This window comes from Candidatus Harpocratesius sp., assembly GCF_054039255.1.
This window is the reverse complement of sequence record NZ_JBPLBG010000031.1, coordinates 1-57,671: the sequence shown is the minus strand read 5'-3', so window position 1 is coordinate 57,671 and position 57,671 is coordinate 1. Positions and strand designations below refer to the sequence as shown.

Sequence of the window (57,671 nt, the reverse complement as noted above, 5' to 3'; positions counted from 1 at the left end):
CAAACTCTGACGTTAATACTATCAAGACCTAAAAATTCTGAAACAGCACTTAACGCACCGCCACCAACTCCGCCTGTTAAGAAATCGAGTAATGTGAATGTTTTTCCGAGTTCAATTTTGATACCGAATGCCCACTCAACGACATGGAAGAAATCTTCCCATTCAAAAATGCCCCCTTTAAACGTAAATAGATTCATTACGAATTTCGCATATCCAGAAAAACTTAGCTCCAGACCGAGAGATTCGAGCAAGTATTTCATGAATGAATTGGATTCACTGTCCATTCCTGAAACGCCCAATTCAGCATAGAATTGCGGGCTAATTTCAAACATAGAAAAGATGGTCTTGAAGAAATCATCTACATTATCGAGAGAAAAGGTGGAACGTGCATCAAGAATCATACTTTTTACCAATTCAAGCAGTGGGGTTGCGTCGATATTAAAGTTAGCTTGGATACCCAAATCTATTTTTAGATCAAATAAACTCCAATCACCGAGTCCAATAGGTATTTTCCCGTGATAACCTAAGAGATCCCCTGTTCCACCTAAAATGCCCATTAATGAAGATTCGATATCATTTAAGATAGGTTCTAAAAGACCGCCGACCCAATCGAGTATTTTTCCTACCATCCAATCCAAGCCATCTGTGAAAAGACCCTTTAAATTCATAGCCATATTTAAGAATGTTGATAAAGTTTCTTGAGCGGATGAATCTAAGAATGAAGACGCACTATCAATTATTTGCTGCACAACTTCTACGGGATTGGGTGCTGTATCTAAAGTTAATCCGAATTGTTCGGGGAAGAATGTTTGGAAAAGTTTGAAGAGAGCATCCAGTGGAATTTCATCAAAAGGTGGAATTAAGGTGATTATTGAGCCTACTGACATCCAAATGGCTTTTAAAACACCAGTAAAGGATTTTCCTTTAACTGCATCGACTACACTCATTATTCCGCTGGTAATTTGTCCAAAAGTTTCAATTATTGTATCAACATCAGGTAATCCATCTAATACATCATCAGAATCTATGTAATCCAATACAGTTTCAATGAGCTCTGGGATCGCTTGCATTAAGTTTTCTGTGGAAAAGAGATCAGCAGGTAGCATTTGCTTTAATCCTTCAGAATTTGTCAAATGTCCGATAATTCCCAAGATAGGTTTTACTAAATTATTGATTGCCCCTTTAAGGGTATTTGCTAAACCACTATCCATATTTAGATAATCGATAATTTCTTCAGCTAAATCAAAAATATTGGGTAATTCGGCAGGATTGAATCCATCATTATAAATTCCGCAAATCATGGTCATTATATTTGCAAATAGTTGTTTTGTTTCTGTAGAAACTTTACTTGCAAGTGATTCGGATAATGTATTAATTACATGGTCTTTAAAGTTAGATATGCTGCTAAATGCACCTTCTTTATAATTTTGAACGATTTTCATTATTTTCTGAGCTAACTTCTCTACATCGCCTTGAATATCCTCTGAATCTATGAAAATCAAGATTGCCTCTTTCAAAACATCAATCACAGATTCAACAGTAAAACTATCTGCTAAATCTACAACCTTAAATGCAAGTTTGAGAACTTTTCCGATTTTTTCTAATCCGTCGATTTGCAGTGAGTCTAAAGTACCAAGCACAGCTTGCATGACTGGACCAGTAATTGTTTCAATTAGAGTGTCTGTATCAAAACTGACTAAGAATGAAACAGTTGATTTGATAAATGGCACAAATTTATCTACTAAATCTGTTGCGGTGCTTTGAGAAAGTCCTAAACTCGAGACTAATGTTTTATTTAAAATTCCTTTCATTACATTTCCACTGAAAAAGCCAACCATTGCATCAAATACGCTTTTTCCTTCGTTTACAACTGCATCTATTTCATTCCATAGATCTTCACCAACATTTAAAACAGTACCTACAATTTCATTGACTGAATCTGGTAGAACGGCTTGCAAGACAGCATTTAGAAGATCGAAAATAACTTGTGAAATGTCATCGATTCCCCCTCTAAGGTTGAATAAGGCCTTGGTGAAAATTTCTAAAAATGGTTTTAATTCTTCAATGAAGGGAAATTCATTGCTAAGAATGTCCAAGAGGGTTTTTAATGCACTTTCTGCGCTGAAATCACTTACCAAACCTATAATTTGTTGGATTTGGCCAAAAGAATCTTTTATTGTTTCCATAACTGAACTAGGGATCGAGAGTACGCTTCCCCCTTCTCCTGCTAAAAGAGGGAGTAAAATATCGATTATTTCTCCAATAGGTCCATTCAATCCCGACAAAAAGGGAATTTCACCCAAAATAAAATCACCTTCATCCAATTCCGATTGTGGTGAAAGTTTTATTGTTGGTTGGAATGTTTCATCTATTTCGTTTGGAGGGATTTCAGTTAAACTTCCATTTTCTTCTTTATGATAATATGTCGATTCAATCTGAGGGGCATGTCTTTTATACATTTCGTCGGTTCGTATCTGTCGATCTACTTCATCGATTTGTCCAATAGGTTTTACTGGCTGAAAATTTACTTGTATGAAGGTATTAAAATTATCTGCATACAATTTCGTAGCCATTAAAGTTAAATCCACAGCTGTGGCATTATATTCTGGTTCAATTTGTGCTCGTTGATTTGCTAATTCTGAAACTGTCCAAATATCATATAGGACCAATAATAGTAAATCAATTTGGTCTGCTTGACTGGAATAGAGAAAATCTACACCCTCTTCTTCTCCATTGGGAATGATTTTCTCTAAGGAAAGTGTATTTCCCATTCCAACTACATGTTTTGTTTCTTGGTGAAGGGCTAAAATTCCGTAATATTCTTGCCATGGTATAAAATTTTCTCCAATAAACATACCTGTAAGGTTTGCCTTGAAGGCATAAATGGCAATCCAAGGTTGATCTTCCAATTTTGATTGAATATCATCCTTAGAATTAACCGGAATAAGATTTAAATTGTAAATGCGGTAATTTAGGATTTCGTAAACCGATTTTCCTAAATACTTCATATCTTCATTACTTGGATCATAAAACACATAAACCCAATCAAGTTTCAATTCTTTCTTTGCTTTTACTGTGTCTGATTGCTCTACATTTGTCAGTTGTGTTCCTATTGCTGCAACTTGTGGTGCAATATTACACAACATGGATGCAATAAGAACAATGCTTAAAATTTGTTTTTTTAGCTTGAGATTTTTAATAAAGGATTCCCCCTTTTTAGTCCATTTCAATAAATCTTCCCAAAAATTGTAATTGAGATGCAAAAATTATTGAATGGCTCATAATTCTAATTACAAATATGTGAACGATATATTGTTTTTCACATATAATAATGTTTCGGAGAGATGCTCTAAAAAAGAATATCGTAGATTGCATCTATAACAGATATTTGAATTTCATTCTTAAATTACTGAAATGAAAATCATTTCAGCTTATTATATTTCTGGATTAACAGAACGTTTGGATGCAAAATCTTAAAGAAATTTTGAATTTTATCATTTATCTGGATTTTACAACATTTCAATAAAACAAATTATTTTAATCTTGTTTCTATGAAAGAATTTTTCAGTGCGAATAAGTTTAAGAAAATGCGCTTTTTTAATTCAATCAAATTTTAAAAAACTAAAAAAAAAATTGTCTGAACATACTAGCACCAAACTTACTCGCACAATTCATCATCATTTCTTAAGTCTGCTTTAAATATTGATATAAGTGCTAGCTTTTAAACGATTTCGAAAAATTCCAAATCGGATCGGACAATGAATGGATACATTTAATTACCTTACCAGTATTCATCGATTCTATCTCTTCACTTGAATATAGTGCCTCGCCAACTGATAAGATACGACCATGTTGTGGATCTTCAATTAAAACAATATCACCTGGATGAATTCCATCTGATATTTCGATTATTCCAGGACGCATTACATCGGCTCCTTTGGACATAAATTTCACCGCTCCTTGATCTACCTTTACTCTGGGATAGGGAAGATCCTGTTTAGTTAAGTAACTCAACAAAGGGATGAATTTTCCTTCTCTATGCCAAAAAGTTAATAACCCATTTATTGCATACAACTCTTGATTAGCATCTAACTTTATCCATTCTACTTTCTTTTTCGGACTTATCACTGAGGAAACGATCTCTGAACTTAAACCCAGTTGATTCTGCAGTAACTGAATCAGTTTTTTGATGTCTTTTGATTTCAATAAATGCCGTTGATGAATTTTTAGGGGTTGCACCATTTTTTTTCTCCGTAAAATATCTCGTTAAATCTTCTTTTGAATATTCTTATAAATTTTCTGTTTATTTTTTAGCTTGATCTTCGTTAGATTTTGTTTGATCTTCATCTGATATTCTCTTAGTGCGAATAAGTTTTTCTTTAAATTTCCTTGTATATCTTCTGCATTATCACTAAGAAAAATTTATGGTTTAGGATATCCCAGTGCATAGACATGCGGATATTTTGCTGGTTCCATCAAAGAACGATGTCCAATAAAGGTCGGAACGTCAGTTTGTGCAATAATTTCTTTAAATTCAGGCCAGTCTGTGGGAACAATTAATAAATCAACATCTTCGATACAACCTTTTGCTTCAATTTGATATTGAACTTCAGTAATGCGATTGGATTCTAACCATTTCTTAGCCATTGGTATTCCTTGAGGGCAATATGCTTTGATCTCACAACCACGAGAAACTAAAAAGGCAATAATTCGTAATGCAGGAGATTCTCTGGTATCATCAGTTGAAGGTTTAAAAGATAATCCTAATATTCCTACTTTCTTTCTACGAATAGGCCCTACAACCTTCTCTGCTAAATCTATTAATTTCAGATATTGATTATGATTTGTTTGAACAACTTGTTCTAAAATTCTAAATGGAGAATGGTTTACTTGACCTGCATGAACAATTGCGTTTACATCCTTTGGAAAACAACTACCTCCATAACCAGGGCCGTTACGAAGAAACATTGGGCTAATTCTTTTGTCTGCTCCAATTGCTTCTAGTACTTCTTTTGCATCAATTCCAACTGCTTCGCAGAAATTTGCCCATTCATTTGCAAATGTAATTTTCATCGCTAAAAATGAATTTTTTGCATACTTAATTGCTTCTGCTGCATTTATTCCAACATATGTAATTTTCTCTTCAGCTGCCCATGAATACATTTCTCTAAGTGTTTGTTTGGTTTTTTCATCTTGACTGCCGATAACGATACTATCTGGTTTAATACTGTCAAACCAAGCCACACCTTCGCGCAAAAATTCTGGATTCATACCGATTCCAAAATCTACTCCTGCTTTTTTCCCAGAATATTCTTCAATTAAAGGTTTTACTAATTTTAGAGTTGTTCCAGGAACAACAGTAGATTTTACAACAACAATATGATATTGATTTTTATTTTTTAGTGCTTTTCCTATATCAATAGCAACCTCTTGGATATAAGACAAATCAATCATACCACCTTTATCTGGTGTTCCTACACAGATAAGGGAGATATCTGTTGATTTTACTGCTTCTGTCAGATTTTCTGTAGCTCTAAGTTTTTTTTTGTTTAACACCAAATCTTTCATATGTTCTTCTAAATGTGCTTCATAGATAGTTGGTTTTCCTTGATTGATTGATTCAACTTTGGATTTATCAATGTCAACCAAAATAACATCATGGCCGTAATAAGCAGCTCCTACGGCATTAACTTGACCTACGTAACCACTTCCAATATAAGATATTTTCATAAGTCTCAATAAAAATAACATATTCAGTAATAAAATTTTTGTTGGGCGGATGTTAAATAATGATATGCCTCGAATGCAAATCTCTATGACTCGATTTCATTGGAAGATTCCGCGTTGGCGAGATTTACAAAATGTTAGAGCAATTTGGTTTTATTCTTTGGATGGAATTCCTTCATTTGAATTAGAAATCGACCCATCAATTATTATTCCTGAAAATCTTTGCCAACATGCGCGAAATTCAAAAAATATTGATCAGGCAAACTTTATTGTTCTAAAAAATGTAAAAATTATCTCAATAATCGGAAAAAAAATTAAAACTCTTGAAATCATGGGTGCTCGAGGAAAATCTATCTTTTTAGGGAATATTATCATTCATGAAAATAATAAAAAATTTAATATCCCCCTTTATTCTACTTTAGAAGATTGGCATGATTTTAAAGAACACACTTCTGGAAAATTATATCAGCATACTTCCCATGTAAAATTCACTTAAATATGATCGTTACTTTAATTATTCACATATCATAAATTCTCTAATTTTAAATATATTGACACGAAAATGTCGAAAAATAGCAAACGTGATAATAGGTTAAAACACTATAAAATTCTATGGGAAATAAGTGAAGCATCGCCAATAATTAGAAGATACTTTGCAATGAATTTTTTTGATGGTATTTTAACTGCTCTTGGTATCGTTTTAGCTGGATTTGCTTTTTGGTTAACTGATTCAACAATGCAGACAAGTGGTTACTTGTTCTTTAGTGGGTTGACAACTGCTATAGCTATTGGAATTTCTGGATTAACAGGTAGTCATTTAGCGGAATCCGCTGAAAGAAATTTAAATGTAATTCAAATGAAACAAGTATTGGGATTATTGGATTCAGAAGGAAACGAACGCTCTGAAGATCCTGATCAACCGCGTTATTCAGATCGTGATATAAAACTTGCACTCGGGAAGTTTGAAGAAATTTCCACTTATAGTATTGGAAAAAAGTACCATCGCACTTCAATGATTCCAAAAAAGAATATTCCTTTAGAAAAGAGCCAAAAAAACAATATAGATTTTAATGGTGGTTCTGAAGAATTACAAGATGATCAAAATAATTCTGAATTAAATCAAGAAAAGCCAATAAACAAGAAAAATAAAAAAAAATCAAAGACAAATAAGGAACCTAAAACAATGTTTGAAGAAGCCCAAGATTTTGCAGGTAAAGTTGCTGCTTTTGTTGATGGGTTCTCTCCATTTGCAGGAGTAATTATTGTGGTACTTCCATTTTTATTTGGTGATCCATCACAACCTGCAAGTTTAGTACAGTATATCTTTTCATTTGCTTTTTCTGTGATCGTCCTTTTCTTATTAGGTTCTTATTTGGCAAGATTAAGTCGTGAAAGCATTTTGAAATTTGGATTGCAAATGGTAGCTGCAGCGTTATTTACTGGTATTTTAACAGTTTTCTTTAATTGGTTATTAAATTCGAATTTTTAGAATCTTTTAGAATCTTTTTTTTTATAATAAGTAAAGTAAATAAAAGGCAGTATTATTTTTAGGTAGTAATTATCATAGTTAATTGCAGTGAAAAATTTATGGACAAAATGGAAAGAATAGTATTTACCAATTTAGAAGCCCAAAGCAAATATATTAATCAAACTTTCAAAGAAATGGGGTTATGTATTAACTCTTTCTTTGAACACAGCGATGATATATTTAATAGTATTGAAAAAATAAGAAATCTAGAGAAAGAAGCGAATAAACTTCGTCAAAAAAGTCTTGAAACAGTTGCCCAAGCTGTTAGTATTTATCGATCTGACTTCTTGCGTTTGGTTATGAAGATGGCAGATGTGATGTCTAATCAAGCTGGGGCCTCTGTAAGATTAGGTAATATTAAATATCAACCTCGTAAAGATGATCCTATGATTCCAAAATTTCAACAATTAATTACAACTTTTATTAAAATGGGAGAACGTCTTCGTGATTTGATGAAAACTCTTGGAGACGATTTGTCTAAAGCACCTTCATATTGTAATGCTATCGATGAAGTAGAAGAAAAAGTAGATGAATTGTATCGAGATCTTCATGGTCATTTGTATAATCGAATGGATATTCCACTTAGATTTATAATGCAGTTTTTAAGCGTTGCAAAACACATTGAAGAAGCTTGTGATCACTGTGCGGGTGTGGCTGATTCTGTGAGATTTATTCTTTCAACTCACTAAATAATTGTGACAATTTTTTTAACTAACATTAATTATTATTTATTTTTTGTTTTTACTGTGTGGTGAATTAGATTTTTTTATTTTGAAAACGAAAAATAATGGTAAGGTGAATTGTTTTCTAAGATGTGTAATGAGTTCGACTGAAATGATTGAAATCTTTTGATTAATTTGCGAATTTCCTTTAATCGTTTATTGATGACGTGTTTAAAATCTTTTAATATGCATTTATATTGTTTTAAATTTATAATATCCTTTGCAATTGGTGAATATGAAGTAATTTCATTTTCGATTAAATAAACCTGTTTTTGGAATTTGCGTAAATCTTCTAAAAAAATTTCTTGTTGAATAGGAATTTCTAAGGGATCAATAGGATAAGAGGAATTCTTTGCATTTTGTCTGTGAAATTTATTTGTATGGGTTTTAAAATGTCGAACTTTGGTCAAAAAACTTTTCATGATTTCTTTCATTTTCCTCTTGCTCTTGCCTATTTAGGCGATTAACTTTTAATTTAAAATTCAAATTCATTCTAATTAACCGAATACACTATATAAAAAAGTTTTCGGTTTATCAGAAATATTTAAACCAGAAGGTGTTTTTTATTAATTAATACGCTTCATAAATAATTTGAAGGTGTACCAGAACGCGTGCTAAAACTAAATTTTATCTTTTATTATTAGGCTTTCAAATCGTATTAATTTTCACCGTTTTTTTTTCAGTGAATACGATTTCGGTACTCGCACAGAGTGGCGATACAACTGTTTCTACAACTGATAATAGTTTGGCTATTTTAGGTCTTGCTCTTGGTTCCGGTTTAGCTGTTGGCTTAGCAGGAATTGGTGCGGGATTAGCGATTAAAACTACAGGAACTGCTTCAATTTCTATGTTAGCAGAGCGACCAGAAGCATTCTTCAAAGCTTTCCTTGTAGTTGCATTAGGTGAAGCATTAGCAGTCTATGGATTGATTGTATCTATTCTTCTATGGACAAAAATCCCCACCTTTACAATGTAAGCTAAATTGTTTTTTTTTTATTTATCTTTAACAAAAATTAAATATTATACATTTAAACAAATGTCGGGAAACCTATGTGCGCAGTGGTTGATGATTACGGTTATATTTTCATAAAATTAGTGGTTTTAAAATCTCTTCTTATGAGTGCACAAGATAGGAAAAAACTTGAATCTTTCCGAGATTTAGAATCTTTAGGTAGTTATATTAAGCGATTTTTCCCTCGTTTTAATCCTGAAGATCTTTCTATTAGCGAGTTTGAACGAAATCTTTGGAAAACTTACATGGATATTGAAGAAAAAATTTTAGTATCTTCTCCTGACTCAATCAAATCTTTTTTAAAAACTTTGCTTGTTCGTTATGAAATTTGGAATATAAAAATTGCTATACATGGAGTAATTGAAGGATTAGATATTGATCAGAAATTAGAACATATTTTTAAAAAACCTTCAGTAATATTAGAACGTGAAAATTTCATCACAGATCTTCTTAAAGCTAAAAACTTCGCAGAAATTCGAAGTGCGATTAAAAACACACCATATAAAAAAATCATTGAACGCGGATTAGAACATATTGAAAAAAATGGTGAAATTTTCTATTTAGAACAAGAATTAGATAAATATTATTTTGAAAATATGATCGAGCAAAGCGGGTATTTTCCTGCTGAAGAACAAGAATTTATCGAGCATTTTATTCGTTCTCAAGTCGATTTTTATAATTTTAATCTTATATATCGTGCTTTTTTTAACAAGATCTCTTTAGATGAAATTTCTCCCTATTTGTTAAATAATGGTTATATTTTTAATCCAAAGAAGCTTCAAATTCTGCAAAGTTCATCAAACTTCGATGAATTCATTAAACATCTTCAAAATTTATTGAAGAAACATGAAAAGCTTTATATATTTGCTCAAAGTTTAAAAAATCCTAATCCAAAAATGTGGCAGCATCTTTCTACTGTATTCTTAGAAATGTTTCTTACCCGATTTCAACATACAATAATGGCTGATATATCACTAAAATCGATATCTTTAATGTTTCAAATTATTTTGTATAAACAAATTGAGATTCAAGAAATTATAGCTCGAGCTGTTCATATTGCATTAATACAAGAACAGTATTAGGAAATAAAATACAATAAAATTAAACAAATGCAATGGAAATTTAAAACGAAAAAACAAACACAACTAACCAAGATGAAAAAATAATGAAAAAGAACAATAATCTTGATGAAAACGAGAAAAATCATAGAGAAATTGAGAAAACAAGTTCAATTATTGTAAAAGGTTCTTTATCCTCCAAAATCCAAGGAAAAATCAAAGATGAACGTTTGAGATGCAGGGATATTTCTCCAGAACTTTGTGAAGTATTACGTAATCGAGAATTTACAAATAACAAAGAAGATGTCTTTCTGGAAGTTAGAACGATTGAAGAACACTATAGATATAGGGTAGAAACTGCAAAAGTGAAGTGGGAAAGGAAAATTAAAGAAACTAAAAGGAAATGGGAAAAAAAATATAAAGCTGCAATCAAAGATAAAGAACGAGAAATAAACAGAGATATTAAAGATTTAGAAAACGAAATTGAAAAATCTATCAAATCTTTAGAAATAAAAGAAAATATGATACTCTCTCAAATTGGTATGCTTTACAAAATAAATAAAATCCAATTAACTGAAGATGCACTTAAAATTTTAGGATTAAACTATCTCTGTATGGATAAAAAATAAAGGATTTTGATCTCTTATGAATATAATATGCATAGCTGATGAAGACACAAATATAATGTTTGGGTTAATTGGAATCCAAGGTTTTACTCTTCCTGAAATGGATTTTAGGAAATTTAAAATTGAATTTGAAAAAATTTTGAGTAATAAGAGTATTGATATGATAATAATGAATGAAAAATATCTTCTTCGCTTTAAAAATTATTTCAAAGGTATTAAATCTCAAAAATTTCCAATTATTGTCGAAATTCCAGATATTAAAGCTCCATTTTCAGCGGATTATTATAATCATTTTATAAAACAATATTTAGGATTATCAATAGGGGATGTAAAATAATGTCATTGCGCGAAGATTTTAAGGATATTGGTTATGAAATGGCTCGATTTGTTGACCAAGAAATTGAAAAAATACGTATTCAAGGAGAAGCTCAAATTAAGGCAATTAAAGAAGAAATAGAGCAAAAATTAAAGCATGATACCTTAAAAATGGAATTGAATTCTATCCAGAAGAAACAATTTGAATTAAATAAAATCGAAAGTGAAAAAATAACCGAAATTAATCAGACTATTGCTGAAAAAAAGGTTAAATGTATATCAGATTTTTTAAAACTCCTACAATTAGAAATTCGGAAACGTATTCATGATAAAAAGGATCTCTATATGTATTTTTTAATCGAAAAAATCCAAAGTTTTACTCCATTAATTCAAAATAATGCTACAATTCATTTTAACAAAGAAGATTTAGAATATGCTAAAAAATTTCAGTTTTTAGAAAAACTTGGAGAGAAAAAAGATCTTTTTGAAATCTCAGATGAACCAATTGAAACTGGAATTGGTTTTAAAATTGTATCAAATAATGGAGAATATATTATTGATAATACCTTTGATGCTATGGTTGAAAAACACTATCAGGATTTAGAGATAAGATTTATGAAAATATTTCCCATTTTTGAAGTTAATGTACGCAATGCAATGGAGATTGACAAAGAAAAGCATGGAAAGGCGAAACGATATGAAATCTAAATTATCAACACATCCAGTATTAGGAAAGATTATTGCCATTAATGGATCTGTCGTCAAAGTCGAAGGATTTCGAGATCAATCAGTAGGAGATATGGTTAATATAAGTTCCAAACTTAATTTAATTGGAGAAATCATTAAGATTGTAAATAAAATTGCCGTAATCCAATGTTATGAAGATACATCTGGGCTTGAATTAAATGCCACTGTAGAAAATTATCGATATCCACTTTCCATGGAATTGGGTCCTGGTATGCTTACCATGATTTATGATGGAATACAGCGACCTCTTGAAAAAATAGCAGAAATCAGTGGTGACTTTATTGCACGTGGGTTAAGAGTTCCTGCAATTGATAGAAGAAAAATATGGGATTTCCATCCTGTTGTTAATCCCGGAGATTTTGTCTCTGAAGGTGACATAGTTGGAACTGTTCAAGAATTATCTTTAACCCATAATATAATAGTTCATCCTGGAATATCAGGAAAAATTGTTTCCATTAATTCTGGGGATATGCGCGTTGAAGATTTCGCATATTCAATTGAAAAAAGGGATAAAACAATAGAGAAATTTAGTTTACTAACTCGTTGGCCGATTCGAAAGGCTCGACCTTATAAAAAACGATTTATTCCTTCAAAACCCTTAATTACAGGTGCAAGGGTATTTGATTTATTATTTCCCGTAGCCCAAGGTGGTGTTGTTGCCGTTCCTGGCGGTTTTGGAACTGGAAAGACTGTAGTTCAACATAGTCTTGCTAAATTTGCTGATGCGGATGTAATTGTATATATTGGTTGTGGTGAACGCGGAAATGAAATGGCAGATCTATTAAACTCATTCCCTGCTTTGGAAGATCCCAAAAATCATCGACCTTTAATGGATCGAACGATAATGATTGCAAATACTTCTAATATGCCTGTTTCTGCACGAGAGGCATCTATTTTTGCTGGTATAACGATGGCAGAATATTGGCGTGATATGGGGAAAAATGTTCTGTTACTCGCAGATAGCACTAGTCGATGGGCTGAAGCTTTACGCGAATTATCAGGAAGATTGGAAGAAATGCCAACTGAAGGGGGATATCCTGCCTATTTAGCAACTCGCTTAAGTAATTTCTATGAGCGAGCTGGTTTCGTTCAAGTTTTAGGTAATGGAAATCGATTTGGTTCAATAACTATTGTCGGATCTGTATCACCTCCTGGTGGTGATTTCTCTGAACCAGTAACTACTAATACTAAACGATTTGTTAAAGCTTTTTGGGCATTGGATGCTCGATTAGCTTATGCACGCCATTATCCCGCAGTAAATTGGACCGATTCCTATTCATTATATGATAATTTAGAAGAATATTGGGAAGAAAATATAGAAAAAGGGTGGCAAGAAGCACGTACAACTGTAAATAGCATATTATCCAAAGCAGATCAATTAGAAAGTGTTGCGAAACTTATTGGAACTGAGAATCTTCCACCAGATCAACAGTTGATCCTTCTCATGGCTGCAGTAATAAAGGATGGTTATTTAATCCAAAACAGTTTTAATGATAATGATATGTATTCGAGTCCTTTGAAAACAATGCGGTTGGCTTTGTTGTTTCTTAAATTTTACAATAAATGCCAGAAATTAATAAAAATTGGCGTTCCCATTTTTCGATTCAAAGAAATGAAATGTTTAAACGCTTTACGTAGGGCTAGATTAGATTTTCATTCAAGTGAAGTTGAAAAACTGACATTATTAGGTAATGAAATGGATGATGAATTTAGTAATTTGGAAAAACAATATCGTAGTTGAATAAAATGTCAATCAGTTATGCAAATATATCTTCAATTATGGACCCGCTTGTCTATATGAAACCTCTACCGAACCATAATATAAAAAATGGTAGTGTTGTTAAAATAAAAACGAAAGATGGAGAAGTTAGGACAGGACAAGTATTAACTGTAAGTAAGGATGTTGTAGTAATTCAAGTGGTTGAAGGAAGCTTTGGATTAACATTAGGGACCACACAAGTTACATTTTTGGATGAAATTTTTAAAGTGGGCGTCTCCAGGGAAATGATGGGGCGAAGATTTAATGGAATTGGAGAACCAATTGATGGTGGTGAACCAATTTTACCAGAAGTTTTGCTTGATATAAATGGAGAACCTATGAATCCAGTAACCCGTGATTATCCTCGTGATGTTATCCAAACTGGAATTTCATCATTCGACAACTTAAATACTTTAGTAAGGGGTCAAAAGCTTCCAATTTTCAGTGGACAAGGGCTTCCTCACAATCGTTTAGTTGCTCAAATTGTTAATAATGCTAAAGTCAGAACTAATGAACCATTTGTAACTATTTTTTGTGGAATTGGGCTGTTAGCAGAACAAGCTCTATACTTTCAACAGAAGTTTGAAGAACGTGGGTCTACAAAAGTCATTTCGTTTATCAATCTTGCTAGTGATCCCACAATTGAACGTTTGTTGATTCCAAAAGTTGCATTAACAACAGCAGAATTTCTTGCTTTTCAACATGATATGCATGTATTGGTTGTATTATCAGATATAACAAATTATGCTGAAGCTCTACGCGAAATATCAAATGTAAAAGGAGAAATTCCTGCTAGAAAAGGATTTCCAGGTTATATGTATTCTGATTTTGCAAGCATCTATGAACGAGCAGGAAGAATTAAAGGAAAAAAGGGGTCAATAACACAAATACCTGTTATCTCAATGCCAAATGATGATATTACTCATCCAATCCCTGATTTAACCGGATATATCACTGAAGGACAAATTGTTTTGAGTAGAGATTATCACCAACAAGGCTTATTTCCTCCAATTTATCCTTTATCTTCTCTCTCTCGTTTAATGAAAGATGCAATTGGTAAAAATAATACAAGGGAAGATCATGCTGATTTAAGTTCACAACTATATGCATGTTATTCTAAAGCCTTGGAAATACGCGAATTGGAATCAATTATAGGTACTGAAAGCCTTTCAGAAATTGATAAACAATATCTGACATTTGCAAATTTATTCGAACAAAAATTTATCAATCAAGGTGATTCTGAGCGTTCGTTTGAAAAAACTTTTAATTTGGCTTGGAAATTGCTTTCAATCATGAATCGTTCAGAATTAATTCGAGTGAAAAGAGAGTTTATTGAAAAATATTATGACGAAAATATAGATGTTAAAACTATCTATTATGCTTAAAGAATTTATTCATAGAAGGAAAATTACATGTCATTTCAAAAAGTTAAACCCACAAAACCAGAATTGTCTCGATTAAAGAAAAAACGTAATTTTTCTCAAAGAGGAGAATCTCTTCTGGAAATAAAGAGAGAACAACTACATAATTTATTACAAAATACTTCATCTTCTTTTTTTAGTGTAAGAAATCAAATGAGAGAAACTATCTTAGCAAACATGGAATTATTGAAAGAAACTTATCAATTTATTGGAAAAGAAAAAGTTGAGCGTATCTCTTTATACAATCTTTCAAAATTAGATCCAAAAATAGAAATTACTTACATACATCGAGGCGGAATTGATTTACCAGAAATTAAATTGAAAGAAACCCATGAATATCTTCCTTCTTATTCATTTTATGATACAGCTCTTCATATAGATATTTTGATCAAAAACCTTCATGAATCTTTAGAAAATCTGGTAAAATTAGGAGAATTAGATAAACGTATGTATCGTATTTCTGAGAATTATAAAAAAATTAATAGAAGAATTGATGCATTAGAAGATTTGGTAATTCCTAAATTAAATAATGATATACGTGTCATTGAAGATATACTCTCAGACGGAGAACGGGAAGAATTCATCCGCTTAAAGAAAATAAAAGAATTTTTAGAAATTGAAGAATCTTAGTAAAAGAAATGGTGAAAAAAATATGCTAACTCCAGAAAAAATGAGTTTCCTAAAAATAGCTATTCATAAAAGTAAAGTTCCTGCTTTACTTAATTTAGTACCTAAATATCAAATTCATATCCAAGAATTTAAACCAACAGAGATAAAAACTCACCATCATCTACGTAGAGAACGACAGTTAAATAAAGATATTGAAGAAATGGAACAAAAATTAGCAGAAATTGAAGAAAAATTAATTTATTACTTTCAAAAAATGAATATCGATCCTGATAATATCGAAATTCCTCCAGAAGATCAACGTCTTATTTATACTGCCTCTCAAGTTAAAGATGTCGTTGATAAACTTTATGAAGAAGTCTCTCATGACATAAGAATGGTAAAGGGATATATCAATAATCGTGAGAAGTTTTTTAGAGAAAAAAATAATTTAAGTCTTCAAAAAGAGATATTTATTTGGCTTACTACAGAATATAAAGCAAATAAAGTCTGTTTTGAATGGTTTGACCAATTAAAATTTAAATTATGCTTTATGGGACATAATGATTTTACAGAATTAGAACTCGCATTAGAACATGAACAAATTCCTGTAATTTTAGAATTTAATGATATCAACCCAGAAACAACTGCATTTTTCCTAATTTATCATAAAAGTCATGATGAAGAAATCAATTCCATTTGCCAAGCAGCAACGAAAATTGAAGATTATCTCGAATATTTAAACGATGAAGGTTTTGATTCCCATCTTATTCAAGAAAAAATTGATGAAGCAGAAAAGAAATATCTTGAAAGCCTTGAAGCGATTGAAGTTTATAAGAAAAGTGCAAGAAAGTTTAGAGGATATCTTGAGATTATGAAAAATTGTCGAAAATATAATTTTATAGAAGAGCAATTTAGAGAAACTTATAGAGGCGATATTGTTCGCTTAAATGGTTTTATTCCAACAAAAAAGCAAGATGAAATTCTTTCTGAATTTGATAAACGATTTCATTCCGAAATTCGCGTTTTTGTTCAGCCAGTAAAAAGAAATCAAGGTGATAATCAAAGCGGAGGAAAAGAAGTAGGGACTTCTGATGAAGAATATGAGATTTCACGATTTGAAGATGAAGAAAACATTGAAAATGTACCTTCATTAGTAAAAACACCAAAAATTTTCAAACCTTTTCGCTTACTGACACAATTATATGGAGTTACTAATTATTCTGAAATTGATCCCACTCCAATAGTTGCTTTAACATATCCAATTTTATTCGGTTTAATGTTTGGAGATGTTGGGCATGGTTTTATTTTATTTGCTCTTGGATTATTGATTATTTTCTTAAATAGAAAAAAGAAATCAGGTAGTATGTATGATGGTGGATTTTTATTAATGTGGTTAGGCATCGCTGCAATGGGAGCAGGATTTCTATATGGTGAAATATTTGGAAATAATACTTTAATTAAACCTCTATTTGCAAGTCCAATGGAAGATGTGACTACAGTTTTAAAAGCTGCTTTGATAATTGGTGTAATTCATCTTAGTTTGGGATTTTCAATTCAATTTCTAAATGATATTCAAAATCATAAAGTCTATTTAGCGTTTGTAGAACCAATATGGAAAATGGCTATGTTATGGGGCGGAACATATGTTATTTTTACTTACGGTTTCGATCTTAAATCTTGGTTTTCTCCAGATTCTACTATACCTTATCCAGTTCTTACAGTAATTCTTCCAACAATTCCTATTCTTATTGGAAAACCAATAGGTAAATTAATAGGGATCTCATATTTAAAAGGAGAATCAATAAGTAGTTTAATCGGAGAACAAGCAGTGGATGTATCTGAAACATATCTAAGTATGCTTTCCAATGTAGCAAGTTATACACGTTTGCTTGCGTTAGCAATGGCACATATAGGTTTGATGTTGGTTATTACTTCAATGGTAGCATTTTTTGAATCTGAGATTGGAATAATTCTTATTCTTATTTTTGGGAATCTCTTTGTAGTTGTTTTAGAATCTGTTTTAGCTGCAGTACATGCTCTTCGTTTAACTTTCTATGAATTTTTTGGAAAGTTTTATCAAGCAGATGGAATTCCATTCGAATATCTTGATATTGAAACAAAATATAGTTTAATTGAATTTCAATAATGTAAAAATAATGATATAATATTACCCTTTTTTTTTTATTTACACCAATGATGAAAAGGCATTTGCTTGATATCTGTTGGAAAAAAGGAAACACTCTGACAAGTAGATGATAATTGAGAGCCATCTGAGGTGTTATTGTCTTTTTTTGAAAATCAACTAATAATCTAATCCAAAAAATCAAAGATAAAAAAATTTTTATTCACAAGTAATAAAATTTAATTCTAGGAGCGGATTATAATCGAACAAACGAAACCAGAAAAAAAATCAAAAGGAATATTTTCACGAGTTATAATGCCGGTTCTTTCTCTCGTTGTATCTATTTTTTTATTGACATTAATCGGAAATGATATAAAGAAAATTACAACAGGTAATGAAACCAATTTTACAAAATGGGCAATTCTAATTGAAGCTCTACTTTTGTTTATTCTCCCATTTTTATTTAATCCACAAATAGTTTCAAGACGATTAGAAAAAATCCATATCGCCCGAGCTCAAAAAAAGAAACGTGCTTTGGATTTAAAAATTGAGAAGCAAATTAGGTTTAATGTAGAATATCGGCCTAGTTTAGTTGTTAAATGTCCAAGATGTGGTTTTGAAAGCCCAACAGGTGCAAAAACATGTTTTAATTGTGGTTTTAAGTTAAATTTTTAATATTCTCAAAATTATATAAAAAAGTAATTATATTTCTAAATTTACATCTCGATTTTTGAAAATGATTAACTTTATGGCAAAAGAAATCCTTTTACTACATAATGAGTCCATTATCCTATCCCGAATTGGATGAAAATATTGATCCTTTAGTTGAAAAAACACTCCAAGAAGGGCAACTACCAGATGAACCTATTGAAGCAAAATTGATTGGGAAAAAAATCTTGATTTTTAATCACATTCATGGTTATCTCTTATATGGATTTGGACGATATTTTGGTATACCTGTGGGTATTCGAAAACCAAAAATAGAACCCTTTCAACGACCCTTAGAACTTTCAGCACTAGAATCTTATTACCTTTTAAAGAAAAATATAATTATTATTCATTCTTTTCAAAACAATACTACTAAAACATGGAATCCTACAGAATTCTATAATTTTTGTACAAAAAATTATCCTTTTTTTGAGGAAAGATATCTAATTTATGAGGATTTACGTGAGAAAAAATATATTCCACGTCCTGGACAAAAATTTGGTGCAGATTTTATTGTTTATCGAAAAGGACCTGGAATAGATCATTCTTCATTTTGTATTCAAGTTTTATCCCCTTATGCAAAGATTTCATCAATTGATGTGGTTAGAAGTGCTAGATTGGCGACAAGTGTTAAAAAACGCTTCGTTTTAGCAAATCCCACTACGAAAACATATTATTCGTTTAAATGGTTTAAACCGTGAAAATGAATGGCAAAAAAAGTCAAGATTGCTCTAATTCAACCAGAACTTACCCATAATAATCAGAAGAATTTTGAACATATCGAATTCTTAATTGAACAAGCAGTTCAAAAAAAACCTGATATTTTATGTCTTCCAGAACGTTGGTATCATTTAGATTTTTCAAAAATATCAGAAAATGTAAATATTTCTCTTTTTCAAGAAGAACGTGGTTTACAATATAATTTGGTTAAATCTTGGGCAGAAAGGTATCATATTTCAATAATTTCGGGCGGAATTTGGGAAAAATCTTCTGATTTAAACAAACCAGTTATTGTTTGCTATTATTTTGATGAAAATGGGGTTGAGCAATTCTATCAGCGAAAAATTCATCTTTATGGAATCGAGAAGAAAATTTTAAATCCAGGATCTAGATTAGTGTGTTTTCATGATTCAAAGCTTGATTTTACGTTCAGTATTTTGATTTGTTTTGATTTACACATATCTTCGATATTGATCTCAGAGGCCATCGCCCATGGTTCAGAAATAATATTCTCACCGACTTTAATTAGTGAGAGTGGTATGGAAAATTGGAAAATTTATCTTCAAGCCAGAGCTCTTGAACATCGAATTCCTATTGTTTCATGTAACTCAGTATATTCTTCATATGGGAGAAATTTTAAAGGTAGCAGCAAAATAATTTCATTTATCAAAGGAAAACCAAGTCCAGTTCAATTTCATTTAGATGAACTTAACTCTCATGCAGGAATTATGTTAAAAACAGTTAATTTAGATTTTCCTAACTTAATTAGAAAAGAACGACAAAAAGAAAAAAAAGAATGTTCACAAATATCTGTTCTTGAATTGCATTCTTGATTATTAATAAATGATAAAATTTTAGTAATAAAATGAGGATATATTCTAAAATTTAAGAAATTCTTCTAATTCCTTCAAATCTCTTGAGAGATCTTGACCCCAAGCATGAATTCCACTGTGAAATTTATCTCCAACAACTACGGCATGCTGTTTGATTATTACTGGGGTTCCATTTAAATCTTGATATATTACAGGAACAGGGCGGTCTGTAATTCCCCAGAATAAAATTAGGCCTGTTGGTTCTAAAGTGCAATAAAAATAATCATCAATTATTTTCATAGCAGATTGGATTTGTTGCGCTGAAAACTGGGGATCTTGATCTGCAGGGATTTTTACACCTTTTCCCAATGATAAAAGAGCACCTGTATCCAATTCGGAAATTTGAGAGATAGAATCCATGTATCCAACTTCAATAAGGCTTCCACGATAAATTTCATGGATATTATCATCGATCATGGTTTGAACTGCTCCAGCCTGCCAGCCAGCGTATAATTTTTCATATGTTTCTGGATCGAGAAATGAGAGGTCTGCAGGATGAGTATCATTGATATGTGGAAGATTATTTCTTTGATGATGGAATATCTGGCTGCAAAATTGAAAATTATATCCGCGAGCACTAACAATATCTGTAGGGGAAGATATTTTTGATTCAATTTGTTCCCCGAGAAAATGATGAAATTCTTGTTGTCGAATCTTAAATCTACGTGATAGTTCTGATAAAGAAGGTTTTTGCTCTGAATTTGGCGGATACCAATATCGGGTTGCTCGAATTGGATTCTTTTCCATTTTATCAATAAATTTATGATACCAATCTTCAAAATCTAACAGAACTAAAGGAATTTGAAATTGTTTTGCAATATTTTGAGTATTACAGTTATGTTCTTCTGATTTATTACTAACAATACCTTGAAGAGAAATTGGGGGATTTGAGACTAGTTTTTGAATTTTCAGATATTGTTCTATTTGAAATTTTCCTGTTGAGAAACTTCCTGAACCAAAAATTAGATTAGAGACTGGACGATCTTCATCAATTTTTATTAAAGGGATTATTTTACAATCCATGTTGCTAGATAAATCATCCCATGCTTCAATGCATTTATTTTGTATGTCTATTGGTGTGAATTTACGATCTCGCCAAACTTTTTTAGCGAAATGATGAAGTTGTTTGATACGATCTCTGCTATCTGCTTGAATTTCTTTTAAAAATTGCTCAAATTCCATTGATTATTTCAAATTAATTAGTTTTTTTACCTTAATGAGCTTTTTTACCTTAATGCATCTTTCATTTCATTATGCAATAGGTATTATTTTTACATCATTAATAACATTGTTAATTCCTCTTGTTTGGTGGCAATATGGAGTAATTGTCTTCTTTTCGGTTATTTCTGATTTTGATATTATCTACTTAATTTGGTCTTCTCAAAAGAACCATCGTATGTTTTTTACCCATTCAATTTATTTTTCCATTATGGTTTTATTAATTGGATTTGTATTTGCCAAATTTTGGATTATTGCTTGTGGAATTGTTGCAATATTACATGTAGGTGCTGATTTATTTGACTGGGGAACAAATTTATTTTTCTCCGGACATATAATTGGTCCGCGTTTACTCTTAGCTAAGGATGAATTAGATAAGGTTCCAGAATTAATGGCTCAAGAAGTCGATCATAAATGGTTTTTTGTTAAGCGCTACTTTAATTCATTTTGGTGTCAATTAGCTGAAATTCTTGCAGGAGTTAGCATGATTCTATCTATCATTTTAATTTCTCCAGATTTTTGGTATTTTATTTTTGGATACATCTTAGCATTAAGTTATCATTTATTCGAATTTTTTGAACTTCGCTATCGTTCTATATATAATCGCGCCAGATTTCAATTGGTTAATCATTAGCACTAATATTTACATTTATTGTCTACATGCTTATCTATTCATGTTTAAAAAACAAATAAAAAAAAAAATAAAAAAAAGGCTTTTAAAATGAGAACCGAAAAACATTGGAAAGAAATATTTAATACCGTAATTCAAGAAACAGATATTATTTTAGAAGTCCTTGATGCGCGCAATCCTCTTGGAACTCACAATCGAATGATTGAAGATTTTGTCAAACAAAATCGCCCAGAAATAGAAATATATCTGATTATGAATAAAGCAGATATAATTCCAAAATCTGTGATGCAAGAATGGAAGTGGTTTTTTAAAACTCAAGGTTACAAAATTTTTGCAGTAAGCGCCCGATTTAATAGAGGAATTATAGAATTGGAAAAATATTTTCGAAAAACTGTAATCCGTCCTAATACAAATATATTGATTGTGGGTTATCCAAATACAGGAAAATCCTCGTTAATAGAAGCACTTACAAGAGGTAAAAAGAAAGTTGGAGTTTCAAATCGCGCAGGTTATACACGAGTGATAAAAAAAATCAAATTAACAAATAAAATATACTTAATTGATACTCCTGGTGTTATTCCCATCGATGAGACAAATGAAATGGAAATGGCTATTAAATCTTGCATGATTGCAGATAAATTAGAAGATCCTTTGGCTGTCGTTGAATCAATTTATTCATTAATTACGAGGGAACAATTTGAGCGAACATACAAGATCCAATTAAAAGATGATGATGGAATAGATGAGTTAATTGAAAAAATTGGGAAAAGATATGGTCGATTGAAATCAGGTGGGCGAGTAAACGAAGTAGAAGTTCAAAAACTAATTATTCGTGATTGGCAAAATAATAAACTGCATTATTATACTCTTCCTCCTTCATATCATCAAAAATAGTTAATAAATAAGTGAATATTCTTCTTCTTCATGTCTCGATTAAAGTAAAAAGAATAAAAATTGATTTATTACTCGAATAATCTTTATTTTTTGAATTATTAATAATTGTGTTATTTTTCAATTATTCCTGAAAAATATCCTACACTATAATCACAAGGTGAATGTTCACCCATTTTTTGGAAACTATTATAATATTTCAATGCTCTTGCTTGAGTGTAACCCAATTTACTAGCAGTTATCATAAGTGTGAAAATGGTTTGTGGACCACATACAGTTGTCTGTTTTGCATATTTGTAAGTTTCGTCCCAATCAAATTTTTCAAAGGCTGAAATTACTTTTCGATCACGTTCTACTTGAACTTCATCTATTTCCTTTTTCGGTGATAATGGAGATCTTGGCTGATAATGAGTCATATCTGACGATGCAATTATTGCAATATCCTTTGAGTTATTTTTCAGAATTGCTTTTGCGATTGTTTCCCCAACTTTTTCTAAAACGATAGGATTCATATTTCCTATTTTAATTGGAACTATTTTAACTTCCCTTTTAGCTAAAAGCGCCGCGTATTGAATAAATGGAATTTGGACTTCAATATTATGTTCCCGTCCGTGGGGAAATCCATTGAATGCAGCGTCATCTTCAATTATTTCTGAGTCCGATCCTAATAGATCATTCACGAATTCATTATCTATTGCAATTGAACCTAAAGGAGTTTTCCATTTTCCTTCTTTCATCGTAGCAATTTTATAATAACCAGTATGTTGAGTTCCCAAAATAATGATAGTATCTGGTAGCCTTTCTCTAAATACTGCTTGATATGAAAACGCAGCGGCGGGACCACTGTATACATAACCTGCATGAGGGCAAATAGCTCCAATCACTTTTCTTTGTTGATCTTTTGGCGAATCACCAACAGTTAACGCACTACTTGGTCCGAAATATTTATCATTGAAGCATTTTTTGATTGAATTTAATAAATCTTGTTTAAAACGAGCGTAAAATTGGCCTGCAGCTGAGGGTTGTCTGATAAGAACCATGTGTTTAACACCTTCTTCTTATTTATATTGTAGAAGAACGCAAATTTTAATGTTTATGCTTTCTTTTTTCTCGGTACATGATAAAAAATCGTCTTGACATAGTTTTTATCGGTCATTTTGCTTTTGATTTTATCTCACATAACCATCAGAACCATTACAACCATCACAGTAATACAAGTAATTCAAATGAAAAGCTAAAACGAAGTTTGGGTGGGGGAGTAACCTATGGAAGTTTAGCAGCAGTATATTATAACCCCAATTCTCAGATTGCTATCATATCAAAAGTAGGAAAAGATTTCGATCGATCTTTACTTTTACCATTTAAATCCAAGGGTATTGATATTTCAGGAATTCAAATACAACAAGGCACCTTTACTACATCCTACGAATTAAAATATGAAGGTTCTACTAGGAAATTACGGCTTCGACATAAAGCTCCCAAGATAACAATTAAAGATTTTCCTCAATCTATATTTGATGCACGCGCAATTCATTTAACTCCAATTGCTGGTGAGATATCATTAAAAACATTGGAAATTATTGCAAATCATAAGCAACTTCAAAAAACAATAATTGGTTTGGATATTCAAGGCATTATACGTGATTTTGATGAAAATGGATATGTAATTAGCAAAGATTGTTATTCTGTATATGAAAAACTTGAACCTATTCTAAAACTTTTGAAAGATCGGTTTATTTTAAAGGCAAGCGGTGAAGAAGCCATGTATTTAACACAAGAATCCTCCGTCCAAAATGCAACTCAAAAACTAGCGAACTTGGGTATTCACGTTTTTACAACATTAGGTGAAGAAGGATTTATTTATAAGCATGCTGATAATCCTATGATTTCATTTGGTGCTTATCGTCCAACTAATTGTGTAGACGAAACAGGTGCTGGTGATTGTTTTATGGCTGTTTTGTTATCAGAGATTGTCAATTTTTATTCAAACGATTATAATTTAACTCACGAAACAATGTTGCAATGTGCAAAAATTGCATCTGCTGCTTCGTCTTTTTTAATTGAACAACCAGGACCTGCTGGATTTAAAGATCGAGATATGGTCCTTAATCGAATGAAAGAACAACAAGATATTTCTTCAAATCCTCAAATTTTTAAAATTGAAAAGGATTAATTTATATTATGGGATTAGATTTAGCTCAAAATGTGTTCTCATTTTTTATTTTCTGTATTATTGAACTTCTTTTTATCCTAATTCCTATGCTCGTTTTTAAATTTCAAAAAAAGGACTTAAAATATGAATTTCGTCATCGAATTATTCCTAACGAACGTTTACATCGATCTTGGAAATTAAGGGTGGCCGATATTCTTTCTGGTGTTACTTTAGGTGTTTTGTTTTATTATATTGGTAGTTTTATGGCAAAAACTATAAGAAAGATTATAATTCAGTTGAAAGGTGAAGATTTTTATCACACAGCGACTAGTGGTGCTGTAAACACAACTCCGCCTCCTCCACCTCCAAATCCTCTTTTAATTTGGGCTATAATAGTTGTTGGAGTCGTGTTGATGTATATAACCGTTGCGCTTTCTGAAGAATTTTGCTATCGAGGAGTAATATTAAAGGAAATTGGTCATAAATCAAAATTCTGGGCATTAATTCTTAGTAGCGCCATCTTTATGATTTACCATGTTTTTCCAGGAATTGTCCCATGGGCAACATTTCTCACATTTTGGTCATATTACTTTATTTTCGGGCTTCTTTTAGGTGGAGTTACTTTGTTTCAGAAAGGAGATTTGATTATATCAATTATTGCTCACGGTACCTTTAATTCTATTTTATGGGTTCAATTATATATTCCTTATTTGTAGATCTTTCATGCTTGGCTTTCCTAACCCTTACCCTTATTTAGGATCGCTATTTCTTACATTGTACAGAATACGCTTAAATTTTCATTTATAGCATCTACTTTGAATGAAAAATTTATTAATCATCCAACAAACACAATATGTGCTGTGACCAAAATGGGAGAAAAACTCGGCAAGATCTTAATTATTAGTGACGTTCATGCAAAAATTCCAGAAATGACCAATTTCTTTTACATGATGAATGAAAAAGAAGATATAGATTTTGCAGTTCATTTAGGTGATTTTTGGTCTGGGAGAAACTTTAATCCAGAATTGAAAACTCAAGTGAAAAACGAATGGCACGATTTAACATATTTTGAGAAATTTCCATTTCCTCTTTTTCATATTCGCGGAAATGAAGATTTGACTCAACCTGATAATTGGTGGAATTTTCCTAAAATGCATTTAATGAAAGATCAAGAACCATTTTTGTTAAATGGTTGGAAAGTATTACCCATTGATTATCAATATAGGGGTGAAGAGACAGATAATAATGCAAAACATCCAGAATTTAGTGAAAATGATGGATTTGATATGATTTTTTCTCATCGTCCTGCGTATGGATTGTTAGATGATACCCTACATTTTAAAACTCACCAGAAATTATCAAAAACTGGGTCTCCTATGATAAGAGACTATTATAATCGTATATGTCCTTCACTTATGCTTTTTGGGCACTTTCATTATTCAAATTTCATGCAGACAAAATGCGGATTAATTGTTTGTATTGATAAACTTATTCGTGTTGGAGGAAAGAACCACGATGAATTACGCTATTCTTATGCATTGCTTGATCCATTCGATCAATCGCTTCAAGTGATTTGGAAAAATAATCTCTTTTTAAAATATTCTATTTTAGAACAGAAAATTCTTATCGCGAATAAGCTTGATTCACGTAATCTTTACAAACCAAGTCATCGCTTATTTCGACGTAAAAATAAGGAAATAAGTGAAGAACAATACGAAGAAGAAGATTTTGATTTAGAAGCTGAAAATGTTGATTGATTAAGATTTAGATTAAAAAAAAAAATTGTCACAAAACAAATAATCACTTTCTTAAAATGTATGTCTTAGAACTTCCATAATGTTCATTTTATGAACTTTTCGAGTAATAAAGAACATTCCAATGATGCTTATTCCTATGGATACTGCAAAAGTTGATATCAAAGTTCCTATACTAATTGCTGTTACAACAGGTAATTCTGTTAATATTGCTACGTTTGTTTGCAGTAAATAAGCGATAAACCAGCCAATGATTGCCCCTAAACTTCCAGAAGATATCATAATAGTGACTGCTTCAGCCATTAACATAATCCTCACTTCATAGGGTTTCATTCCCATTGCCCGTAAAATGCCAATTTCAAACATTCTTTCAATTATTGTAGAATACATCGATGAAATTAAACCAAAAAGACTGACGACGATGCTGAAGAAGAGAATTACTTGCATCACAATATTTGATGTCGTATTTGCATTATCCATAAATCTTATCAATGTTTCAGGTTCGTCTAATATAAATTTGTAATCATCAGAAAAGTAGTTTTTTACATAATTTTGAATATCTTTTACGCTTTGATAATCATCATCAACTACATTAATTAAAATTTTATCTAATATTGTTTCTGGATCTGTAGGATCTCCCCAGTTCATGATTTCACAGTAATCTGCAGCATTTATGAGAACACCTGGTGCCATATTTAAGTTTGCTTCACTTGAGCGGAAATTCCAAATTCCAGGTATACCTTTAGAAACTCCGATTACGTCAAAAACGGTAATATTTCCACGATCAGGGTTATCATCTTCAGATTCTAAAATTGAAATTTTTATTTGAGCAGGTAAGGAAGTTATTCCAAGTCCATCTGCTAAACTTTTACCAATAATACATTTTTTTGTGGATTGAACAACTTGTTCGATTAAATCATTATTTCCATCCATATCCCATAAAAGCATACTCCTATCTATCGTATTATAAAAGTTTTCATCAATTCCGAAAATATTGCAGTAGTAATTATGATAATCTCCCAAATCTCCTGCATAAGATGTAAGTTTTGGGATAGTTCCAAAAAGATCGCTGAAACTTAAAATATCATCTACTCCTTCTTGACCAATATTAAAAATGGCTGATGTTATTTTTGCAAAATCAATTGGACTGTTAGTGTAAAGCGGTGCAGCACTTCGGATTCCTGGTAATTCCTGTAATTCATAAAATAATTGCATTGTAATTGCATTGTCATCTTCAATTGTTCCAGTATTTGACATTACTAAATCAGAACCATATTGAAATTCAAAAAACATGGAATTATTTGCAGAACTCATTTCAAGAACTGATGAAATAAAGAAAATAAATGCAAAGGTTAATGCAAACATTAAAATATTTCCCGTATTGCGCCGTCGATAACGAATAAGGTTAATTCTATAAATCGGATAATATCTTGAAATCATAGGTTTAAGTAAAAGTCCGACAAGTTTTTCAAGAATGGGAACAAATCCAATTGTTGCTAATACTAGTCCAATTAAGATTAGAAGAAGAACGATCATAAAAACATAATTGGTTAAGTTAATCCCGCCAGAACCAGATAACAACCTAGGTATAACAAGAAAGATAAAAATTCCAGCAAGAGCAATACCAAATCCTATACCAATTAATTTTAAATTTGCCGAACCTTCCTTTTTTAATCTATATTTTTCCCCTGTATCATTTTTTCGCGCAGGATTAATTGCATTTGCAATAATCAATCGACTTGCACGGAATGCAGGAAATACAGCAATTATACTTGTGATAATTATACCTATTAAAAGTGAACGGATGATTGTGCGAGGTAGTATTAAAAATTTCATAGGAATGATCCATATATCAAAATATTCAAAGATCCAATTCAATACAGGAGGTGCCACAACTGCACCCAAAAACGTTCCAATGACAGTACCTGTTATTGCTATAAAGAATCCTGATAATAAAACCATTTTAAATGAAAAAGATCGTTTTCCGCCAACAACTTGCAGTATTCCAAATTCCCTAATTCGCTCTTCAACAGAGGTTGTTAATATAGAGTTTATCAGAATACCTGTAATTAGCATCGAGAATGCAGTAATAAAATAGAAAGTTATTGTCATCATTGTTGATTGTTGTTCAATATTTTCAACTTGTTCCATTTTTGGAAGCGAAACTTGATAGTCAAATCCCATGATAACTTGAACTTTTTCTGCAATAATTCTAAGTTTACTTAAACTAGCACCGATATTTCGAGTATCATAAACATTTTGGGGATCTTTTATTGTTGCTTGTATAGAATTAATTTTTCCTTCTTGATTCATTAAATCTTGAGCAACCTGCAATTCAAAAATAATTAAAGTTGATTCTATTCTTGAAAAACGTAACTCTTGCTCTACGACAGCTTGAATAATAAAACTTTTTTCAGTGCTACCAAATTTTACAGTGATTTCATTTCCTTCGTGTGCATGATAAAGTCGTGCAGCACCTCTCGTTAGGATACAAAAACCCTCACGGATTGGACCAGTAAATGCCTTTTCTGTGCGAGTATAATCTGGATCATTATCACACAACCAGAGATTTCCCATTTCTCCACTATCTTGTTCTAATGTACTATTAATTCCATAAGCAATTATTGATTTTCTGACATTTAGATTAATTATTTCATCATATTTTTCTACTCGCATTATATTCCAAATTCGGGGGAAAAATGAATCAATTTCAGGTACAGATCCTTCTAGTTTTTCTGATATAATAGATTCGTCAAAATATGGATTATAGTTAAAATCTTGAGTTGTTATTTTCGTAATTGAAATATCTGCAGAACCGGATTCGCTTGTTGCTTGATCCAAATAAGAAAAACTCAAAGAATCAGATAAAGTACCAACTACTGTTAATAAAAATATACTGACTAAAACACCAGATATTCCAAAAATGGTTTTTACTTTTTGTTTTTTAAGATCATGAAAAGTATACTTTATCAAATTCATATTTCTCTCTCCTCTACTTTTAGTTCATGCAGATCTTCAAATTTTCTTTCAGATTGGCTAGTAAGAACAAATTCCTTGGCCTTATCAAAATCTTTAGTAAGAATAAGATCACATTTTCTACATTTGCTGTTTGGGTTATCATCATCAAAATAATTCCATATTTTACAAGCAGGACAATATTTTGCAACATAAAGTGTTGCTGCTTGACAATGTGGACAGAATAATTCAAATTCTTCACCTAAATAAAGGCGTTTGCATTTTTTACAATACAACTTTATCGGTTGTGTTTTTTCCCATTCTTTATCCAAATTATTTAGAATTAAACGGGCTTGTTCTCGAATTTGTTCTGCTTCAAATTTCATTTGTTGACGACGCTCAAAAAAGTTAGGTTTTCTCACATATTTTCCTTCTTTTTTCAATTTTCTGATTTTAACTTGAGAATAAATAAATCTACCTAGTACACTAACTCCAAAAACTGCTGTAAAGCTATATAAAATAACTGATAATGGACTTGGAGGATTATAAACAAATAATGTAATCTTTTCAAATTCTCGATTACCTTCAATATCATAAACTACCAATATGATTTCTAAAGGATATCCGTTATCATATTCTAATGTATCAATTAAAACTGAAATGGTGTTATTATTGCTGATCACTACATCAATTCGATGATTATCAACCCACATTTCTGTTCGGACGAAATCAATTGGAGAATCATCTTGAATAAACACTGTAAAGTTAAAAATTCCACTAATTGTATCTCTATCAGAAAATCCTTCAAAAATAAGGTTTGGCTTAGTATAATCTTTTGAAATATTAATATTAATAGAAATTTCTCTGATTCTCCAACCTGTGTATTGTATTGGCTCTCCTGAATCATCTGTTGAGAAATAGAATTGAAGAATTACATCCTTAAAATTATAATCAGAAATATCAATGGCAATAGATTTAAAATCTAAACCATTCGTTTCTTTATCAAATTTTATCAATGAATTCCAAGATTTTCCATAATTATCTGAAATTAATATTTCAGCAAAATCATTTCCATCATTTCCATCACTATCAAATCTTAATCTATGTGTTAAAAAAAGATAAACTTCATGACTTGCATTTATATTAAGAATAGGAGTATATAGGCTTGTTTTATAATTATATCCATATCCTAAATAATCTCCATCTCCAGAGTACCATTCATTTGGTTGATATGAATTATTAATGTTTTTCACTTGATGCCAACCTGCTATTTGGATATTCCAAGATGAAAAAGATTGATTAGATGGAAATCCTCCAATTACTGCATTCTCTTCTTGAATTGGGTTATAATAGGGGAATTTTTTGCTTGAAGTTTTTTGTAAATCTTCTATTTTAAACCAACTCGTAGAAACATTGAATTTTGAGTCAAAGGCATGAAATCTAAAGGTCATATTCGAAAAATCTATACAAGAAAGGAATGCGGAATAAATGATCTCATTTTCAAATGAATTTGTAAATTTACCTGTTTCCCAAATACCTTGTTGGTTAAACAATGTATAGTTTTGATTGTTAATTTCTAGTAATACAGTATCAGGTAGATTTCCATCTTCATCCCAATAACCTATTGTAAATTGAATATTTTCAAAATTTGTTCCATTTTTAGTTTGATAAAGAGGGATCTCTTGATTTTCAAGCGAAAAAGCCGTATTTAATATTGGTTTGTGAGAATTATTGCTATAATTCATGGTTACTGAAAAATGATCTAAAAGAATGCCCTTTTTATATATCCATTTATCAGAGTTTGCCACAATTCGCAATCTAATTTGAATATAATTCCCTTTATAGTCTGAAAGATTATAGTGAAGCATACTCCAATCGAATTGATTATATGTCCAAGATTCTAATAACTCCCAATTGGATCGATTAGGGTTAATTTCCAAATTTAAAGAATCTCCTTTATTAATGCTTAATCTCATTCCTAAAGAAAGAATTGGAGAAATAGTTTCAATACTATTATTTTCTAAAAAGATAATTGGAGAATATAAATCATAGGTTCCTGATATATTTTCATAAGAGTATAAAGGAGTTTGATCAGTTAGAATTGGGCTTGAATATGTATTACTAAGATTGGCAATTCCAAAATACCAAGCCGACCAGTTATTTTCTTGAGTGCGTAAATATCGACTTTCATATAATTGTGGAACAATAATTTTTTGCCATCCTGTTCTAAATTCATTTATCTTATTATTTAAGTAAATATTTTTCGAATCTTGATCATAATTCCAGAGATTGATGTCTGAATTTTGCTCTGTGGTGAAGTTTGTGCCAACAAAATGATGAATTGGATTAATAATTAGAGATTTAGAATTATTTTTTAAATAATATATGGATAAATTTCCTGTTCTGGCAATATAGTAATATGAATAATTTCCAGGATTCTGAAATTTAACTTCAACATAATAAATCGCACCATTTTCATAATTTGTATCTCCCTCAACAGATTGAATTAATGAATAATTTTTAGACAAGGAAGGAAAGATTATGTCGATGAAAGTGGCTGGAACATTATCATCTTGGGTGTAATTAACTTCAAATCGATAAGTGTCTAACGTATCATTATAATTTAGATCTGAATCAATACTAACAATTGGATTGGCTAAAGTTGGTGCATTTGTCAAATTTACTTTCGTGACTTGTAATGAACACGATCCAGAACCAGATATTGCCTTAATAACTAAATAAAAGGTATCACTGTCATTAAGATTAGTAAAATAAATAATTTCATCTGAACTACCCGTTTGCGTTGAAGATGCTTCTAAAATTGGCTCTCCTGACAAAGAACAATCTTTATTGTATAAATACATATCGATATCGAAATTTGAAAATAATCCTTCATCATTTGTTAAATTAAATAGATAAAGTTGGTCCTTTTCAAGTGAAACATTAAGTGCAAAAACGTGTCGTGAGAATGGATCACTATTTGATGCAGTAAGTTCTATCTGGTAATTATGATTTAAATCAATACTATTTTGGAGCATATTAAATACTGCTTCTGGATTCATTCTGCCATAACCTTCAAATCTATCCTTTTGACCTCTATTTACTACAGGACTATTTGTAGATTCATCATAAGGTGTGAAAGGATTATCTTCACGGGCTTGATTTGTCTCTGAAGCAGTCATTAAAAGATAATTTTTTATTTTTAATGCTTCTAAGGTTTTATTAATTCCTGAATTCCAATAATTCCATCCACCTAAATAATCAACAATTAAATTGTAAATTCCAGCTACAACTGCTGCTGAAACTGAAGTTCCAGTAATACAAGATAAATCATTTTTTATTAAATCTTTTGTTTGGTTATTATTATCTCCCATATTTGAATCTGCAGTAATTACCATTTGATGATTAAGCAGTAAACTACCTCCTGGGGCTAATAGATCAGGCATACGATTGTTCTTATTATCACCAGCTTGAGAAGTATAATAGGTCAGTTGATCTTGATCATTGGTCGCTCCAATAACTAAAGCTTTATCATTAAGTGCCATTGCGTTTAGCTTATTTGATATTCCATAATTTCCGGCTGCAATAATTACCATACAACCTTTTTTTATAATTTCATCAATTAGTTGTGTAAATGGTCTTTCCAAACTTGAAGGAATATCTATTGTTGCGATTGAAAGTAGAAGAGTTATTATATGCTTTGATTGAATATTCGTTATAACATGCTCTAATCCAGAAATTATATCCGAGATGTATCCTTTACCAGAAGAATTTAATTCTTTTATCATTGAAATATGTGTTTCTGGTGCTAAACCAGAATATTCGCTTGTATCACTTGGATATCCTTTAGGAGAAAAAATTGCTTGAATTTGTATCGAAAATTGTGGATTCTGTTCAAGATTTTTATGATAAGAAAAAACAATATCATAAATTCCTGGTTTTTTAGAAGTATCGAAAAATCCTGAAGTGTCCCATGTTAATTCTAATGGAATACTGGAAGTTTCATTAATAATATTTCCATTTCTATACAATCTTAACTTATAATCAAGCATGGGTGAAAATATGGACAGATTTGCATTAATATTAAGAATATCTAATGCATTTTCATCCATTTCAAAAGATGCTAGTTTAATATCATACCATCCTTCAGAAAGATAATGTGGATAGAAATATTCTTTATGATTGATAGATGCAGATTTTGTAAGGTAAAATTCATTATTCGAATGATTAGACATGGCTGAAACATTATTATTCCCCCCAATAATAGCACTCATTGCAGTTCCATGCCCATTATCATCATAAGGCTGACTAAAATTGGAAATTCCATCTGTCCATCCTATTACTTTCTTTGAAAAATTCTCATCTTGATAAGAATTATTAAAAAATGGATGGGAAATATCAACACCTGTATCAATTATCGCTATCGATGCGTTGGAAGTTCCTTTAATGCTAAAATTATTCATATTGTATATTTCTGGGTAGTAGTTTATCTGATCTTGAATTGAATTCATTTGAATTTCTGCTATTGGATCTTCAAAATAATCAACAGGAGGAAAAGACTCAATAAAGAAACCCAGATATTCTTGTGAATTATTTATTGTTCCTGAAAATCCATTAATATAGTTCCAAGGTAATTGCTCAATAATTCCTCCTAGTGAAGAAAAAAGGTCAAATAATGAACTATTATCAACTATTGTAATTGGATTTTGATAAATAAAGAAAAACCTATGTGTTTTATTATCGAATAGATTTGAAGCACTTTTAATTTGAACGTTATTAATATTGCTAATGTTGTTTGAGATTAAATCGTTAGTTGTTTTCATTTGATCTTGAATATATTTTGATTTTAAAAAATCAATTGGAATACTTGAAACTAAGGGACTAGAAAGAAGAATTAAAGAGACAAAAAGAAAATAAGAGAATTTTTTGGTATAATATTGTTTACCCATTTTTGTTTTCACCTTTTTCGAGTTGCTCGTTGAAAAATTCTGTTAGATTCTTTCTATGCCAAGAAGATTCTCTTAGTGATTGGCCAAATAACAAACTTTCTCGACGTTGATATTCAAAATCTTCTTTTGAATAATGAATTTTATATTTATATGTTAAAAATAACGTTAACCCACCAATTAAAATGGGACTTATAATTTTTGCTACTCTTAACAAATAAGGCTCTTGGATTTTAACTGAGATCGAGTTACTATAAACGTTATATAATGAGCCAAAGAAATATGAAATCTCTGCAGGACGTATGTTATATACACCCTTTGAATGTAAAGATCTAAGAGTATATTGAAATTCGAAGGTTTGATTTATATCAAGAAAACTAATTTCTTGAAGTGTTATACCTTCATATAAGATAAATGCTCCAGCAAAATATGAATCAGCATCATCAACAATTATATCAGATAAAGGAATTGTTCCTGAATTCTTAACTTTTATTGTAATTTCAATATAATCTCCCATTATTAACACATCTTGAGATATTTCTTTGGACAATTCAATCTCAAAATTCCCCAATAAAAGTGGTGGAGGTGAAATAACTTGCAGTAAACTATTCTCTTCACAATGAATCTGGAATGCTGAAGGGAGTAAATATCCGCGAGTATTTACCTTTAAATAGACTAATTCAATCGTTTTAGATTGATTATAACTTAATTCATTTATATAAATATGATCTGATTGGTTCAAATATTGCCATCCTTCAAAAGGTTTGCTGAATTGAAGATCTAATCCGAAAATTGGTTCTGAATTTAAGTTCGAAATGCGAATAAAGATGGATACATTCTGATTTATTTCGTAATAATTAGAATCTTCTGGATTTAGATATTCGATTAATAATTGATATAATGGATTATAGTTTTCTGATTTATTATAATCTAAAGGGAATGAAAGGAAGTCTTGATATGATATTGCATTCATTTGAGAATTTGATTCATTAAATTGAACTTCATTATTCCAACTTACATTTAGTGAAGGAAAGATAATACTATTTGGAAGATAAAAAAACAATGATATATTTTGGATTTTTTGCCGGCTTGTTAAATTTTTGCATGAAAATGACAAAATTCCTTCTTTTAGGGTGTAATTTCCAGCCATACTCTGAAAAATTGTTCTATTTGCAATGTGTATTAATGTATGATTTATTAAATTCGGAATTCTACCCATTTGAAGTAATTCTACAGAAATATTGTAAGCTGGAATGGTACCGATATTTTCTAGCGATACATTATACAAATACAGTGAAGTTTTATCATCAATTAGTGAAAGTTGACTTGATATTGATATTATTGCACTTTGAGAAGTCATTAATGTAATTGAGTTCGATTTGCTAAAGTATTGATTATTTCCATATGATGAACAATATAGTATTTGAGACTGATTATGAAAAATCCTTTGATTTATACGATCTTGAAATTCTACTTGAATAAAATCAAGGTATAAATTGAAAGGTTCATTATTTTCATATGTAATTCTGAATAAAATATCCATATTCTGATTTTTATCCCAGTAATTGCTTAAATTGTAGTTGTTATTTGAAAGTGTTAAATTAATCTGAGTTATTTCATTATTTATCGTTCTACTTAAAATTGATTGAAATCCATCTCCACTTTCTCCTGTAGAATTATGATTATAAATTTCAATTTGTACATTTGTATTTGGAACACTACTTTTTGCAAGTAGATTTAGAAAAATTGCATCTAGGCTTATTGTTTTATTAGTAATATGAAGAATCTTTGAATTATTATTAAAAAAGAGATATTGTTGAATCTGGTATGTATTTCCATAGTATTCAGAAGAAATTTCCCAGAATAAATCATCATGTGCAAAAAAAGTATTATTTTCTGATGTTTCTATATTTTCTTGACCTATTGCAATAATTGGTTCATGAGGTGGTTGTGTATTTATTGAAAATCCTTGAATCTTAGAATACTTATCACTCATGTTTAAAAGGCCGTTATTTATTGATATTGAGAAATTTTCACCTGGATCTAATTTCCAATTTTCTGGATTAAAAATACTTTCTGAAGAATTCCAAATTTTGGGGTTTAAGGCAATTCTACCAAATGCATCTGCATTATCAATAAGAAGTTGAGTAAATTCCGGACTATAAGGAAATAATCTATTAATATTTAAATCTAAAAGGTTCGGATAAAGTGTGTTATAATTTCCTGTATTATTCAAATCCAACATAAAAAAACGTGGATTATCTTGATGAAAGAGATCTTCAATGGTATAGCCTAAAGATTCTAAGATATTAACAATTAAATCACTATTATAACCCATGATTTCAAACATATTTTGATCTAAACCCAAAATTGTTAATTTTGCTGTTGGATTGTTTGTAATTCCTATCACAGTTAAATTAAGTTCTTTTCCCCAGACTGAAAAGTTATTCGGATTATTTACAACTACATCTATTGCTGGAGAATTATCTGAATTTAAAACATTTGTTGGTGAACCTGATTTAATTTCCTTCCGAATTAAAAGAGAAGGTTCAACTGGATCAATAATATAATCGAAAGAAAGCGCTTGAATTGGAGCAATATAACTGCCAGATAATCCAAATCCAAAACCACCAGAAACATCCATTGAAATATTAAGTAATGATCCTAGTTCAGGAAAATCCATTAGTAACTCTAAGAAATTTACATAATCTGAACTATTCTTATAATTTACAGGAACTGTTGTAAGCATGGTTAACGAATTTTTTGTAATCCATTTAACTTTAAAACTATAATCATCTAAAAACGAAAAATCTGCATCTTCATTAAACATATAGAGAAGATTTTCTATCTGGTCGAAGCTTTCTTTATTAAATGGAAATATATCTGGTTCCATATTAGTAACTTCTCCAAATATTAACCCAATATCGATTTTACTTAATGATATTCCATCTGGAGAATTATAGCATTTAGATGATATCGAAATTTCAGAACCGCTAAAATTTAATGCTTCAAAAAGATTGAAATGATAAATATGAGATTTTTGTTGTATTTTTGAATTTTCAATACCTTCATATTGTACAGAAAAGAAAATTAAATTATTTGTTCTATTTATATAAGATTTCTCGCTTGAATTAGTATTTGATGGATTATTTGAATCAGAATTGGTATTTTGAAAAGAAGCCACATTAAACAGTGAATTACTGCTTTGTAAAGGAGATAAATCAAATGATAATCTAATTTGATCATAAATCATTGAATTTATTCCATTATTTAAAAAATCAAATTTCTTCAAATAAAGTAAAGAACTTTGAATATAATGTGTATCTAAATAAGAATTTGAGAGAATTCGTTTATAATCCAGTGTTTTCCAATATCCATCTTGAGGTAGATTTGATAGGGTTAAATTAAAATAATTACTCCATTCTGGTGTCAAGCCATAATATTCAAATAAATATCCTTTATTAGGGTCTTCAGTTTTATTTAAAAGGAGAAAATCTATTTTAAGTCTATTTTTAAGAATTTCTAATATTCGAACTTGTTGAGTAGTTATATTTTTTGATGTACTTCCTCCTTCAAAATACAGATAAAACTTGAAATAATTCTTGGAAATGGGAATATAATTTGGATTTTCGTTATTAATTGGATAAGGATTGATTTCAGGGATAATTCCATTAGACATAGTTAAATAAAATGCTGCTTCAGAAAATGCAGGATCTGATAAATCAATTCCATCTAGTGCGTTTGTGTCATTAGTACAATAAGATTGTTGAATTAAATTGTGAGAGCCACCGATATTAAACTTAATTTGTTCTGCATATAATTCATTTCCAGATATATCAGATGAAATTGGAGAAAAAATAGATGGTTTGGCTTTATTGCTATTATTATTATTATTTTCTATTATTATTTTATTAAAACTATTTCGAAAACTAAGTATAATTGAAGGTGAAAGAAACCAGAATAATATAATAATCAATATCAATCTTTGCTTGCTTTTTTTTCGTTTGTTTTGAATAAAAAACACCTGCAAACGCATTTTGAACTTTCTTTTTTTAAGTATTTTTTAATACCCCCTAATAATCATTCTTATTATAATGTTTCTCGGAATATTTCGATTAGATTTTGATTTCGTAATTTGCGCATTAACCATCTCATTCCAATAAACAAAGTAATTAGTGATACTGAATAAATAATCAATATAATATCCCATGGTACTGCAATAATTCGTGGACTTCGTATAAAAAGGGTCATATTTTCACTTAATCCTAACGCCATTAAATATCCTATAATACTTCCTGAAGTAGAACTTGATAATAATAGAATTAAGTTTTCGAGTAAGAATAGATGTTCAATTTCACGACCATGAAGACCTAATGTCCGTAAAATTCCAATTTCTCGCTTTCTTTCTAAGATTGATGAATATGATGAACTAATTAATCCAAATAAAGCAATTAACACGGTTCCAATTAAAATTGCGAGAAATAAATATTTAACAACTAAAAATGCTTGTTCCGCTTCATTAATTCCTTGAGATGTAACATCCACTTCGATTTTATAATTGTCTTTTAATTTAGATTCAATACTAGATGCAACTTTTATTGGATCATAACCTGTTTTTATTTTAATGAATATTTTATCTAAAAATGCATCATTTCCACCTGGAATATTCATACATTCAGTATAGTGGTCTGGAGATATCAATACACCACCCGCTCTAAAAGCAGCACCAATACCACTTTCACTGAAGCGTGATTGCATACCTGGCATGGATTTTGCGACTCCAACAATTCTGCAAAGAAATGGTTCTTCTTCAGTACCTCGGGTAATTGTTAATCTTGCAATATCTCCTAAATGAATTCTGAGATTTGAAGCAATTGAAGCAGAAATTATAACTCCTATTTCAGAAGCATTGTAAAGAGCATTAAAAGCAGACTCCTTATTTCCTTCAGTAAATGTAATGTAGTTTTGATAGACTGTATCAATATAATTTTGATCTACAGCATACATCCTTACTTCATTCGATTGAAAATTAATATAATCTCCTAAAGTGATTTCAAAATCTTTATTTTCTTCAGAATATATGTCTTCCAAATCATGTACGCTTGCAATTACAGAAGAAACGCGCTCAATTCCATCTATTTGCATTAATTTCTCGGTGATTGCTACTGTAGGTGCTTTTAAATCATAGCTGTCTGGTCGAAGGACTAAATCTGAACCTTCTTCATATTGAATTAACCCACCTACTTGTTTAATTTGAATTTGCACCATACTTGTTGTAAAAATTATAAAGGAAAAAGAGAGTACAAACATGATACTTGTCGACAAATTGCGACGCTGATATCTGTGAACTGTGATTCTTACAATATTCATTAATTTTTGATTAAAAGTTTCAAATATCTTCACAAGTAATCGAATTAGTATCGGCATAAATCCGATTGCCATTATTGAAACTCCAATTAAAAATACCATCATTGTGATAATTAAAACGGAAGCAAGAATTCCAAATTGAAAAGAAATAATTATTCGTGGGAGCAAGAAGTAAATAAATCCCGCATTTGCAGCCAATATAATTCCAATAATTATAAGGCGGACATTAGCACTTCCTTCTTTTTCCATGTGGTATACTTCATCAGAAGTCCTATATGGATTAATACTTTCGACAATTTTCATTCTCATAACTTTTAGTGCAGGAGAAATGGAGACTACTGTTGAAACTCCAACACCTATAAGATAGGAAGAAATTATTGTCATTGGAGCGATGAAAAATGCTATTGATGTATAAATCCCATTTTCAATAAGCAATCTTTCTCCAAATGGGATTCCAATATATCTAATTGCTAAAGTGGCTAAAATAATTCCTAAAGTTGTTCCACTAAACGAAATAAATGAACTTTGGATTAAGATCAATTTTAAATTATATGTTTTTCGTGCTCCCAGTACTCTATTTATTCCAAATTCTTTTATTCGCTCTTCTACAGAAGTAGAAAGAATAGCATTAATTAAAATACCTGAAATTAGCATGGAAATAATACCAATTGTGATAAACAGAATATTCATTGTTAAGGTTAAAAACTCAGATACAAACAATAGTTCTAATTTTGGATAATCCATTTTCCAAGAGTCTAATCCTAATTCTGTCAAGACATCTGCACCAATTTGTGCAATATACTTCTCAGTTCCTTTAACATTGCGAACATCATATACTCCTTCCGCATCGCTAAGTTTGAGTAGTAATCGATTAACTTTATAATTCCATGTATAATTTTCAGCAAAATTGGAATTGTTATTGCATAAATCCGCTATATTTCCCCACCAAGTGAGATCTACTATGAATTCAGGCTCTTCATCTATAGGAAATTTCAATTTTTGACCATATGTGCTTGCTATAGTCAGATTTATTGATGAGTTTAATGGTTTGACGAAAAGATGGATCTTATCTCCTAAATTTAATTTTTTTATTTTAGCATAACTTTCAGAAACAAGACATTGATTAACTGGTAAACCTTTTGAAATATTCAAGTTATTATTTAAATTTTGAAATGAACCAAATTTTAATTCTTCTTCTAAAGTAATATTTAGTGCACATATCCATATTTTCTTTTGATTTGCTCCAATTGATTCATTTTGATTGATAAACTCGCTTCGAAAATAACCTCGGGGCACGATATCTCCTATTTCATTAGTTGCATCATGGATTTTTGGAATTATATCTTGAAAATCAAAATATCCTGTAAAATTTTCATCATTAGTGGAAATTGGTCTTTTTGAAAGAACCATATCTTGTGTTCCAGCATCTAGTGTAAGAAAGTCAATAAAATTATAAGAAACTGAATCTGTGATGATAGAAACAGAAGTTAATAGAAGTAAACTTACAGTTATACCTAAAATACCGAATAATGTCCGGGTTTTTTGCCGAAATAAATCTTTAATTGCATAAATCCAAAGAAATGTATTCATAGATGCTATTTCAATCTCCTTAAAGTATATCTTCTTAAGGTACTAAACAATTTCAGATCCTTGTTGAGTATTTTCTATATAAATAACACCGCTCCTAATTTGACCGTTAATTTCTTTACGTTCAATTAATTCTTCCACTACATCATCAAAATGCAAAGGTAAGTTTGTAATGATTTCATCATCGATTTGCTCTTTTATAAAAGCTAATCTAATTTCAAACTTTTGCTGCAGTATTTGTTCTCTAACTATTGATAGTATCTTCTTTTCACACATCTCTTTATATTGAGCTTGAAGCTTTAATCGTGCTTCACGCATTTCAGGTGTTTCTTTCAAACCAGAGATTTCTAATCCCGTAATTATTTTTCCATCTCTTAGATGTACAACTCTTGAACAATATTCTGACACTGCAGCATCGTGAGTTGCAGCAATAAATGTGGCACCTTTTCTATTTAGATCTCGTAGTAAATTCAATATTTCTATCCCAGTTTTCGAATCTAAATCACCTGTTGGTTCATCAAGTAATACTATTGATGGATCATTGGCAAATGCACGTGCAATTGCAACTCTTTGTTGTTCTCCACCGGATAATTCTGATGGTGTGTGATCAGCGCGATCATCAAGTTTTACAAGTTTTAATAATTCCATTGCTTTTCGTTTTCTTGCACGTTTTGATAATCTACCTTGAAAATGAAGGGGTATCATTACATTTTCTAAAGCAGTTAACAAAGGGAGGAGGTTATAAAATTGAAAGACATAACCTATTTTGTCTCGACGTAAATCTGCGAGTTGATTCTCATCTAATCTTGACATATCTTGATTATCTAAATATATCTTTCCTCGAGTAGGATAATCTAGACCCCCAATTAGATTTAACAGAGTTGTTTTACCACATCCAGATGGACCCATTAAACCAACAAATTCCCCTGGTTTAATTTTTAGATCAACTCCCCTTAATGCGGGGACTGCAGTAGTTCCTAATAAGTAAGTTTTATGAATTCCTTCAACAATTATTTTATATTTGGATGAGATCTGCGATTGCATTTCAGATTTTTGAGTTGCGCGTCTAAGGACCAATTATTTTCCCTTCTTTTTTTTTATAGTTTAACTAATGTTTTTAAGTCTGCGATCAATAAAAATTCCATCCTTCTATTCTAACAGAATTCTAATAAAAATGGCTGGAAAAAAAGAACTAGTTGTAAATTCTTGTGAATTCTTTTGATTTCTTAAGAAAAATAGTATCTTACATCTGAATCTCCTATTATATCAAGACTTTGGTTTTTTTGCTTATTTAATACATGAACGTATTTCTTCTTCCATTGCAAGAAAATCTCTGGCATTTTCTGCTAATATAGTTTCTAGTAATTTGACCTTTAGCGATTTTATCTTTAATTGTTCTTCTAATGTTAATTTATCTTCATTTACATGAGAAAGTTCATCATATAACCGCTTTACTTCATCAAAACTGAAATAAGAGATTTCTTTTATAATTTTTATATAATTTTTGATAACCAATTCTATCTTTTCTTTAATTGTAGGAATAAATTCCATAAAAGGGGTAGCATTACCTGTTTTTTCAAATTCCTTAATATATTTTATATAATTATCAAAAAATTCATCAAAAATTACAGTAATTTCATCTTGAACCAATTCTATTTTAAATTCTGGATTTGAAAATACAGTAAATGTTATATTTCCTCGAGATAATGAAGACATTTGTAAATTTCCTCCTTGGATTTGAAAACTTGATAAATTTTTAACATTTATTTCTTCAGCAAATTTTGACATAGCATTTAAAAACATTGGAATTAACTCAAGATCAAATTGTGGATTATTTGCTTGATTTAATATTGATTTCAAACTGTTATCTGAAGTTTCTGCTATTAAAAGTGTCCTTCCATTTGAATCACTAATCATTATTCCATAAATCCAATAAGAAGGTGTCTGAATTTTTTCTTCAAATGGCACTTCTTCTGAAATTCTTTCATGTAATTCTTCTTTAAATAATAATTCAATACTTTTAATAACTTGTTCATAATAAGATTCTCCTTTTTTTGTTAATGAAATAATTATTTTCCCATTTTTCTCTTTTGTTTCTAATAATCCTGAATCTTTATACGATGTTACCAAACTATGTATTTTAGAATAAGTTCCTTTTAACAATAATGATAAATTTTCCATCGAAACTTCTTGATTTTCAGAAAGCATTTGGAATAACTCAGTATTCAAGCGAATTAATTTTGTATTCAGTTTTGCTTCTCGATCAAGACCAGATATTTTGAAAATGTCTGCGAATGCATTTATAGTGCTTACTAAATATGAAGGTTTTATAGATGTAAAATACCAATTAAAAATCATCTCCTCTTGTTCATTTTTTTTGCGTTTTAAATCATTTAAAGCCTTTTTTATTTTATCCTGCTGAAATGTGTCAATAAGATCAACTTTATGAATTAGAAAAAAGATATCTGCATCTTTCACTCGGCTAGATTGTAGTGGTAATGCTTTTATAATGTAATCTGTAATAATTTTTGGAGCGCTACGAGCGTCTATAACATTAATAATTACTTCACTTTCATCAAAAATATCTTGTTGTTCCCCAAACCATCTATCAAATTCCTGTCCTGCTAGATCGAATACATATAATTTTTGAATGAAACGATAAGATTTGTTTTCATAACTAATTGTCGGCTCTAATGGATTTTCCAATAATTTGAAGATATTTTCCCCTTCGAAAAACCATTTTCTCAACGTGGATTTTCCCGCTGAGCTCGATCCTACTAGTACTATTTTCTTTACCATCTAGAAGTAAGATGTGAGTTATTGCTAAATTCTTTCCCAAAAATATTTAATACTATTTTTTCAAAAAATGAAATAACTTAGTTAAATTTAACATTAAATTAACTTGAAATATTAATTTTTAATTAATTATACTAATTATCTTGAAATGTAAATGTATGTTAGTCGGATTAGATAACTGTGTTAGGTCTAAAAAATAAAATATTTTCCCTTGAAATAAGCAAAGAATGCACTCCCTCAATAATATTGATACAAAGGTCCAGCAAATCTCCGATCCATTAATCAAAAATATATTTATTAATCGTTTGAATTTGTGCCGCCCTGCAATTAAATTGCCCAATAATTTTAATATCTATCTTTGATCGCTTCATTTGTAAATCGAATTCTAGCTAAAAGAAAAAAAATGTTTGATTTGCCTATCAAATTCACAGATCTATTTTATTTCAAAGAGCTCATTTTTTTACGAATACCACCTTCTCCTTTTAAGATCAATGCAGTTCCCATTTCTACTGTTTCTTCTATTGTATGACCGCATGGGATATAATGTGTTTCGAGTGCATCCCGAATAAGATCGTATTTTGGTGTCCAAGGAACGTATGCGATGATAGGTTTTCGATATTTATTCCCTATTTGCATGATTGAGCGGCCTAATCGCATTGAAAGTTGGGGAACTTGTGGAACTAATAAAGTGAATATCATTTCGACATTTGGTGCATTTAGTAAATATTCTAATATATTAACGATGTCATCATCAGTACCTGAACCTGTAATGTCAATTGGGTTATTTAATCCTGCAATTCGCGATGCAACAGGATTTAAAAGGAAACTAATATCTTCTTTTTGTTTATCTGTAAACTTTGTGAGTTTAAGGCCGTATTTGTCCATGATGTCTGCACAAATTACTCCATGTCCTCCAGAAACGGAGAGAACTGCAATTTTATCACGATGAATTGACATAGTTGAATATTTTCTAAATGGATTTGCGAGCATCGAATAGGTTTTCAAAGTGTTTGTTAGATCTTGTTCAGTTGATGGATTTATAACACTGAATTGTTTATATGCTCCCTTCATGATACTTCCATCTGCTGCAAGAGAACCTGTATGAGAACCTGCTGCAATTTTTCCAGCACTTGAAACTCCACCTGAATAAACAACAACATCTTTTCTGGATAATCGGGCTCTTTCACAAAATTTCCTTCCATCACCAGGATGAAATCCTTCTAAATAAAAAGCAATTACATCTGTATTTGGATCTTTTTCAAAATACTTCAATAACATAGCTTCATTAACCATAGCCTTATTTCCTATTGAAACTGCAGTGCTAATTCCAATGTCGCGTTCTTTACAGTTTATAAAAAATTGATCGATCAATACTCCTCCACTTTGACTGATTACTGCAACATTTCCTTGTTTTGGTTTTACAAGTCTTTCTGAAGGTAGGAAAAATGTATCAACAATTGGAGGGCTATATACTCCGATGCAATTTGGGCCAATAAAAGGCATTCCTTTATCGATGCAAAAATTAACTAATTCATCTTGTTTCTTTTTTCCTTCTTGTCCTATTTCTGCAAAACCCCCTCCAATAATTACTGCTCCCTTTACTCCAAATTCTGCAATGTCTTTAATTACAGGAAGGGTATGTCTCGCGCTAACTGCTACAACTGCTAAATCAGGAACCTCTGGTAATTTATCTAAAGATTGATATACTTTATGACCATCGATTTCACTGGCACGAGGTGTGATTCCATATGTCTTTGTCTTCATTTCAATAAGATTTTTTGAAAACATTGCATTTCCTGGGTGATCAGGATTACGACTAGATAACCCTATAATTACTGTACTTTTTGGACGAAAAATCGGTGTAAGATCGAAATCATAATCGAGGGAATTTTCATTCGATTGCATATTTAAATAAAATTACAGTTGGAATTAAATTTTTGTACAATAAAAAAAAACACGTTCTTTGTTGTTCTTTATTTACAATATCACGAGAGATCAAAGTATTACTTGATGAATAGATCAAAAACGTGTTAATTACAATTGAATTGTGAATGAAAAGAAGAAAATTTTATAGGGTGGCAGATTGATTAATTAATCATTACAGTCAATGATTGATCGAGATATGGGAAAAAAAGTGAAAAAAAATAAGGATGATATTTTAATCCCGCCAGAAATTGTTTCGGCCTTCAAATTGAAGGATACTGGATATAATCTTCTTCTTAAAGGTCGTGCTGGTGTGGGAAAAACAACTTTTGCCATGTCTTTGCTATCCTTTTTTAAAGAATTTACACCAGTATATTTAAGTACACGAGTGGCACCTTCTTCTCTTTATTCACAATTTCCTTGGCTTAGGGATCGTTTAGCTCCAGAAAATATTTTGGATGCAACACGAACTTATATTCCTCCAACACATGATCCTAAAGGTAGCCAAATGAAAGAGCATTTGATGCAAACAATTCGATTTCAGACTATTCCAGAATTTTTAAAAATAATTTATGAAAAAGTTGCTCAATATGAGAATCCAATAATTGTTATTGATTCATGGGATGCCATTATCGGACCTGGTCGTAATAAAAATGATCAAGTAGAAACTCTTTTTACTGAATTTATACGTCAAAGCAATTCAAAATTAATATTAATAGCAGAATCAGATACACACGGTTTTCTTGATTATATTGTGGATGGAATTATTACTTTACGGGATGGTGAAATAGGAGGTCGTACATTTCGAACTGTAGAAATTAATAAAATTCGCGCTGTAGAAAGAAAACAGAAACAATATGCTTATACTCTATATCAGAATAAATTTAGATATTTACCCCCATTTAAAAAGGAAAAATTGACTAATATTGCCCAGTATGAACCATCTAGTGACAAGGAAGATCTCTTTTCAACAGGAAATCGTGCGCTTGATGAAATCTATGGGGGTGGATTACGTCCTGGAACATTTAATTTGCTAGAAGTTGAATCCAGTGTTCCAATTTCTTCTATTTCTTCAATTTTTATCGGTTTACTTTGTCAATTTATTCAAAATGGGCGTGGTGCCATTATTCGTGCATCTGATGGTATAAATAGTGATCTACTTGATAAAAAGCGATTGTTTCTTTATTTACCCACAGATCGAATAAGTAAATATATGAAAATTCTTCAAAATCAAATATCTGATAGAAAAGAAATTCGCCCGTATATTCGTCAAGTGGACGATGAAAACTTTAATGAGATTTTCTTTGATACTTATTCTAAACTCTCAAGTATTTCCAAATTTCAACCAGTGTTTGCTGGTATTTCATATGATAATCTTCAATTCATGGTAGATTTCAATAAGACTATTGGACTTTTTGACAAACACTTAAAATTAATAAGGAATTCAAATGTAATTGAATTGGGTATCATTAACTCATCTAAAAATGAAAAAAATGAATTAGAAAAATATTCTACTTTAACAGCAGATTTGAGTTATATTGCTTCTACCCATATAAAGGTAATTGAACGGCATGGAACGATTATGATTTTTTCCGTAAAACCTCGAAACTCCAGTTTGTTTGCAATGAAGACAATTTATGATAAGGGATTTCCACAAATTGAACTACTTCCCATAGTATAGGAGAATGAAATTTAATTATGAGAATTCAAAAAAAAATTTGCTTGCTTGGCAGTGATGGAGTGGGCAAAACTTCAGTTGTTGTCCGTTTCACCAAAGGAACATTCTCAAATTCGTATTTAGTAACATTGGGTGTTGATTTTTATGAGTATACATTTATAAAAAAGAATGAAAAAGAAAAAAGAGAATTAATTGTTCAGATATGGGATTTAGCTTCACAACGAAGTTTTCAAACAATGCGTTCTCAATATTTATCTTACAGTAATTTTGTTATAATTGTTGTAGATTATAATAGAATTACACCAGACTTTATCAAACCTTGGATTGCTGATATTAAGAAACATGCAGGTAAAGATGTTCCATTTCTAATTGCTTTGAATAAAATTGATTTGTTAAATAGTGAAGAAGAATCAAAAGTGGTAAAGGAATTAGAATCAGAATATAATGTGAAGGTTTTCGCAACTTCTGCAAAAACTGGTGAAAATATAGTAGAAATGTTTCAATATATTGCAGATTCTTTATGGTAATATTTTAAATAATAATATTCTTCATTTTATCTAGTTGAATATATCTAATATTTTACATGATAAACGCTTTTTTGTAAATTTTTAGGAACTTTTTGACTCAAATTTATAAATATATCTCCACTTTTTATATCGAACCTAATTTTCCCTAAAAATTTGATAAAAAATATCGAATCAATTTAGTGCTTTAATTTAGTGCTGATTTTGTTATGAAATAATAAGTTTTCAAGCTTGTCTTTCTCAAATTCAGTGCTTGTACGATCTTGACAAAATAAATTTATATACACGGAAATTATATTGAATAAATATTGGAGATATAGGGCAAAACTTATTCGCACTTAAAGAAATTGGTTTCTAAAAAAGACTTAATTTACCAATCTTTTTATAACTTAGAACAATTTTAAAAGTAATACTATTTAAGCTTATTTTTCCTATATTGTATCAAAAAGAAAAGAGCGAATTTGGAAGATGCCAATTGGAATTGTATTAACTGAATGGGATTCAACTATGGGGACGATTATTCGGAAATCATTCCCGAAATCAATACATCTATCAAAAGATGAAGTTAATAAAATACTTATGTCTCATTCCATTTCTAAAACTAAGCAACCAGAAATTATCGATTTACGATTTCAACATAAGATTATCATTAGTTTTTGCCCAAAAGATAAAATTGTGCAATTGGGATATTCTATGTTAATTGTTATATTCCATGAAGATGAACAATCAGAAATCCCCCTTTTTAAGGAAAAGCTATTCCATCAAGGGAATCATCTTTTTTCTCTTAATTATTCGCAACGAAATAAGTATTTTAAGCAAATTGCCTATGAAATCTTTTCTAATAAATCATCAAGAAAATTACTGTTTTTGGGGTCCTGCGGAGTTGGTAAAACCTCAATTAAAAAAATAATATTTGAATCTGCTTCTTCAGATGAAATTTTAAACAAACCGATGGAACCAACATATGGTTTAATACATTATAAAATCGATTATTTAGATCTTGATCTCGGAATTGCAGATTTGGCAGGACAAGAAATTGAGCATTTTCTACAAGATTCATTTGATTCTGAAATTGATCCTTTTGAATCATGTGATTTGGTAGTGTATGTTTTTGATCCTCCGTATTGGGAGACAAATTCACAAGATATCATTAATCATCTTAAAAAAATTCGAAGTAAATTAAGTAACCTCTTATCAAATTCTGGAAATCCGCATATTTTTGTTTTATGTCATAAAATTGACTTGATTGATCCAAAAAGAATAAATGAGTTCAAGGATACTGTCATAAAATCTTTAAATGTAGATCAAGACAAAATTTTTTTTACAAGTGTCAAGTCTGCTTTCCTTTCTTCTCTTTTTAAAGCAATGCAAGTGATTTTAAGTAATATTTCTGAGAGAGTTAATCAAATCCGAGATGCAATTAAAGCAGAATTAGACGAAAAGAAAAGAATGGGCATAATTCTCCTTCAAGATAATAAAATATTATTAGAAATTTCTACTTCAGATTTACCCGTTTTTTCAGTTATTAATATTATACCAATGATAAAGAGTATTTATAATTTTAGTCGACATTTTATTAAAAAACCAGAATGTTTTTATCTTCAAGTTAATGAGTTTACTGTATTTTGCTCTGAATTGGATGAATTTGGACAGGAGCACATTTTACTTTTTTCACCTGAAACATCAATAAATGAACTACAATCTCTTACAGAAAAACTTAAGGCTAAAGTGAAATTACTGCAAGATATTAACTAATTTTCACCGTTTTTTTTGCTTTTATTGTTTACGTCTTTATTTTTTTGCCCCAATTGTTGTTGATGTTGAAGTTGCTTTTGTTTTTCTTGAAGTGAATTCATAAGTGCATTTTTTAATATTTGAGCTGTTTCTTTTTTTTCTTGATCATTCTGAATATTTTCATTTTTATTTTTGGATATTTCCTGATTTTGTTTCAATTCTGTTAATCGCTTAATTATTTGTTCCTGTTCATTCAGTTTTTTAATTAATTTTTCGTTAACTGTTTTTAATTTCTCAATTTCTTCTTGTAATGAGAGATTATGATTAATTAATTGAATATTATCTGTTACTTTTTTAGTATGAACTTCTTTTTCCCATTTCAACTTTAATTCTTGGTTTTCTTTAATCAAAGGTTGGATTTTTTCTTGGATTTTAAGGATTTTATCTCGGAAATTTTTCATCTTTGTTTGGGTTTCTTTTTGAATTTGGTTATACTTTTCTTCAAGCTCCTTATTGTTATTTTGCAAAATTGAGAGATTCTTATTTATTTCTTTAATCTTTTCATCTCTTGATTGTATTTGTTTTGTCAATTCATCAGTTACTTGTTCCAGTTGATTTTTTAAAAGATCTCTTTCTTCTTGAAGCTGTTGATATTCTTCAAATGTGATCTGACTAGATAATTTAACTCCTTCCTCAAGAGATAATGGTGGAGGTGCAGAAGAAGCAATTGGGAATGGTGCATCTTTATTATGATGATTGATTTGGATATTTTGGTTATGTGAATATTTTTGGTTTGTCTTTCCGTCTGGTATAGAAATTACTGATTCTCGTGAAAGGGGCGCAGGTTTGGGGATATTTACAAATGGTGGTGAATCAATAATTGGAGTTGCATTTACTGGTATTTGATTACTGTTTGGTTGAGAATTATTAGCTGATATTGGCATATTTGAGGGATTCATTGGATTCGGAGGCATATTCTGATTTAAAGGTGTCTGATTATTTGAATATTGTGCTTTTCCTACCATCATTGTTTCATCACTATCTACTTCTTTTAGTTTTTTTGTTCCATCATTTAATATGTTCTCATATGGTGTTTTTTCATCTGAAATTTGATTCTTATTATCAATATCTGTTTTATTTTTAAATGAGATTGCTGTTCTCCCTTTATTACTAAAATCGATTACAGTTTCAAAAGCAAGTTCTTCATCAACTTCACCTTGAATTTTTTTTTGTTTCATTTTTTCTCTAAATTTTTGAACGAGATCGCTCTCCTTCGGTCTTTCTTTTATAATTTTTGATGATGATTTTGATTTAGAAAAATCTACATCCGTTTCACCTGTACGCAATGGAGGGAGTGATTTTAATTTTAAAGGATGAATTCCTTTCTTTAAATTTTCTCGAATATAATTGATTTGGCGCTCATGAGCTAAGATTAAACCTTTTTCTTCCATACCAACTAAATTGATATATGCCTGAAATTCTCCGTTATTAGAATTTTCATATACAATTATTTCAGATTTTGTAGGATTTTTAAATTGAAACTTCAAATTATGAAATACATGTAATTCTAATCGTAGACCTGCGATTATTTCTTCAATTTTTGAAAGAATTTCATTTCGAGATTTGATAATTTTTGGAAAGTTTTGATATAAGTATTTTATTATTTCATCAATATCCTTTGGAGCAATAACTTTGCTTGATTTAGCACTTTTGTTTAATAATTTGTCCAAATCCTTCTTTTTTCCTTTATATCTCTTTTTTGGTGGGCTTAAAACTATATATAAAAAGCCAAATCCTGTCTTTGTGGGATATTTTATATAAAAGTCACCAAAACCAGGAGATACTTTTTTCATTTGATCGATCTTCATATAAATTTGGAACATTCTTTCTAATGAGGTGTTAAAATCCATGTTTTATATCAAATCCTTTACTCCTTATTTTCGTGTAATTCCCAATTCTTAATCTAAAATACGGCACAGAATATAAAATAATTTGGATCTGATTGATTTCACCACTTTTATATTTTAAAATTAATTTTATCTTTCATTTTTTTTTGAAATTTCATTTTTTATTAAAAAGATTGCATATTTTTTTAAATTCATCGGATAAATCTTCAATAGGAAGATCTTTGAGAAAATTTAAAAGTACATTTCCATCAGATGGGCTTATTTCTGGAAATGATGAAAGAAATTCTTTAATAAGTTCCGTTTTTGCCTCAGGGTTTTTATTAATTCTATCAAGAAATTTCTTATGAAGAAGATGAGCATCTTTTTGATGGTCGATGTTAAATTCATTTTCCATCATAAAATCAGGAACAAACTCTATCTCAGTAACCCAAGGAGAATTAAATTCAATATTTTTACGATATTCGCGTAAAATTATAGATTCTCGAGTAATAACACTGATTTGATCAGTTAACGATAAAAAATCTTCAATATTAGATTTAAGTTCTTGAATATGTTGTTTCAAATTTTCAAAATCATTCTTCATATATACATCACAATGAAGGAATTAAAAAAAGAATTCATCATCGAGTGAATCTTCAAGAGTTTCATCAAAACTAATATTTATAAAAAGATCATTTTCAAAAATCTCTGAAATTAAATATTTTAATGATTTTTGAACCATTTCCATTGAACGCATACCTAATCCAATTATTTTACTGTTGGAGAAAATCAGAAATGTTCCACCTAATGGTGGTTTAACTATTGCAGCAGGAAATTGCTCTGGCTCATATAAACAATTAGTAAGAGTAATACAAGCTAATTCTAAGTTAACAATTTTGCCTAATCTTGACATAATGACTAAATTTTGAATTTCGGTTGATAAACTGATAAAATTTAATTTACCCTGATTTCGAAGTAGATTTTCCATTTTTTTGGCAATTCTATCGATTTCTTCGTGTTTTTTTAAACCTGTAATTATTGCCTTTCCATTTTTAAATAAAATAATTGATATATTATCAATTTTAAAGAGAACACAAGGAAATCGATTAAGTCGTTTGGCTTCAATATTTTTTTGAAGTTCATCAAAATCAATTTTTGTTTCTTCATTTTCAAATTTCATCTTTGCGAGAACGACAATATTAATTACTTTATAAGGAAAATCCCTTTGTTCGGGTATAATATCTTTTTCTAGATCTCCTTGATAAACATCAATAAGTTTTTTTGAAGGTTGAATTTCAAGCATTTCCATAAATTTTAAACCCCTCTTTAATCCATTTCATATATTTATTTTTAAGACTGCACCATGAAAGGAGCAATTTGTTGTGTACTACTACATGGTAATTTAAGCATATATATTTTTAGGCTAGAAAATATCACTTTTTTATCACCAATTCTGATATAGTACGGGAAAAAAGATTGTTTGGAATTAATTATTAAAAATTCCTTTAAGTTTCATAATGAAGTCGATGGGAGAAGAAGTATAAGATAAGATTTAATTCGTCAGTTCTGGAAAATTATAGAAAAAATATTGGAAATATTTCAAAAAAAAATCTACCATCCTTGAGAATCTACGTTGCCGGTATATTCTACTGTCCAATCTATTTTATATTTGCTTGAATCTAAATGCATTTCATCAATCATTTGGAGAAGTTGGAGCTGAGTTGCTTCTGAAAGGGGGACTCCTTTTTCAATTCGTTCTATTTCAGTTTTATATTCTTTTTCTCCTGCAACAAAAATGTGATCCGCGCCAGGTTGAAGTTTTGCATTTGCACAAGCACGAAGGATATCTCCTGTTGTATGTTTAAATTTTTCTAAATCTTCAAAATGCTCAATATCAATGGCAATAAAGAAATGTCCTAATCTATAAGGTTCAAAAACCTTTTTTCCTCCTTCCATTCGAAATCCCAAACATTTTTGTAAGAAATTAGCAGAAGAGAGTGCTGCTGACATTACTTCAACAAATAATGCATAATTATATCCTTTATATCCTCCTAAATCTTCTCCAGAGCCTCCCAACGGTGTAAGTGCTGCCTTTTTTTCTAACATATCTTTAAGAATTTGTTCTGTATCTATTGGATTTTCTCCTTTTGAATTTATTACCCATCCTTTTACTGCTGGTTTATGTAAGCGTGCATACCATTCTATTTTTCCGCGCTGTGTAATTGATGTTGCATGATCTGCAAACCAATGTCCTCCTGTTGGGGAATAATCAGTAGGAAAAGCAATTGTCAGTGGATTGGTCCCTAACATTGGTTCAACGCTCCAAGTTGGTGCAATGGAAGGTCGAGCATTTGTCCCATTTATCCCAATACATCCTTGTTTAGATGCCATTAAAGAATAATAACCTGCAATTCCATAATGATTTGATTCACCAACAGTAACCATACCAATTCCATATTTTTTTGCTTTATCAATTGCCATTTGCATTGCTTTGTAAGACACAGGTTGACCCATTCCATTATGTGCATTTAATCGGGCAATGGCACCACTATCCCGTTCTATTGTAATTTTTGTTTCAGGTGTCTGCTGTCCTCTTCGAACTCTTGCATAATACATAAATAATCTCCCAACACCATGAGAATCTATTCCACGACGATCTGCTTCATGCAAAACATCTGCACAAATTTGTGCATCTGCGTCAGGTATACCCATTCCTCTAAAGCAGTCATATTCAAATTGCTTTAAATCTTCTAAAGATATTTGTGTATATTTTTCATTATCCATTATATTTTCCTCTATTTTGATTAGTTTTGCTGGGAATGCATTATAATCACTAATAATATTATAATATAGTATTTTCTGATCCCGTTAAAATATAATTACGTTATTTCTTAGTAAAAATGATGAAAAAGAAATGATCATATAAATTAGCATTACAATACTTTTTTAGGAAAAACAATTTCTAAAAATCATCAATTAGAGAAGATCTATTTGAGGATGGGCTATCCTTTGAAATCTTTTTACTATCTTTAAATCATCATTCTTTTCAATTTTGCCATATTGATCGTTAAGTAAAGTATGCCATGCATTTAATGGTTGCCTGATACTTAATCCATTTGTAAGTTTTTCTGTTATATCTTCAACAATTTCATCAATTTTAAAATAATCTTCATTCGTTTCACTAGGATATAAGATAATCAAGGCATAGCGTTGTACTCTTCCTCTTGCATTAGGATCAAATATTTTTATTTTTTTAATTCTAATTGTATATTTTGTCCCATTTTTTGTAGAGATAAATAGTGCTAAATCTTTTGAACGGGAGGAGATACTATCTTGGAGAATGTCATATTGTGCTAATTTGTCAAATATTGTGAAATCAAATGCGATAGCGGCGAATTGTGGTCCTAACTTTTGATGATAATGAGATACTGCGATTCCAATTTCCTTTTCTTTTATCTCCTCTGTTTGCAGATCCACCTCTATCACACCTCTCTTTATAAATTACTGAAAAATACTCCATGTAACCTTAACTAATTCATATTTATATGGATGTTCTATTAATAATTTTTCAAGAAATAATTCAAATCTTTTCATCTTTGGTAACGCTCCAGAAAAAAAAAAGGTGAAAGCGTATTATTTTATTTTAATTTGAAAATGAATAAAAAAATATACTCTTGTAATTATTCTAAAATAGATTCTAATTAAGGATATAATTAAATAAATGGATGAATAAAACCTTCTTTCATCAGCATTTTTGTTGCATTGTGGGCGTCTTTAATTAATTTCTCCGCTGTTTCACGCGCTTCATCTATACTTAAATGAATTCTTGCAAGATTTTGCCTTATTGCCATCTGACCAACTGCTACTGCTTCACGGATGAAGACTTCTATATCATCCATAGTGGGAACAATGTAATCTGCATCTAAACCTTTATCTTCTGCATATTTTGCAAGTTCTTCTGCTGCAGCGATGCACATTTCGTCAGATATGGTTGTTGCTCTAACATCTAATGTTCCTCGGAAAATTCCTGGGAAACCTATGGAGTTATTTACTTGATTTGGAAAATCTGATCTACCTGTGGCTATAACTTTTGCACCAGCTTCTTTTGCATCCCATGGAAAAATTTCAGGAACCGGATTGGCACATGCAAATACTATTGGATCTGTTGCCATTTTAGAAATCCATTCTTTTTTAACAATTCTAGGACCCGGTCTAGAGAGAGAGATTAATACATCAGCACCTTCCAGAGCTTTGGGTAATGTTCCTTGAATCTGTTCTGGATTGCTATTTTGAGCAATCTCAAACTTATAATTGTTAGAGTCCATTAAATCTGGACGATCTTTAAATAAAATTCCCCGCGAATCTACAAATACTGCTTTTTTAGTATCAAATCCTGCTGTTTGAAGTAATCGTTGAATTGCAAAATTGCTGGCACCCACACCGTTAAATACAATTTTAACATCTTTTTTCTTTTTGTTGACAATTTTTATAGCGTTCAGCATCCCTGCTACAGTTACACATGCAGTTCCTTGTTGATCATCATGCCACACAGGAATTTTTACTTCAGGATCTTTCCGAAGATCATCTAAAACTTTAAAGCATTTGGGCTTAGCAATATCTTCTAAATTGATTCCTCCAAAGGTTGGTTGAATCCATTTTACCAGTTGAATGATATTTTCTGCAGACATATCAGGTCCAACGCACATTGGAAAAGCATCAACTCCACCTAAATATTTAAAGAGTAGTGCTTTTCCTTCCATTACTGGAAGACCTGCTTCTGGGCCAATGTTTCCCAATCCAAGCACTCTGGTTCCGTCAGAAACCACTGCGACATAATTCCATTTGCTTGTATGTTGATAAACATTTTGAGGGTGTTCTTTTATATCCAAACATGGAGCAGCAACACCAGGACTATACCAAATTCCAAAATCTTCATAGTTCTGCACTTGACAGCGAGGTAATACTTGCATTTTTCCTTTATAAAATGGATGCATTAATAAAGCTTTTTTCCCAGGTTCTTTCGATTTGCTAATAAGTTGTTCTTTTGTTAATTTTTCCATAAAAGGTAAAAGCAGTCGGGGTTTTTGAAGATTTTTACATTATTTTTTTTCATTTTCTCAAAAATTAAAAGTTCATAAGTAAGATAAATGCAGGAAAGAATATGGAACTTAACAGTATTCTAAAAATAATTATTTTTACTTTCTCAATAATAGTAGGATTTCTTTGTCGCTAGGTAGAAATAAAGAAAAATCCTCAATATTGGTTTATTGGTTCATTTGCTACATTTTATATCTTCAACAATTTGTTTACTCTTCATTACAAAGAAATATCTCCTCAATTGCTAACTATGATAAATTCTCTATCTTTTTTCATTTTTTTTGCTCTAAATCTTAAGTTTACAAGTTAATGATCCGACAAAAATATTTTCTCAAAAATAATTAAAAATTTATCGATGAATACCACTTACAATAAAAAAGTTAGGGGGCATATTTTATTAAACTTTTAGTAAATTCTTTAATTTCAATTTTTTTGCTAATTTTAAGGCCAAACCATCTATAGAGTCTAATTTCCATAATGGAACTGCCTTTGGAGATGTTTTTATCATCAAAACGTGGATAGAACTTAATTCGTCTAACAATTCTTCATAGGAAACTGGAACAGATTTCCTTGTTAGCTTTAAACG

Annotated in this window: 43 protein-coding genes (1 of these 43 running past the window's edge); 23 read left to right on the top strand and 20 right to left on the bottom strand. The window is 30.4% G+C overall.

Going from position 1 to position 57,671, the window contains the following annotated elements; translation table 11 throughout:
• The 3 genes from ACXLDF_RS06350 to ACXLDF_RS06340 form a co-directional block, all read right to left on the bottom strand.
• Window positions 1–3,230 carry the 5' portion of a phage tail protein gene (locus tag ACXLDF_RS06350; protein WP_457557661.1) on the bottom strand. It extends 3,055 nt beyond the left edge of the window, so the window shows 3,230 of its 6,285 coding nt (coding positions 1–3,230); it begins with the start codon at window positions 3,228–3,230; the stop codon falls past the left edge of the window.
• 484 nt (window positions 3,231–3,714) lie between these two features.
• On the bottom strand, window positions 3,715–4,242 hold the full coding sequence (locus tag ACXLDF_RS06345; RefSeq protein ID WP_457557660.1) for a DUF1947 domain-containing protein: 528 nt from the start codon (window positions 4,240–4,242) through the stop codon (window positions 3,715–3,717).
• 180 nt (window positions 4,243–4,422) lie between these two features.
• Entirely contained in the window at window positions 4,423–5,730 is a 1,308-nt protein-coding gene (locus ACXLDF_RS06340) for a UDP-glucose dehydrogenase family protein (RefSeq protein ID WP_457557659.1), read from the bottom strand.
• A 64-nt stretch (window positions 5,731–5,794) separates the two neighbouring features.
• On the opposite strand from ACXLDF_RS06340, the gene ACXLDF_RS06335 reads away from it, so the two are divergent.
• The 3 genes from ACXLDF_RS06335 (at window position 5,795) to ACXLDF_RS06325 (ending at window position 7,944) form a co-directional block, all read left to right on the top strand.
• Window positions 5,795–6,223: a hypothetical protein gene (locus ACXLDF_RS06335; protein ID WP_457557658.1), complete on the top strand. Its 429-nt coding sequence runs from the start codon at window positions 5,795–5,797 to the stop codon at window positions 6,221–6,223.
• A 66-nt stretch (window positions 6,224–6,289) separates the two neighbouring features.
• A complete protein-coding gene (locus ACXLDF_RS06330) occupies window positions 6,290–7,216 on the top strand; it encodes a VIT1/CCC1 transporter family protein (RefSeq protein ID WP_457557657.1) in 927 nt (308 codons plus the stop codon).
• 98 nt (window positions 7,217–7,314) lie between these two features.
• Complete coding sequence (locus tag ACXLDF_RS06325) at window positions 7,315–7,944, top strand: DUF47 domain-containing protein (RefSeq protein ID WP_457557656.1); 630 nt, start codon at window positions 7,315–7,317, stop codon at window positions 7,942–7,944.
• A gap of 77 nt (window positions 7,945–8,021) precedes the next feature.
• On the opposite strand, the gene ACXLDF_RS06320 is transcribed toward ACXLDF_RS06325, so the two are convergent.
• On the bottom strand, window positions 8,022–8,411 hold the full coding sequence (locus ACXLDF_RS06320) for a hypothetical protein (protein ID WP_457557655.1): 390 nt from the start codon (window positions 8,409–8,411) through the stop codon (window positions 8,022–8,024).
• 248 nt (window positions 8,412–8,659) lie between these two features.
• Between ACXLDF_RS06320 and ACXLDF_RS06315 the strand changes: the two genes are divergently transcribed.
• From ACXLDF_RS06315 to ACXLDF_RS06260, 12 genes are all read left to right on the top strand, one after another.
• Window positions 8,660–8,953, top strand: coding sequence for an ATP synthase subunit C-like protein (locus ACXLDF_RS06315; protein ID WP_457557654.1), 294 nt, complete (start codon window positions 8,660–8,662; stop codon window positions 8,951–8,953).
• A gap of 74 nt (window positions 8,954–9,027) precedes the next feature.
• A complete protein-coding gene (locus ACXLDF_RS06310) occupies window positions 9,028–10,071 on the top strand; it encodes a V-type ATPase subunit (protein ID WP_457557653.1) in 1,044 nt (347 codons plus the stop codon).
• An 83-nt stretch (window positions 10,072–10,154) separates the two neighbouring features.
• Complete coding sequence (locus tag ACXLDF_RS06305; RefSeq protein WP_457557652.1) at window positions 10,155–10,676, top strand: hypothetical protein; 522 nt, start codon at window positions 10,155–10,157, stop codon at window positions 10,674–10,676.
• Window positions 10,677–10,692: 16 nt separating this feature from the next.
• Window positions 10,693–11,010 carry a V-type ATP synthase subunit F gene (locus ACXLDF_RS06300; RefSeq protein ID WP_457557651.1) on the top strand — a complete coding sequence of 106 codons (318 nt, stop codon included), beginning with the start codon at window positions 10,693–10,695 and terminating at the stop codon, window positions 11,008–11,010.
• The gene (locus ACXLDF_RS06295) at window positions 11,010–11,696 is read left to right on the top strand and encodes a hypothetical protein (protein WP_457557650.1); all 687 of its coding nucleotides are present in this window, start codon (window positions 11,010–11,012) and stop codon (window positions 11,694–11,696) included. The genes ACXLDF_RS06300 and ACXLDF_RS06295 overlap by 1 nt, the downstream gene beginning before the upstream one ends.
• On the top strand, window positions 11,668–13,476 hold the full coding sequence (locus tag ACXLDF_RS06290; protein WP_457557649.1) for a V-type ATP synthase subunit A: 1,809 nt from the start codon (window positions 11,668–11,670) through the stop codon (window positions 13,474–13,476). The genes ACXLDF_RS06295 and ACXLDF_RS06290 overlap by 29 nt, the downstream gene beginning before the upstream one ends.
• A 5-nt stretch (window positions 13,477–13,481) precedes the next feature.
• Window positions 13,482–14,879, top strand: coding sequence for a V-type ATP synthase subunit B (locus tag ACXLDF_RS06285; RefSeq protein ID WP_457557648.1), 1,398 nt, complete (start codon window positions 13,482–13,484; stop codon window positions 14,877–14,879).
• Between the two features lie 27 nt (window positions 14,880–14,906).
• Window positions 14,907–15,545 (top strand): V-type ATP synthase subunit D, encoded by a 639-nt coding sequence (locus tag ACXLDF_RS06280; RefSeq protein ID WP_457557647.1) that lies wholly within the window; start codon window positions 14,907–14,909, stop codon window positions 15,543–15,545.
• Window positions 15,546–15,567: 22 nt separating this feature from the next.
• Window positions 15,568–17,670, top strand: a complete 2,103-nt coding sequence (locus tag ACXLDF_RS06275) for a V-type ATP synthase subunit I (RefSeq protein ID WP_457557646.1) — start codon at window positions 15,568–15,570, stop codon at window positions 17,668–17,670.
• A 291-nt stretch (window positions 17,671–17,961) separates the two neighbouring features.
• On the top strand, window positions 17,962–18,321 hold the full coding sequence (locus ACXLDF_RS06270; RefSeq protein ID WP_457557645.1) for a hypothetical protein: 360 nt from the start codon (window positions 17,962–17,964) through the stop codon (window positions 18,319–18,321).
• 101 nt (window positions 18,322–18,422) lie between these two features.
• Window positions 18,423–19,055, top strand: coding sequence for a tRNA-intron lyase (gene endA / locus ACXLDF_RS06265; protein WP_457557644.1), 633 nt, complete (start codon window positions 18,423–18,425; stop codon window positions 19,053–19,055).
• Window positions 19,056–19,061: 6 nt separating this feature from the next.
• Window positions 19,062–19,907, top strand: a complete 846-nt coding sequence (locus tag ACXLDF_RS06260; protein ID WP_457557643.1) for a carbon-nitrogen hydrolase family protein — start codon at window positions 19,062–19,064, stop codon at window positions 19,905–19,907.
• 45 nt (window positions 19,908–19,952) lie between these two features.
• Here ACXLDF_RS06260 and ACXLDF_RS06255 read toward each other — a convergent pair whose 3' ends face one another.
• The gene (locus ACXLDF_RS06255) at window positions 19,953–21,128 is read right to left on the bottom strand and encodes a hypothetical protein (protein ID WP_457557642.1); all 1,176 of its coding nucleotides are present in this window, start codon (window positions 21,126–21,128) and stop codon (window positions 19,953–19,955) included.
• A gap of 34 nt (window positions 21,129–21,162) precedes the next feature.
• Between ACXLDF_RS06255 and ACXLDF_RS06250 the strand changes: the two genes are divergently transcribed.
• Together ACXLDF_RS06250 and ACXLDF_RS06245 are read left to right on the top strand one after the other, a co-directional pair.
• Entirely contained in the window at window positions 21,163–21,798 is a 636-nt protein-coding gene (locus tag ACXLDF_RS06250; RefSeq protein WP_457557641.1) for a hypothetical protein, read from the top strand.
• A gap of 87 nt (window positions 21,799–21,885) precedes the next feature.
• Window positions 21,886–22,689: a YlqF/YawG family GTPase gene (locus ACXLDF_RS06245; RefSeq protein WP_457557640.1), complete on the top strand. Its 804-nt coding sequence runs from the start codon at window positions 21,886–21,888 to the stop codon at window positions 22,687–22,689.
• Window positions 22,690–22,799: 110 nt separating this feature from the next.
• On the opposite strand, the gene amrB is transcribed toward ACXLDF_RS06245, so the two are convergent.
• Window positions 22,800–23,726: an AmmeMemoRadiSam system protein B gene (gene amrB / locus ACXLDF_RS06240; protein ID WP_457557639.1), complete on the bottom strand. Its 927-nt coding sequence runs from the start codon at window positions 23,724–23,726 to the stop codon at window positions 22,800–22,802.
• 77 nt (window positions 23,727–23,803) lie between these two features.
• On the opposite strand from amrB, the gene ACXLDF_RS06235 reads away from it, so the two are divergent.
• The 3 genes from ACXLDF_RS06235 (at window position 23,804) to ACXLDF_RS06225 (ending at window position 26,595) form a co-directional block, all read left to right on the top strand.
• Window positions 23,804–24,859 (top strand): carbohydrate kinase family protein, encoded by a 1,056-nt coding sequence (locus tag ACXLDF_RS06235; RefSeq protein WP_457557638.1) that lies wholly within the window; start codon window positions 23,804–23,806, stop codon window positions 24,857–24,859.
• 8 nt (window positions 24,860–24,867) lie between these two features.
• Window positions 24,868–25,554, top strand: a complete 687-nt coding sequence (locus ACXLDF_RS06230) for a CPBP family intramembrane glutamic endopeptidase (protein ID WP_457557637.1) — start codon at window positions 24,868–24,870, stop codon at window positions 25,552–25,554.
• Between the two features lie 153 nt (window positions 25,555–25,707).
• The gene (locus ACXLDF_RS06225) at window positions 25,708–26,595 is read left to right on the top strand and encodes a metallophosphoesterase family protein (protein WP_457557768.1); all 888 of its coding nucleotides are present in this window, start codon (window positions 25,708–25,710) and stop codon (window positions 26,593–26,595) included.
• Between the two features lie 51 nt (window positions 26,596–26,646).
• Here ACXLDF_RS06225 and ACXLDF_RS06220 read toward each other — a convergent pair whose 3' ends face one another.
• The 7 genes from ACXLDF_RS06220 to ACXLDF_RS06190 all read right to left on the bottom strand — a co-directional run bounded on the left by ACXLDF_RS06220 (window position 26,647) and on the right by ACXLDF_RS06190 (window position 46,148).
• Entirely contained in the window at window positions 26,647–29,571 is a 2,925-nt protein-coding gene (locus ACXLDF_RS06220) for an ABC transporter permease (protein WP_457557636.1), read from the bottom strand.
• Window positions 29,568–34,496, bottom strand: coding sequence for a S8 family serine peptidase (locus tag ACXLDF_RS06215; protein ID WP_457557635.1), 4,929 nt, complete (start codon window positions 34,494–34,496; stop codon window positions 29,568–29,570). The genes ACXLDF_RS06220 and ACXLDF_RS06215 overlap by 4 nt, the downstream gene beginning before the upstream one ends.
• Window positions 34,489–38,529 (bottom strand): hypothetical protein, encoded by a 4,041-nt coding sequence (locus tag ACXLDF_RS06210; RefSeq protein WP_457557634.1) that lies wholly within the window; start codon window positions 38,527–38,529, stop codon window positions 34,489–34,491. Before ACXLDF_RS06210 ends, ACXLDF_RS06215 begins: the two co-directional genes overlap by 8 nt.
• 53 nt (window positions 38,530–38,582) lie before the next feature.
• Window positions 38,583–41,450: an ABC transporter permease gene (locus ACXLDF_RS06205; RefSeq protein WP_457557633.1), complete on the bottom strand. Its 2,868-nt coding sequence runs from the start codon at window positions 41,448–41,450 to the stop codon at window positions 38,583–38,585.
• A 42-nt stretch (window positions 41,451–41,492) separates the two neighbouring features.
• Window positions 41,493–42,524 carry an ABC transporter ATP-binding protein gene (locus ACXLDF_RS06200; RefSeq protein WP_457557632.1) on the bottom strand — a complete coding sequence of 344 codons (1,032 nt, stop codon included), beginning with the start codon at window positions 42,522–42,524 and terminating at the stop codon, window positions 41,493–41,495.
• Window positions 42,525–42,734: 210 nt separating this feature from the next.
• Window positions 42,735–44,246 (bottom strand): ADP-ribosylation factor-like protein, encoded by a 1,512-nt coding sequence (locus ACXLDF_RS06195; protein WP_457557631.1) that lies wholly within the window; start codon window positions 44,244–44,246, stop codon window positions 42,735–42,737.
• A 435-nt stretch (window positions 44,247–44,681) separates the two neighbouring features.
• On the bottom strand, window positions 44,682–46,148 hold the full coding sequence (locus ACXLDF_RS06190) for a CoA-binding protein (RefSeq protein WP_457557630.1): 1,467 nt from the start codon (window positions 46,146–46,148) through the stop codon (window positions 44,682–44,684).
• Window positions 46,149–46,377: 229 nt separating this feature from the next.
• Between ACXLDF_RS06190 and ACXLDF_RS06185 the strand changes: the two genes are divergently transcribed.
• The 3 genes from ACXLDF_RS06185 to ACXLDF_RS06175 all read left to right on the top strand — a co-directional run bounded on the left by ACXLDF_RS06185 (window position 46,378) and on the right by ACXLDF_RS06175 (window position 50,123).
• Window positions 46,378–47,847, top strand: coding sequence for an RAD55 family ATPase (locus ACXLDF_RS06185; protein ID WP_457557629.1), 1,470 nt, complete (start codon window positions 46,378–46,380; stop codon window positions 47,845–47,847).
• A 17-nt stretch (window positions 47,848–47,864) separates the two neighbouring features.
• Window positions 47,865–48,371, top strand: a complete 507-nt coding sequence (locus tag ACXLDF_RS06180; protein ID WP_457557628.1) for a Rab family GTPase — start codon at window positions 47,865–47,867, stop codon at window positions 48,369–48,371.
• 465 nt (window positions 48,372–48,836) lie between these two features.
• Window positions 48,837–50,123, top strand: coding sequence for a Rab family GTPase (locus ACXLDF_RS06175; protein WP_457557627.1), 1,287 nt, complete (start codon window positions 48,837–48,839; stop codon window positions 50,121–50,123).
• Here ACXLDF_RS06175 and ACXLDF_RS06170 read toward each other — a convergent pair.
• The 7 genes from ACXLDF_RS06170 to ACXLDF_RS06140 all read right to left on the bottom strand — a co-directional run.
• On the bottom strand, window positions 50,120–51,955 hold the full coding sequence (locus tag ACXLDF_RS06170) for a hypothetical protein (protein ID WP_457557626.1): 1,836 nt from the start codon (window positions 51,953–51,955) through the stop codon (window positions 50,120–50,122). The two genes, ACXLDF_RS06175 and ACXLDF_RS06170, sit on opposite strands and share 4 nt — an antisense overlap.
• Window positions 51,956–52,163: 208 nt before the next feature.
• Window positions 52,164–52,592: a hypothetical protein gene (locus ACXLDF_RS06165; RefSeq protein WP_457557625.1), complete on the bottom strand. Its 429-nt coding sequence runs from the start codon at window positions 52,590–52,592 to the stop codon at window positions 52,164–52,166.
• A 21-nt stretch (window positions 52,593–52,613) separates the two neighbouring features.
• Window positions 52,614–53,297, bottom strand: coding sequence for a hypothetical protein (locus ACXLDF_RS06160; protein ID WP_457557624.1), 684 nt, complete (start codon window positions 53,295–53,297; stop codon window positions 52,614–52,616).
• 302 nt (window positions 53,298–53,599) lie between these two features.
• Window positions 53,600–54,772, bottom strand: a complete 1,173-nt coding sequence (locus tag ACXLDF_RS06155; RefSeq protein WP_457557623.1) for an Ldh family oxidoreductase — start codon at window positions 54,770–54,772, stop codon at window positions 53,600–53,602.
• A 192-nt stretch (window positions 54,773–54,964) separates the two neighbouring features.
• The gene (locus ACXLDF_RS06150) at window positions 54,965–55,465 is read right to left on the bottom strand and encodes a hypothetical protein (protein WP_457557622.1); all 501 of its coding nucleotides are present in this window, start codon (window positions 55,463–55,465) and stop codon (window positions 54,965–54,967) included.
• 236 nt (window positions 55,466–55,701) lie between these two features.
• Window positions 55,702–57,048: an NAD(P)-dependent malic enzyme gene (locus tag ACXLDF_RS06145; protein WP_457557621.1), complete on the bottom strand. Its 1,347-nt coding sequence runs from the start codon at window positions 57,046–57,048 to the stop codon at window positions 55,702–55,704.
• Between the two features lie 434 nt (window positions 57,049–57,482).
• On the bottom strand, window positions 57,483–57,671 hold a 189-nt coding region (locus tag ACXLDF_RS06140; protein WP_457557620.1), incomplete at its 5' end, for a hypothetical protein.

Excerpts from the sequence above, each read along its gene's own strand:
- ACXLDF_RS06225 (WP_457557768.1), top strand. The coding sequence starts at position 25,708 with ATGGGAGAAAAACTCGGCAAGATCTTAATTATTAGTGACGTTCATGCA.
- ACXLDF_RS06310 (WP_457557653.1), top strand. The coding sequence starts at position 9,028 with ATGTGCGCAGTGGTTGATGATTACGGTTATATTTTCATAAAATTAGTG.
- ACXLDF_RS06220 (WP_457557636.1), bottom strand. The coding sequence starts at position 29,571 with ATGAATTTGATAAAGTATACTTTTCATGATCTTAAAAAACAAAAAGTA.
- ACXLDF_RS06195 (WP_457557631.1), bottom strand. The coding sequence starts at position 44,246 with ATGGTAAAGAAAATAGTACTAGTAGGATCGAGCTCAGCGGGAAAATCC.
- ACXLDF_RS06215 (WP_457557635.1), bottom strand. The coding sequence starts at position 34,496 with ATGGGTAAACAATATTATACCAAAAAATTCTCTTATTTTCTTTTTGTC.
- ACXLDF_RS06340 (WP_457557659.1), bottom strand. The coding sequence starts at position 5,730 with ATGAAAATATCTTATATTGGAAGTGGTTACGTAGGTCAAGTTAATGCC.
- ACXLDF_RS06205 (WP_457557633.1), bottom strand. The coding sequence starts at position 41,450 with ATGAATACATTTCTTTGGATTTATGCAATTAAAGATTTATTTCGGCAA.
- amrB (WP_457557639.1), bottom strand. The coding sequence starts at position 23,726 with ATGGTTCTTATCAGACAACCCTCAGCTGCAGGCCAATTTTACGCTCGT.
- ACXLDF_RS06260 (WP_457557643.1), top strand. The coding sequence starts at position 19,062 with ATGGCAAAAAAAGTCAAGATTGCTCTAATTCAACCAGAACTTACCCAT.
- ACXLDF_RS06345 (WP_457557660.1), bottom strand. The coding sequence starts at position 4,242 with ATGGTGCAACCCCTAAAAATTCATCAACGGCATTTATTGAAATCAAAA.
- ACXLDF_RS06335 (WP_457557658.1), top strand. The coding sequence starts at position 5,795 with ATGCCTCGAATGCAAATCTCTATGACTCGATTTCATTGGAAGATTCCG.
- ACXLDF_RS06320 (WP_457557655.1), bottom strand. The coding sequence starts at position 8,411 with ATGAAAGAAATCATGAAAAGTTTTTTGACCAAAGTTCGACATTTTAAA.
- ACXLDF_RS06190 (WP_457557630.1), bottom strand. The coding sequence starts at position 46,148 with ATGCAATCGAATGAAAATTCCCTCGATTATGATTTCGATCTTACACCG.
- ACXLDF_RS06160 (WP_457557624.1), bottom strand. The coding sequence starts at position 53,297 with ATGGAAATGCTTGAAATTCAACCTTCAAAAAAACTTATTGATGTTTAT.
- ACXLDF_RS06285 (WP_457557648.1), top strand. The coding sequence starts at position 13,482 with ATGTCAATCAGTTATGCAAATATATCTTCAATTATGGACCCGCTTGTC.
- ACXLDF_RS06155 (WP_457557623.1), bottom strand. The coding sequence starts at position 54,772 with ATGGATAATGAAAAATATACACAAATATCTTTAGAAGATTTAAAGCAA.
- ACXLDF_RS06165 (WP_457557625.1), bottom strand. The coding sequence starts at position 52,592 with ATGAAGAATGATTTTGAAAATTTGAAACAACATATTCAAGAACTTAAA.
- ACXLDF_RS06275 (WP_457557646.1), top strand. The coding sequence starts at position 15,568 with ATGCTAACTCCAGAAAAAATGAGTTTCCTAAAAATAGCTATTCATAAA.
- ACXLDF_RS06210 (WP_457557634.1), bottom strand. The coding sequence starts at position 38,529 with ATGCGTTTGCAGGTGTTTTTTATTCAAAACAAACGAAAAAAAAGCAAG.
- ACXLDF_RS06325 (WP_457557656.1), top strand. The coding sequence starts at position 7,315 with ATGGACAAAATGGAAAGAATAGTATTTACCAATTTAGAAGCCCAAAGC.
- ACXLDF_RS06290 (WP_457557649.1), top strand. The coding sequence starts at position 11,668 with ATGGAAAGGCGAAACGATATGAAATCTAAATTATCAACACATCCAGTA.
- ACXLDF_RS06300 (WP_457557651.1), top strand. The coding sequence starts at position 10,693 with ATGAATATAATATGCATAGCTGATGAAGACACAAATATAATGTTTGGG.
- ACXLDF_RS06330 (WP_457557657.1), top strand. The coding sequence starts at position 6,290 with ATGTCGAAAAATAGCAAACGTGATAATAGGTTAAAACACTATAAAATT.
- ACXLDF_RS06295 (WP_457557650.1), top strand. The coding sequence starts at position 11,010 with ATGTCATTGCGCGAAGATTTTAAGGATATTGGTTATGAAATGGCTCGA.
- ACXLDF_RS06305 (WP_457557652.1), top strand. The coding sequence starts at position 10,155 with ATGAAAAAGAACAATAATCTTGATGAAAACGAGAAAAATCATAGAGAA.
- ACXLDF_RS06235 (WP_457557638.1), top strand. The coding sequence starts at position 23,804 with ATGATAAAAAATCGTCTTGACATAGTTTTTATCGGTCATTTTGCTTTT.
- ACXLDF_RS06255 (WP_457557642.1), bottom strand. The coding sequence starts at position 21,128 with ATGGAATTTGAGCAATTTTTAAAAGAAATTCAAGCAGATAGCAGAGAT.
- ACXLDF_RS06250 (WP_457557641.1), top strand. The coding sequence starts at position 21,163 with ATGAGCTTTTTTACCTTAATGCATCTTTCATTTCATTATGCAATAGGT.
- ACXLDF_RS06180 (WP_457557628.1), top strand. The coding sequence starts at position 47,865 with ATGAGAATTCAAAAAAAAATTTGCTTGCTTGGCAGTGATGGAGTGGGC.
- ACXLDF_RS06175 (WP_457557627.1), top strand. The coding sequence starts at position 48,837 with ATGCCAATTGGAATTGTATTAACTGAATGGGATTCAACTATGGGGACG.
- ACXLDF_RS06170 (WP_457557626.1), bottom strand. The coding sequence starts at position 51,955 with ATGAAAAAAGTATCTCCTGGTTTTGGTGACTTTTATATAAAATATCCC.
- ACXLDF_RS06230 (WP_457557637.1), top strand. The coding sequence starts at position 24,868 with ATGGGATTAGATTTAGCTCAAAATGTGTTCTCATTTTTTATTTTCTGT.
- ACXLDF_RS06270 (WP_457557645.1), top strand. The coding sequence starts at position 17,962 with ATGCCGGTTCTTTCTCTCGTTGTATCTATTTTTTTATTGACATTAATC.
- ACXLDF_RS06245 (WP_457557640.1), top strand. The coding sequence starts at position 21,886 with ATGAGAACCGAAAAACATTGGAAAGAAATATTTAATACCGTAATTCAA.
- ACXLDF_RS06280 (WP_457557647.1), top strand. The coding sequence starts at position 14,907 with ATGTCATTTCAAAAAGTTAAACCCACAAAACCAGAATTGTCTCGATTA.
- endA (WP_457557644.1), top strand. The coding sequence starts at position 18,423 with ATGAGTCCATTATCCTATCCCGAATTGGATGAAAATATTGATCCTTTA.
- ACXLDF_RS06145 (WP_457557621.1), bottom strand. The coding sequence starts at position 57,048 with ATGGAAAAATTAACAAAAGAACAACTTATTAGCAAATCGAAAGAACCT.